This window comes from Micromonospora hortensis, assembly GCF_022230935.1.
In the GTDB taxonomy this organism is placed as follows: Bacteria; Actinomycetota; Actinomycetes; order Mycobacteriales; family Micromonosporaceae; genus Micromonospora; species Micromonospora hortensis.
Window position 1 is genome coordinate 1 of record NZ_JAKKFE010000042.1, and the last position, 57,388, is coordinate 57,388.

52 protein-coding genes, 2 tRNA genes and 2 pseudogenes (1 of these 56 cut by a window edge) are annotated in these 57,388 nt (G+C 70.7%); 37 read left to right on the plus strand and 19 right to left on the minus strand.

Annotation, left to right across the window (positions count from 1 at the left end):
* Window positions 1-215 precede the first annotated feature (215 nt).
* The 3 genes from NIE111_RS25695 (at window position 216) to NIE111_RS25705 (ending at window position 2,953) form a co-directional block, all read left to right on the plus strand.
* Entirely contained in the window at window positions 216-1,004 is a 789-nt protein-coding gene (locus NIE111_RS25695) for an ABC transporter permease (protein ID WP_238686894.1), read from the plus strand.
* Window positions 1,005-1,056: 52 nt separating this feature from the next.
* On the plus strand, window positions 1,057-1,866 hold the full coding sequence (locus tag NIE111_RS25700) for an ABC transporter permease (protein WP_238686895.1): 810 nt from the start codon (window positions 1,057-1,059) through the stop codon (window positions 1,864-1,866).
* A 64-nt stretch (window positions 1,867-1,930) separates the two neighbouring features.
* Window positions 1,931-2,953 carry a YihY/virulence factor BrkB family protein gene (locus tag NIE111_RS25705; protein ID WP_238686896.1) on the plus strand — a complete coding sequence of 341 codons (1,023 nt, stop codon included), beginning with the start codon at window positions 1,931-1,933 and terminating at the stop codon, window positions 2,951-2,953.
* A gap of 72 nt (window positions 2,954-3,025) precedes the next feature.
* Here NIE111_RS25705 and NIE111_RS25710 read toward each other — a convergent pair whose 3' ends face one another.
* Window positions 3,026-3,499 carry a hypothetical protein gene (locus NIE111_RS25710; protein ID WP_238686897.1) on the minus strand — a complete coding sequence of 158 codons (474 nt, stop codon included), beginning with the start codon at window positions 3,497-3,499 and terminating at the stop codon, window positions 3,026-3,028.
* Window positions 3,500-4,032: 533 nt separating this feature from the next.
* Here NIE111_RS25710 and NIE111_RS25715 point away from each other — a divergent pair.
* The 17 genes from NIE111_RS25715 (at window position 4,033) to NIE111_RS25795 (ending at window position 26,584) form a co-directional block, all read left to right on the plus strand.
* Window positions 4,033-5,211 (plus strand): ROK family protein, encoded by a 1,179-nt coding sequence (locus NIE111_RS25715; protein WP_238686898.1) that lies wholly within the window; start codon window positions 4,033-4,035, stop codon window positions 5,209-5,211.
* Between the two features lie 133 nt (window positions 5,212-5,344).
* Window positions 5,345-6,853: a sugar ABC transporter ATP-binding protein gene (locus NIE111_RS25720; RefSeq protein ID WP_238686947.1), complete on the plus strand. Its 1,509-nt coding sequence runs from the start codon at window positions 5,345-5,347 to the stop codon at window positions 6,851-6,853.
* The gene (locus NIE111_RS25725) at window positions 6,850-7,977 is read left to right on the plus strand and encodes an ABC transporter permease (RefSeq protein WP_238686899.1); all 1,128 of its coding nucleotides are present in this window, start codon (window positions 6,850-6,852) and stop codon (window positions 7,975-7,977) included. Before NIE111_RS25720 ends, NIE111_RS25725 begins: the two co-directional genes overlap by 4 nt.
* A 98-nt stretch (window positions 7,978-8,075) precedes the next feature.
* Window positions 8,076-9,128: a substrate-binding domain-containing protein gene (locus tag NIE111_RS25730; RefSeq protein ID WP_238686900.1), complete on the plus strand. Its 1,053-nt coding sequence runs from the start codon at window positions 8,076-8,078 to the stop codon at window positions 9,126-9,128.
* Window positions 9,129-9,182: 54 nt separating this feature from the next.
* A complete protein-coding gene (locus NIE111_RS25735; protein ID WP_372488403.1) occupies window positions 9,183-10,358 on the plus strand; it encodes a Gfo/Idh/MocA family protein in 1,176 nt (391 codons plus the stop codon).
* 572 nt (window positions 10,359-10,930) lie between these two features.
* Complete coding sequence (locus NIE111_RS25740; protein ID WP_238686902.1) at window positions 10,931-12,097, plus strand: inositol-3-phosphate synthase; 1,167 nt, start codon at window positions 10,931-10,933, stop codon at window positions 12,095-12,097.
* On the plus strand, window positions 12,081-13,040 hold the full coding sequence (locus NIE111_RS25745) for an SCO3242 family prenyltransferase (RefSeq protein WP_238686903.1): 960 nt from the start codon (window positions 12,081-12,083) through the stop codon (window positions 13,038-13,040). The genes NIE111_RS25740 and NIE111_RS25745 overlap by 17 nt, the downstream gene beginning before the upstream one ends.
* Window positions 13,037-14,050: a sugar phosphate isomerase/epimerase family protein gene (locus tag NIE111_RS25750; protein ID WP_238686904.1), complete on the plus strand. Its 1,014-nt coding sequence runs from the start codon at window positions 13,037-13,039 to the stop codon at window positions 14,048-14,050. The genes NIE111_RS25745 and NIE111_RS25750 overlap by 4 nt, the downstream gene beginning before the upstream one ends.
* 57 nt (window positions 14,051-14,107) lie before the next feature.
* A complete protein-coding gene (locus tag NIE111_RS25755; protein WP_238686905.1) occupies window positions 14,108-14,716 on the plus strand; it encodes an EboA domain-containing protein in 609 nt (202 codons plus the stop codon).
* The gene (locus tag NIE111_RS25760) at window positions 14,717-15,574 is read left to right on the plus strand and encodes a TatD family hydrolase (RefSeq protein ID WP_238686906.1); all 858 of its coding nucleotides are present in this window, start codon (window positions 14,717-14,719) and stop codon (window positions 15,572-15,574) included.
* Window positions 15,574-16,773 (plus strand): metabolite traffic protein EboE, encoded by a 1,200-nt coding sequence (eboE, locus tag NIE111_RS25765; RefSeq protein WP_238686907.1) that lies wholly within the window; start codon window positions 15,574-15,576, stop codon window positions 16,771-16,773. The genes NIE111_RS25760 and eboE overlap by 1 nt, the downstream gene beginning before the upstream one ends.
* Window positions 16,770-18,185: an alkaline phosphatase family protein gene (locus tag NIE111_RS25770; RefSeq protein ID WP_238686908.1), complete on the plus strand. Its 1,416-nt coding sequence runs from the start codon at window positions 16,770-16,772 to the stop codon at window positions 18,183-18,185. The genes eboE and NIE111_RS25770 overlap by 4 nt, the downstream gene beginning before the upstream one ends.
* Window positions 18,182-19,249 (plus strand): polyprenyl synthetase family protein, encoded by a 1,068-nt coding sequence (locus tag NIE111_RS25775; protein ID WP_238686909.1) that lies wholly within the window; start codon window positions 18,182-18,184, stop codon window positions 19,247-19,249. The genes NIE111_RS25770 and NIE111_RS25775 overlap by 4 nt, the downstream gene beginning before the upstream one ends.
* A gap of 219 nt (window positions 19,250-19,468) precedes the next feature.
* On the plus strand, window positions 19,469-22,324 hold the full coding sequence (locus NIE111_RS25780) for a PQQ-dependent sugar dehydrogenase (RefSeq protein WP_238686910.1): 2,856 nt from the start codon (window positions 19,469-19,471) through the stop codon (window positions 22,322-22,324).
* 75 nt (window positions 22,325-22,399) lie between these two features.
* Window positions 22,400-24,505, plus strand: coding sequence for a ThuA domain-containing protein (locus NIE111_RS25785; protein ID WP_238686911.1), 2,106 nt, complete (start codon window positions 22,400-22,402; stop codon window positions 24,503-24,505).
* 355 nt (window positions 24,506-24,860) lie between these two features.
* Window positions 24,861-25,364 (plus strand): sensor histidine kinase, encoded by a 504-nt coding sequence (locus NIE111_RS25790; RefSeq protein WP_238686912.1) that lies wholly within the window; start codon window positions 24,861-24,863, stop codon window positions 25,362-25,364.
* A 212-nt stretch (window positions 25,365-25,576) separates the two neighbouring features.
* Window positions 25,577-26,584, plus strand: a complete 1,008-nt coding sequence (locus NIE111_RS25795; protein ID WP_030488695.1) for a sugar phosphate isomerase/epimerase family protein — start codon at window positions 25,577-25,579, stop codon at window positions 26,582-26,584.
* Between the two features lie 64 nt (window positions 26,585-26,648).
* Here NIE111_RS25795 and NIE111_RS25800 read toward each other — a convergent pair whose 3' ends face one another.
* Entirely contained in the window at window positions 26,649-27,053 is a 405-nt protein-coding gene (locus NIE111_RS25800) for a hypothetical protein (protein ID WP_091409037.1), read from the minus strand.
* Between the two features lie 261 nt (window positions 27,054-27,314).
* Here NIE111_RS25800 and NIE111_RS25805 point away from each other — a divergent pair.
* The 4 genes from NIE111_RS25805 to NIE111_RS25820 all read left to right on the plus strand — a co-directional run bounded on the left by NIE111_RS25805 (window position 27,315) and on the right by NIE111_RS25820 (window position 31,088).
* Window positions 27,315-27,387 (plus strand) — tRNA-Asn (locus NIE111_RS25805).
* A gap of 157 nt (window positions 27,388-27,544) precedes the next feature.
* The gene (locus NIE111_RS25810; RefSeq protein ID WP_238686913.1) at window positions 27,545-29,662 is read left to right on the plus strand and encodes an MMPL family transporter; all 2,118 of its coding nucleotides are present in this window, start codon (window positions 27,545-27,547) and stop codon (window positions 29,660-29,662) included.
* Window positions 29,652-30,890, plus strand: a complete 1,239-nt coding sequence (locus tag NIE111_RS25815; RefSeq protein WP_238686914.1) for an FAD-dependent oxidoreductase — start codon at window positions 29,652-29,654, stop codon at window positions 30,888-30,890. Before NIE111_RS25810 ends, NIE111_RS25815 begins: the two co-directional genes overlap by 11 nt.
* 121 nt (window positions 30,891-31,011) lie before the next feature.
* A tRNA-Ile gene (locus NIE111_RS25820) sits at window positions 31,012-31,088 on the plus strand.
* A 204-nt stretch (window positions 31,089-31,292) separates the two neighbouring features.
* On the opposite strand, the gene NIE111_RS25825 is transcribed toward NIE111_RS25820, so the two are convergent.
* Window positions 31,293-32,111 (minus strand): hypothetical protein, encoded by an 819-nt coding sequence (locus NIE111_RS25825; protein ID WP_238686915.1) that lies wholly within the window; start codon window positions 32,109-32,111, stop codon window positions 31,293-31,295.
* Window positions 32,112-32,475: 364 nt separating this feature from the next.
* Here NIE111_RS25825 and NIE111_RS25830 point away from each other — a divergent pair, with 364 nt between their 5' ends.
* Complete coding sequence (locus NIE111_RS25830; protein WP_238686916.1) at window positions 32,476-33,009, plus strand: SUKH-4 family immunity protein; 534 nt, start codon at window positions 32,476-32,478, stop codon at window positions 33,007-33,009.
* 532 nt (window positions 33,010-33,541) lie between these two features.
* On the opposite strand, the gene NIE111_RS25835 is transcribed toward NIE111_RS25830, so the two are convergent.
* Window positions 33,542-34,183, minus strand: a complete 642-nt coding sequence (locus NIE111_RS25835; RefSeq protein WP_238686917.1) for a hypothetical protein — start codon at window positions 34,181-34,183, stop codon at window positions 33,542-33,544.
* A gap of 86 nt (window positions 34,184-34,269) precedes the next feature.
* Here NIE111_RS25835 and NIE111_RS25840 point away from each other — a divergent pair.
* A pseudogene (locus tag NIE111_RS25840) lies at window positions 34,270-34,416 on the plus strand (uridylate kinase); the annotation flags it as partial.
* A gap of 21 nt (window positions 34,417-34,437) precedes the next feature.
* Here NIE111_RS25840 and NIE111_RS25845 read toward each other — a convergent pair.
* From NIE111_RS25845 to NIE111_RS25875, 7 genes are all read right to left on the minus strand, one after another.
* On the minus strand, window positions 34,438-34,854 hold the full coding sequence (locus NIE111_RS25845; protein ID WP_238686918.1) for a hypothetical protein: 417 nt from the start codon (window positions 34,852-34,854) through the stop codon (window positions 34,438-34,440).
* Window positions 34,855-34,894: 40 nt separating this feature from the next.
* Window positions 34,895-35,218 carry a hypothetical protein gene (locus NIE111_RS25850; protein ID WP_238686919.1) on the minus strand — a complete coding sequence of 108 codons (324 nt, stop codon included), beginning with the start codon at window positions 35,216-35,218 and terminating at the stop codon, window positions 34,895-34,897.
* A gap of 42 nt (window positions 35,219-35,260) precedes the next feature.
* A complete protein-coding gene (locus NIE111_RS25855; RefSeq protein ID WP_238686920.1) occupies window positions 35,261-35,965 on the minus strand; it encodes a TMEM175 family protein in 705 nt (234 codons plus the stop codon).
* 146 nt (window positions 35,966-36,111) lie between these two features.
* Entirely contained in the window at window positions 36,112-36,303 is a 192-nt protein-coding gene (locus NIE111_RS25860) for a hypothetical protein (RefSeq protein ID WP_238686921.1), read from the minus strand.
* Window positions 36,304-36,643: 340 nt separating this feature from the next.
* Window positions 36,644-37,096: a hypothetical protein gene (locus NIE111_RS25865; protein WP_238686922.1), complete on the minus strand. Its 453-nt coding sequence runs from the start codon at window positions 37,094-37,096 to the stop codon at window positions 36,644-36,646.
* Between the two features lie 57 nt (window positions 37,097-37,153).
* Window positions 37,154-37,786 (minus strand): dihydrofolate reductase family protein, encoded by a 633-nt coding sequence (locus NIE111_RS25870; protein WP_238686923.1) that lies wholly within the window; start codon window positions 37,784-37,786, stop codon window positions 37,154-37,156.
* 9 nt (window positions 37,787-37,795) lie between these two features.
* Complete coding sequence (locus NIE111_RS25875) at window positions 37,796-38,716, minus strand: hypothetical protein (RefSeq protein WP_238686924.1); 921 nt, start codon at window positions 38,714-38,716, stop codon at window positions 37,796-37,798.
* Window positions 38,717-38,847: 131 nt separating this feature from the next.
* Between NIE111_RS25875 and NIE111_RS25880 the strand changes: the two genes are divergently transcribed.
* The 6 genes and pseudogenes from NIE111_RS25880 (at window position 38,848) to NIE111_RS25905 (ending at window position 46,796) form a co-directional block, all read left to right on the plus strand.
* On the plus strand, window positions 38,848-41,619 hold the full coding sequence (locus NIE111_RS25880) for an AfsR/SARP family transcriptional regulator (protein WP_238686925.1): 2,772 nt from the start codon (window positions 38,848-38,850) through the stop codon (window positions 41,617-41,619).
* Window positions 41,620-41,713: 94 nt separating this feature from the next.
* On the plus strand, window positions 41,714-42,433 hold the full coding sequence (locus NIE111_RS25885; RefSeq protein WP_238686926.1) for a hypothetical protein: 720 nt from the start codon (window positions 41,714-41,716) through the stop codon (window positions 42,431-42,433).
* A 43-nt stretch (window positions 42,434-42,476) separates the two neighbouring features.
* Window positions 42,477-43,346, plus strand: coding sequence for a hypothetical protein (locus NIE111_RS25890; RefSeq protein ID WP_238686927.1), 870 nt, complete (start codon window positions 42,477-42,479; stop codon window positions 43,344-43,346).
* Between the two features lie 191 nt (window positions 43,347-43,537).
* Window positions 43,538-44,071 (plus strand): annotated as a pseudogene (locus NIE111_RS25895) (SigE family RNA polymerase sigma factor).
* Window positions 44,068-45,498: a hypothetical protein gene (locus NIE111_RS25900; protein ID WP_238686928.1), complete on the plus strand. Its 1,431-nt coding sequence runs from the start codon at window positions 44,068-44,070 to the stop codon at window positions 45,496-45,498. The pseudogene NIE111_RS25895 and the gene NIE111_RS25900 overlap by 4 nt, the downstream one beginning before the upstream one ends.
* An 89-nt stretch (window positions 45,499-45,587) precedes the next feature.
* Window positions 45,588-46,796 carry an Imm21 family immunity protein gene (locus NIE111_RS25905; protein WP_238686929.1) on the plus strand — a complete coding sequence of 403 codons (1,209 nt, stop codon included), beginning with the start codon at window positions 45,588-45,590 and terminating at the stop codon, window positions 46,794-46,796.
* 471 nt (window positions 46,797-47,267) lie between these two features.
* Here NIE111_RS25905 and NIE111_RS25910 read toward each other — a convergent pair whose 3' ends face one another.
* A complete protein-coding gene (locus NIE111_RS25910) occupies window positions 47,268-47,852 on the minus strand; it encodes a hypothetical protein (protein ID WP_238686930.1) in 585 nt (194 codons plus the stop codon).
* A 70-nt stretch (window positions 47,853-47,922) separates the two neighbouring features.
* Here NIE111_RS25910 and NIE111_RS25915 point away from each other — a divergent pair, with 70 nt between their 5' ends.
* Window positions 47,923-48,426: a hypothetical protein gene (locus tag NIE111_RS25915; protein WP_238686931.1), complete on the plus strand. Its 504-nt coding sequence runs from the start codon at window positions 47,923-47,925 to the stop codon at window positions 48,424-48,426.
* A gap of 76 nt (window positions 48,427-48,502) precedes the next feature.
* On the opposite strand, the gene NIE111_RS25920 is transcribed toward NIE111_RS25915, so the two are convergent.
* The 3 genes from NIE111_RS25920 to NIE111_RS25930 all read right to left on the minus strand — a co-directional run bounded on the left by NIE111_RS25920 (window position 48,503) and on the right by NIE111_RS25930 (window position 51,536).
* The gene (locus NIE111_RS25920) at window positions 48,503-49,690 is read right to left on the minus strand and encodes an NAD(P)/FAD-dependent oxidoreductase (protein ID WP_238686932.1); all 1,188 of its coding nucleotides are present in this window, start codon (window positions 49,688-49,690) and stop codon (window positions 48,503-48,505) included.
* 82 nt (window positions 49,691-49,772) lie between these two features.
* Window positions 49,773-50,717 carry an RNA polymerase sigma-70 factor gene (locus NIE111_RS25925; protein ID WP_238686933.1) on the minus strand — a complete coding sequence of 315 codons (945 nt, stop codon included), beginning with the start codon at window positions 50,715-50,717 and terminating at the stop codon, window positions 49,773-49,775.
* Between the two features lie 54 nt (window positions 50,718-50,771).
* Complete coding sequence (locus NIE111_RS25930; RefSeq protein WP_238686934.1) at window positions 50,772-51,536, minus strand: hypothetical protein; 765 nt, start codon at window positions 51,534-51,536, stop codon at window positions 50,772-50,774.
* Between the two features lie 104 nt (window positions 51,537-51,640).
* Between NIE111_RS25930 and NIE111_RS25935 the strand changes: the two genes are divergently transcribed.
* Window positions 51,641-52,234 (plus strand): HD domain-containing protein, encoded by a 594-nt coding sequence (locus NIE111_RS25935; RefSeq protein WP_238686935.1) that lies wholly within the window; start codon window positions 51,641-51,643, stop codon window positions 52,232-52,234.
* A gap of 6 nt (window positions 52,235-52,240) precedes the next feature.
* Here the strand turns inward: NIE111_RS25935 and NIE111_RS25940 are convergent, their stop codons facing one another.
* Both NIE111_RS25940 and NIE111_RS25945 read right to left on the minus strand, forming a co-directional pair.
* A complete protein-coding gene (locus tag NIE111_RS25940) occupies window positions 52,241-53,464 on the minus strand; it encodes an MFS transporter (RefSeq protein WP_238686936.1) in 1,224 nt (407 codons plus the stop codon).
* A gap of 75 nt (window positions 53,465-53,539) precedes the next feature.
* A complete protein-coding gene (locus tag NIE111_RS25945) occupies window positions 53,540-54,019 on the minus strand; it encodes a hypothetical protein (RefSeq protein WP_238686937.1) in 480 nt (159 codons plus the stop codon).
* Between the two features lie 212 nt (window positions 54,020-54,231).
* Here NIE111_RS25945 and NIE111_RS25950 point away from each other — a divergent pair, with 212 nt between their 5' ends.
* The 3 genes from NIE111_RS25950 to NIE111_RS25960 all read left to right on the plus strand — a co-directional run bounded on the left by NIE111_RS25950 (window position 54,232) and on the right by NIE111_RS25960 (window position 56,776).
* Entirely contained in the window at window positions 54,232-55,026 is a 795-nt protein-coding gene (locus tag NIE111_RS25950) for a class I SAM-dependent methyltransferase (RefSeq protein WP_238686938.1), read from the plus strand.
* Window positions 55,027-55,469: 443 nt separating this feature from the next.
* Window positions 55,470-55,739: a hypothetical protein gene (locus tag NIE111_RS25955; RefSeq protein ID WP_238686939.1), complete on the plus strand. Its 270-nt coding sequence runs from the start codon at window positions 55,470-55,472 to the stop codon at window positions 55,737-55,739.
* Entirely contained in the window at window positions 55,739-56,776 is a 1,038-nt protein-coding gene (locus tag NIE111_RS25960) for a hypothetical protein (protein WP_238686940.1), read from the plus strand. The genes NIE111_RS25955 and NIE111_RS25960 overlap by 1 nt, the downstream gene beginning before the upstream one ends.
* 47 nt (window positions 56,777-56,823) lie before the next feature.
* On the opposite strand, the gene NIE111_RS25965 is transcribed toward NIE111_RS25960, so the two are convergent.
* Together NIE111_RS25965 and NIE111_RS25970 are read right to left on the minus strand one after the other, a co-directional pair.
* Window positions 56,824-57,345, minus strand: coding sequence for an SRPBCC family protein (locus NIE111_RS25965; protein WP_238686941.1), 522 nt, complete (start codon window positions 57,343-57,345; stop codon window positions 56,824-56,826).
* A protein-coding gene (locus NIE111_RS25970; protein WP_238686942.1) for an ArsR/SmtB family transcription factor crosses the window boundary here: on the minus strand, window positions 57,346-57,388 show its final stretch. 269 nt of this gene lie beyond the right edge of the window; 43 of the gene's 312 nt are visible here — the last part of the coding sequence; its start codon lies beyond the right edge, outside the window; the stop codon is at window positions 57,346-57,348.

Here is a 57,388-nt window from a genome sequence, read left to right on the forward strand (position 1 = left end):
CGACGCCGCGACCGGGCGACGCCGCGACCGGGCGACGCCGCGACCGGGCGACGCCGCGACCGGGCGACGCCGCGACCGGGCGACGCCGCGAAACCAGGGCGGCGCGGGGAAACCCGGGCGACACGTCGGCGGGGTCGTCGTAGGGTGACCGGCGGTCTGTCGTACCCCGGGGGTAGACAGGTCGTGGTGGTCGGCGCGGTGGGCGGGGTGATCGGGTGAGTGCGGCGGGATCGGCGCGGTTCCCATGGGTGCCGGCGTACGCGGTGTTCGAGCACTACCTGGTGGGTCTGCGGCGCACCTGGCGGGCCGGGGTGTTCTCGTCGTTCCTGCTGCCGGTCCTGACCGTCCTCGGCTTTGGGTTCGGCGTCGGCGCCTACATCGACCAGGGCGTCGGCGGGGTGCGTTACCTCGACTGGCTGGTCCCCGGGCTGATCGCCTCGACAGCGCTCCAGGTGACAGTCGGCGACTCGACCTGGCCGGTGTTCAGCAACTTCCAATGGGTCAAGACCTACTTCGCGCAGGGCGCGTCACCGCTGCGGGTCAGTGACATCGTGGCCGGGCACCTGGCCTTCGTGCTGTTCCGGGTGCTCACCACTATCGTGGCGTTCCTGCTGGTCACCGGGCTGTTCGGGGCGTTGCGGTCGCCGTGGGCGGTGGTCACCCTGCCGGTGGTGGCGTTGCTCGGGCTGGCCGTCGCCGCGCCGACCTTCGCGTACGCCGCGTCGGTGTCGAGCGACAACTGGCTCGCGATGCTGTTCCGGTTCGCGGTCATCCCGATGACGCTCTTCGCCGGGGTGTTCTTCCCGGTCGAGTCGTTGCCCGACGCGCTGCGGTGGCTGGCGTACGTGACGCCGTTGTGGCACGCCGTGGACCTGTGCCGCGCGGCCACGCTCGGCGTCGCCCCACAGTGGTCGATCGTCGGGCACCTGCTCTACCTGGCCGCCTGGGCGGTCGCCGGCTGGTTGCTGGCGGTGCGCGCGTTCCGTCGCAAGCTCGTCGTCTGAGCAGCAGCCCGTCGTCTGAACAGCAACCCGAACAGCAAGCAGAGAGGGTGCCGTGGTCACGCTGATCCTGCCCCGGCTGGTCGACGTCTCCGCCGCGTCCCGGCGGTCGGCGTCGGTGTTCGAGCGCAACGTCGCGGCGCTGAAGCCGGCCTACTGGCTGCTGCTGCTCTCCGGCTTCGTGGAGCCGCTGCTCTACCTGCTGTCCATCGGGGTGGGCGTCGGCGCGCTGGTCGGCGACCTGCCGTTGCCCGGCGGGCGGCTGGTCTCGTACGCCGAGTTCGTGGCCCCGGCGATGCTCGCCTCCTCGGCGATGACCGGGGCGATCTCGGAGACCACATTCAACTTCTTCGGCAAGATGAAGTACATGAAGCTGTACGACGGGGTGATCGCCACCCCGGTACGGCCGTTCGAGATCGCCGTGGGCGAGTTGGGTTGGGCGATGCTGCGGGGGAGCGCCTACTCGGCGGCGTTCCTCGGTGTGATGGTCGCGCTGGAGTTGACAAGCGTCACCCGCGCGCTGACCGCCTTCCCGGCCGCGGTGCTTGTCGGCTTCGCGTTCGGTGCGCTCGGCATGGCGATCTCCACCTTCATGCGCAGTTGGCAGGATTTCGACCTGATGGCCTCCGCGCAGTTCACGCTCTTCCTCTTCTCCGGCACCTTCGTTCCGGCGCAGGCCTACCCGACAGTGCTGCACTGGCTCGTCGAGATCACCCCGCTGTACCGGTCGGTGCACCTGATCCGCGGGCTCGCGCTGGGCGGTGATGGCTGGCTCTGGCTGCTCGACGTGCTCTACCTGCTGGCGATGATGGCGGTCGGCTTGCTGGTGGCCTCCCGTCGAATGGCGAGGTTGCTCTACAAGTAGGGGTTATCCGCGTACGTCCACGGGGCATGTCCGGAGGTGACACCGCCGACCAGGAGGAGGGGCGATGACCTCGGACGAGTCTTCCGCCCAGCGTGAGCGTGATCCGGCCACCACGCCGGTCGGGCCCGACGCGGGCCCGGACAGCCCCACCGACCTGCCCGGCAGCGGCTGGAAGGCGGCGATGCGCCGGACGATCACCGAATTCCAGGACGACAGCCTGACCGACTGGGCGGCGGCACTGACCTACTACGGGGTGCTGTCCATCTTCCCCGGGCTGCTGGTGCTGATCTCCCTGCTCGGCCTGCTCGGCGAGAGCGCCACCGAGGGCGTCAAGGACACCGTCAACCAGGCCGTGCCGAACGACAGCATTCAGCAGATCATCGAGGGCGCGATCAATACCGCCCAGCAGAACGGCGGCCTGGCCAGCATCGCGGCGATCATCGGTCTGGTGGCCGCGTTCTGGTCCGCGTCCGGCTACATCGGTGCGTTCATGCGTGCGTCGAACACGATCTACGACGTGCCGGAAGGCCGGCCGATCTGGAAGACGCTGCCGATCCGGGCCGGTGTGACAGCGGTGATCGGCGTGCTGCTGCTGGTCTGCGCGGTGATCGTGGTCTTCACCGGCCGCCTCGCCGAGTCGGTCGGTGACGTGATCGGGCTCGGTTCGACGGCGGTAGCGGTGTGGGACATCGCGAAGTGGCCGGTGCTGCTCATCCTGGTCAGCCTGATGTTCGCGATCCTCTACTGGGCCTCGCCGAACGCGCGGCACGGCGGCTTCCGCTGGGTCAGCCCGGGCGGGGTGCTGGCCGTGGTGATCTGGCTGGTGATCTCCGGCCTGTTCGCCTTCTACGTGAGCAACTTCGGTTCGTACGACAAGACGTACGGGACCCTGGCCGGGGTGATCATCTTCCTGGTGTGGCTCTGGCTGAGCAACATCGCGATCCTGCTGGGCGCGGAGTTCGACGCCGAGCTGGAGCGTGGCCGCGCCATCTCGGCCGGTCACGCGGTGGACGACGAGCCGTACGTCGAGCTGCGCGACGACCGCAAGCTCAAGAAGAAGCGCAACCAGCGCGGTTCGGTCGGTTGAGGCGACGCGTCAGTGGCTGCCGGACCCGTGCCGGCCCGGCAGCCCCTGACGCGCCTATTGTGGATCCGACCGTCAGCTACAGGCTGTGGTGAGGCACCAGCCGTTTAGCGTGACTACCTGCAGGTCGTTCACCTTGTGCCAACCGGGGTAATATTTGTTACCCACGCTGTCGTAGTAAATGTAACCGCTGGGCACCTGGAATCCGTCGGTGTCCCGGAATTCGTAGTAGTACCTCGAGTCGGATGCGCTGCCCTGGCCAGCCGGCAGCCACATCGTCTTACTGTTGGTCGGCCAGTTTCCCGAGAGCTTGATGGATCGGCCGAGCCGGTTCTTCACCTCGCCGCAGAAGATCCCCGCGGTGCAGTTCCCGAGGGTGCCGAAGTCACCCTCAGCAGCGCTGGAAGCGGCCTGCCGGACGGGTGCCGCGGCCACAACGGCGACGTCGGAGCTGGTCGAGGACGGCGCCGCTTGGGCTGCCGATGGGGAGAATAGCGCGACGAACGCTACTGCGGACACGGCCGCGACAAAGCGCGTCGGTCGATTCATTGGGGTCCTTCCCGTCGGGGTGTTCGGGCACGCCAGAACGGAAGGTCATCGCGATTGGAGAATTGCGGTGCGCGACTCGCCCCGTAGCTGGCGATGCCCAGGAACGTTAACGACCATGTAGACGACTGTCAACGTCCTTTGCAATTGCGGAGACGGTGGCACCGACGATTCGGGTGGGCTGTGGACGTCCGCCTCGGTGGCGTAATCGCTGCTTGAGCGCATCGATACCGATTGACACCGATGGCGGGCCGATGGGCGCCGACGCACCTCCGTCGGGAACGCGTGGAGGTCGGCGTCGCCGCGGTGGGGTCGGGGCGGGCTCACCCGGTCGGTGGGTGCCGGTACGGCGACGGTTCACAGCGAAGCCGGCCCATCCCCTCGCAAGCGCGACCGAAACTTCTGTCCGTTTGAGCAAAAGTTAGCGTCGGAACAGCCGAAGCTCTGGACAGGCGATGCGACCGCTCTTACTGTGTCGGACACAACACATCGACATTGCGTCGATGTGAACGCTGCCAAAGTAGAGGGGGACCCGGGTGCGCACCGTCGACCCCCTACACGTGCGCCTGTTGCGGCTGCTCCGCGACGAGGGCGCCGTGTCCCGGGCCGAGCTGGGCGACCGGCTCCAGATGCCGCGTCCGCGCATGCTGGCCGAGCTGGACCGCCTGGTGACGCTGGGTTATGTGGCCGAAGCCGGGCTCGCCGCATCCCGAGGTGGGCGTCGCTCGACTCTCGTCGAGCTGAACCCGAAGCTGCGCTTCGCCGCCGTCGACCTCGGTGCCAGTTCGATGGACGTCGAGGTGGTCAACGGCCGCCTCGAACCGGTGGCCCACTACGCCGAGACTGCCGACATCCGCAACGGCCCGAAGGTGACCCTGCAACGGGTCAACGAACTTCTGCACAAGGCCCGGGTCGACGGCGCGTACGAGCGACTGGACGCGGTCGGCATCGGCGTACCCGGCCCGGTCAGCTTCCGCGACGGCGTTCCGGTGTCACCACCGATCATGCCGGGCTGGGACCGGTTCCCGGTGCGTGAGCTGCTCAGCCGGGAGCACGGCTGCCCGGCGGTGGTCGACAACGACGTCAACATCATGGCGATCGGCGAGCGGCACGGTGGGGTCGCCCACTCGGTGGACGACTTCCTCTTCGTGAAGATCGGCACCGGCATCGGGTGCGGCATCTACCTCACCGGCGAGGTCTACCGGGGCACCGACGGCTGTGCCGGCGACATCGGCCACATCCAGGTCGACTCGCACGGTCCGATGTGCTCCTGCGGCAACGTCGGTTGCCTGGAGGCGCTGTTCAGCGGCGCCGCGCTGGCCAAGGACGCCGCGGCCGCCGCCCGCAGTGGGACGTCGCCGGCGCTGGCCGAACGGCTGGCGCTGCGCGGTGTCGTCACCGCGCTGGACGTCGCCGAGGGCGCTGTCGAGGGCGACGTGACCTGCATCCAGTTGATCCGGGACGGCGGACGGCGCGTCGGCGGAGTGCTCGCCGGCCTGGTCAGCTTCACCAACCCTTCCATGATCGTGATCGGCGGAGGGCTGGCCCAGCTGGGCCACATCCTGCTCGCCGAGATCCGCAGTGTGGTCTACCGCCGGTCACTGCCGCTGGCGACCGGCAACCTTCCCGTCGTCCTGTCCGAGCTGGGCGGCCGCGCCGGTGTCACCGGCGCGGCGGTCCTCGCGAGCGACGTCGCCTTCGGGGAAGCCGCATGAAGCTGTTCGAGATTCCGTCGTGAGCGAGGAGGAGACTGTGGCTCTGCCCGAGGATGACCCCGCCACCGCGTCGGCCGAGGCCGTCGCCGAGGCGCCGCTGGTCGAGGCTCCCGCCGACACCGTCGCGGGCGAGGTGGTCCTGCGCCTCACCGATCTGGTGAAGACCTTCCCCGGCGTACGCGCGCTCGACGGCGTGCAGCTGGAGGTGCGTGCCGGCGAGGTGCACTGCCTGCTCGGGCAGAACGGCGCCGGCAAGTCCACCCTCATCAAGGTGCTCGCCGGGGTGCACCAACCGGATTCCGGGCAGGTGGAGTGGCGCGGTGAGCCGGCCACGTTCGCCAACCCGCAGGCCGCCATGAAGGCGGGCATCGCCACGATCTACCAGGAGCTCGACCTCGTCGAGGATCTGTCGGTGGCGGAGAACGCGTTCCTCGGGCACGAGTACCGCAACTTCGGATTCGTCCGGCGCGGCCGGATGGCCCGGCACACCCGGCAGATCCTCGGCCGGCTCGGCCACGGTGAGATTCCGCCGGGGCGGATGGTCCGGTCCCTGCCGGCGGCCGGCAAGCAGATCGTCAGCATGGCGCGGGCGCTGTCACACGAGGCCCGACTGATCATCATGGACGAGCCGAGCGCGGTGCTGGCCCACGACGAGGTCGGCAACCTGTTCCGGATCATCCGAGAGCTGACCGCGCAGGGCATCGCCGTCATCTACATCTCCCACCGCTTGGAGGAGATCCGCGAGATCGGCGACCGGGTCACCGTCCTCAAGGACGGCCGGACCACGGCGGCGAACCTGCCGGCGCGCGACACCCCGACCCGCGACCTGGTGAGCCGGATGACCGGCCGCACCATCGAGTACGTCTTCCCGGACCGGCCGACCGACGACACCGCGGGCGCCGACCTGCTCCAGGTGCAGGGGTTGACCCGCACGGGCGAATTCGCCGACGTGTCGCTGAACGTGCGTGCCGGAGAGATCGTGGGCATCGCGGGGCTGGTCGGCTCCGGTCGCTCCGAGCTGCTGGAGACGATCTACGGTGCCCGCCTCCCGGAGGCCGGCACCGTGCAGATGGACGGGAAGGTCCTCCGGCCCGGCGTCGGCGCGGCGGTTCGCGCCGGCATGGGAATGGCCCCGGAGGAACGCAAGAGCCAGGCGCTGCTGCTCGGCGAGCCGATCTACCGCAACGTCACGCTGGCCACCTTCGGCCGGTACGCGCGGCTCGGCTTCACCAACGCCGCCAAGGAACGCGCCGAGGCGGACCGGATCGCGGAGACCCTGGAGCTGCGGCCCCGGGACGTCGACCGGCCGGTACGCACGCTGTCCGGCGGAAACCAGCAGAAGGTGGTGGTCGGGCGTTGGCTGCTCGGCGGCACCAAGTTGCTGCTTCTCGACGAGCCGACCCGGGGCGTGGACGTGGGCGCCCGGGCCGAGCTCTACCAGGTCATCCGGGCATTGGCCGCTCAGGGCGTGGGGGTGCTGCTGGTCTCCAGCGAGGTGCCCGAGGTGCTGGGTCTGGCCGACCGGGTGCTGGTGATGCGGGAAGGGCGGGTCGTCCGCGAAGCCGCGGCCGGCGAACTCGACGAGAACACTGTGCTTGACCTCGTGATGGCGGGGTCCTTGATGGAAGGCGCACCGGCATGAGCGACGCGACTCCCACTCCCACCGCGACACCGGAGCGCCCGCAGCTTCCGGCGCAGTCGCCGCCGGTGGACCCGGCGGAGACGGCGGTGGCCAATAACAAGGCAGGATCCGGGGGCAAGCTCTCCTGGTGGCGCGGTGACGGTGGCGACGGCGCCAAGCGCAACCTCGGTCTGATCGGGGTGCTGGCCGCGCTCATCGTGGTCGGCGCGGTCACCAAGCCCGACCTGTACGGCGACCCGAACTGGGTCTGGAACAACGTCCTGGCCATCCTCCAGTTGGCCTCGGTCGTCGGCGTGGTCACCGTCGGGATGACCTTCGTGATCATCGGTGGCGGCATCGACCTGTCGGTCGGCGCGATCGTCGCACTGGCCGGGGTCTGGTGCACCACAGTGGCCACCCAGAGCTACGGCGCCGGCGGCATGATCTTCGCCGCCCTCGCTGTCGGCATCTGCGTCGGCCTCGTCAACGGTGTGCTCATCTCGTACGGGCGGCTGGTCCCCTTCATCGCGACGCTCGCGATGCTGGTGGCCGCGCGAGGGCTCGCAGCGTCGATCTCCAACAAGCAGACCCAGGTGTCGAGCAGCACCTTCATCAACGACATCGCCGCGCGCAAGGTGATCGGGATCCCGATCCTGGTCTACATCCTCGGCGCCGTCGTGCTGGCCGGTTGGGTGGTGCTCAACCGCACGACCTTCGGCCGGCGGACCATCGCCGTCGGTGGCAACCCGGAGGCGGCCCGGCTGGCGGGCATCAACGTCCGGCGACACACCATGCTGCTCTACGCGCTCTCCGGTCTCTGCTGCGGTATCGCCGCCATCATGCTCACCTCGCAGGCGACCTCGGCGCAGGCGGCGATGGCCAACCTGTACGAGTTGGACGCGATCGCCGCGGCGATCATCGGCGGGACGCTGCTCAGCGGCGGCCGGGGCACGATCGTCGGCTCGCTGCTCGGCGTCATCATCTTCGCCACCATCACGAACCTCTTCGCCATCAACGGCCTCTCCATCGAGGCGCAGAACATGGTCAAGGGCGGCATCATCGTCGCCGCCGTCCTGGTCCAGCAGTTCCAGTTCAAGTCAGTCACTCGGCTCCTCGCGCGGAACAGGGTCGCCACCGCAACCTGACGCACCGCACCGTTGTCCTGGCGACGTCGAGAACGTTCGACGCTGGCCGGGCCTCGCACACCCTCAATAGGTCAAATCCCGCTCCCAGGAGGTCATTCATGACCCAGCACAGTCGCGACCTGTCGCGCCGCCGGTTGCTCTTCGGTGGAGCCGCAGTGGGCGCTGCCACCCTTCTCACTGCCTGCACCAGCAACGAGACCCCGGCCGCCAGCACCCAGACCAAGGCCGCCGGAAACACCGAAGGCAACAACGCCCCGGGCAAGAAGGTCGTCATCGGCTTCTCCGCCCCGGCCGCCGACCACGGCTGGATGGGCGCGATCCACGCCAACGCCAAGGCCCAGGCCGCTGCCTACTCGGACGTGGAGTTCAAGGAGGTCGACGGCGGGTCGAACTCCGAGGCCCAGCGCTCCACGCTCGGCACCCTGATCGCCCAGAAGCCGGACATCATCGTCGTGCTGCCGCACGACGGCAAGGAGGTCAACGCCGTTGCCCTCCAGGCGATGCAGGCGGGCATCCCGATCGTGAACCTCGACCGGGCGTTCCCCGACGCGCTGGCCTCGCGGCTGGTCATCAAGGGCGACAACTACGGCATGGGCGTCTCGGCCGGGCACTACATCGGCAAGATCCTCAAGGACAAGGGCGTCGCCAACCCGGTCATCGGTGAGATCGCCGGCCTGGAGATCCCGCTGACCGTCGAGCGCAGCGAGGGGTTCAAGGCCGCCCTGGCGACCTACGGGTTCACGGTGCGGAACCGCCGTTCGGCCGAGTTCACCTCGGACAGCGGTCAGCGTGAGGCGTCCCAGCTGCTCCAGGCGCTGCCGAAGATCGACGCCATCTGGAACCACGACGACGACCAGGGCATCGGTGTGCTCGCGGCCATCAAGCAGGCCAACCGGTCGGAGTTCTTCATGGTCGGCGGCGCGGGCTCCAAGCTCGCGATCGACGCCATCAAGGCCGACAACACCGTGCTGAAGGCCACTGTCACCTACAACCCGTCGATGGCCTCCTCGGCGGTCTCGCTCGCGCGGCTCATCGCGCAGGGTCGGGGCCTGGGCGACCTGACGGAGCTGCAGGTGCCCAAGGAAGTGACCCTGGCCTCGGAGACGATCACCAAGGAGAACGCGAGCAGCTACGACAAGCTCGGGTTCTGACATACCGGGGGGAGACCCACCTTGTCCACGACAGACAAAGAACTGCGGGTCGGCATGGTCGGCTACGCGTTCATGGGCGCCGCGCACTCACAGGCGTGGCGCACCGTGAACCGTGTCTTCGACCTGCCGGCGCGGGCCCGGATGGCGTTGATCTGCGGCCGAGACACAGCGAAGGTGGCTGACGCCGCCGACACACTCGGCTGGGACGCGTACACCACCGACTGGCGCGACCTGATCAACCGGGACGACATCGACGTTGTCGACATCTGCACCCCGGGCGACAGTCACGCCGAGATCGCTCTCGCCGCGTTGGCCGCAGGCAAGCACGTTCTGTGCGAGAAGCCATTGGCCAACTCGGTGGAGGAGGCACGGGCGATGACCGCTGCGGCGGACGTCGCCCGGGCCTCCGGAGTGCGATCGATGTGCGGGTTCAACTACCGCCGGGTCCCCGCGGTCACGATGATGCGCCAGTTGGTCGCCGACGGACGGCTCGGGGTGATTCGACACGTCCGTGCGACGTACCTGCAGGACTGGATCGTGGACCCGCAGTTCCCGCTGGTCTGGCGGTTGCAGAAGGACAGGGCGGGCTCCGGCGCGCTCGGTGACATCGGCGCGCACATCATCGACCTGACCCAGTTCGTCACGGGTCAGCGGATCAGCGGCGTCAGCGCGGTCACCGAGACCTTCGTCAAGGAGCGGCCGTTGCCGGCCGAGTCGAGCGGTCTGGCGGCCTCGGTGGACGGCCACACGGCGCCCACCGGGACTGTCACCGTCGACGACGCCGCGGTCTTCGTGGCGCGGCTCGACGGTGGCGCCCTGGCCACGTACGAGGCGAGTCGGTTCGCGACCGGCCGTAAGAACGCGCTGCGCGTCGAGATCAACGGCTCGCTGGGCAGCGTGGTCTTCGACCTGGAGCGACTCAACGAGTTGGAGTTCTACGACGCGACCCGCCCGGCCGTAGAGCAGGGCTTCAGCCGCATCCTGGTGACCGAGGGCGAGCACCCGTACATGTCGGCGTGGTGGCCCCCGGGCCACATCATCGGCTACGAGCACTCGTTCACGCACGAGATGCGCGATTTCATCGAGGCGGTCGCCACCGGTGTCGACCCGACTCCCTCCTTCGCCGACGCGTTGCAGGTCCAGCTGGTGCTGGACGCGGTGGCCCGCTCGGCGGAGCTCGGCTCCTCCTGGGCCGAGGTGGAACCGACGCTGACAGCGGCGGCCGTCTGACCATTGACCATCCGCGACGGCGGTGTTCGCACCGCCATCGCCCGACCGGCTTTCCGAAGCCGACCGGCGAGGGACCAGCCACGGATTGCGCCCCGTGGCCGGGACAGAGGTCGGCTTCGGAGAGCGTGCAGCCGGGCCTCACGGCCCGGTGGCGCACGAGCAGGACGGTCGTCCGGTGCGACCGGACCGGGATTCCCCGGCCGCACCGGAGGACCGCCACCACCGGGAAAGTTCCGGAGCACCTGATAGCACCGCCCGTCGCGGCGGCCTGAGACGCCCGGCCGGGGCATGCCCATGCCCCGACCGGCCGGATGCGGGGGAGGCAGGGTCGAGACGCCGACCCGACCCTGCCTACCAGCCCCGTCTGCTCGCACCTGCCGGGATCCGGTCCGGCGTCGTCGCCGCCGACGCCGACGTCGGAAGCCGGTGCTGTTCCGGTGTGGGGCGAGCGGACGGGGCCCATCCACCCGGCCCGAAACTTTCCGAAACTGGGCCGTATCTTTCCGAAACATATTCTGATATTCCTATATTTAGCGGTACCGACGGTTCCTCGTGAATGGGGAAGGAGCACCATGCGAACAGGTGTCTGGCTGGTAGGAGCGCGCGGTTCCGTCGCGACCACCAGCATCGTCGGGGCGCTCGCGCTGCGGGCCGGCCTGGCCGGGCCGACCGGCTGCGTCACCGAGCTTCCCGAGCTACGCGGCCCGGCCCTGCCGGCCTTCGCCGATCTGGTCTTCGGCGGACACGACCTGGCCACCACTCCGCTGTGCAAGCGCGCCGAGGCCCTCGCCGACGCCGGTGTCATCCCCTGGCGACTGGTCGCCGCGCTCCGCGACGAGCTGGGCGTGGTCGAGCAGGAACTGCGCCCCGCGCCGGTCGGTGACACCCAGGCAGACCGGGCCGAGGCCGTGGTCCGCGACCTGACCAGCTTCCGCGAGCGGCACGACCTGGACCGGGTGGTGGTGGTCAACGTGTCCGCCACCGAGCCGGCCCCTGACCCGCACCCCGCGCACGCCGACCCGGCCGCGCTACGCGCCGCCCTCGACGGCCCGGACGAGGTGCTGCCGGTCAGCTCCCTCTACGCGTACGCCGCAGTGCTCGCCGGCTGCCCGTACGTCGACTTCACCCCGTCCACCGGGCTGCGGCTGCCGGCGCTGGCCGCGCTGGCCGAGGAGGCCCGACTGCCGTACGCCGGGCACGACGGCAAGACCGGGGAAACCCTGGTCAAGTCGGTGCTCGCGCCGATGTTCGCGATGCGCAACCTGGCCGTGGGCTCCTGGTCCGGGGTCAACCTGCTCGGCGGTGGCGACGGCGCCACCCTCGCCGACCCGGCCGCGAACGCGGCCAAGGTGCAGAGCAAGCAGCGGGTGCTCGGCGAGACGCTGGGCTACGTCCCGCAGGGCGGCACCCGCATCGAGTACGTCGAGGAGCTGGGCGACTTCAAGACCGCCTGGGATCTGATCACCTTCAGCGGGTTCCTCGGCACCGGCATGCGGATGGAGTTCACCTGGCACGGCTGTGACTCGGCGCTGGCCGCGCCGCTGGTCCTCGACCTGGCCCGACTCACCGCCGCCGCACACGCCGCCGGGCAGGTGGGGCCGCTGGCCGACCTGGGCTTCTTCTTCAAGGACCCGCTGGGCACACCCACCCACTCGCTGGGCGAGCAGTGGGCCCGGCTGACCGCCTTCACCCGGCAACTGAACGACGGCGGAGACGGTGACCATGACAACGTTGGCTGATCTGGCCGAGCTGGTCCGGGCCCCGGCCGCGCTCTCGGTGCCCGGTGACGTGATCGCCGGGGCCGCGGCGGCCGGGGCGTTGAGCCCGCGTACCCCCGCCCTGGCCGGCGCTTCGGTGCTGCTCTACTGGGCCGGCATGGCCGCCAACGACTGGGCCGACCGGCGTCTGGACGCCGAGGAGCGGCCCGAGCGGCCGATTCCGAGCGGGCGGGTCACCCCGGCCGCCGCTGTCGGTCTCGCGGCGGGCCTCACGGCCGCTGGCGTGGGCCTGGCCGCCGCCGCGGGCGGTCGCCGCGCCGTCGCGCTGGCCGTGCCGCTGGCCGCCACCATCTGGGGGTACGACCTGCTGGCCAAGAACACCGCGGCCGGCCCGGCCGTGATGGCCGCCTGCCGAGGGTTGGACGTGCTGCTCGGCGCGTCCGGCGGCCGGATGACCCGGGCGTTGCCGGCGGCGGCCACCGTCGCCGCGCACACCTGGACGGTCACCGCGCTGTCCCGCCGGGAGGTCACCGGCGCCGACGCCACCCTGCCGATGCGGACCCTCGCCGGCACCGCGTTGGTCGCCGTCAGTGCCGCCGTCGCCGTGCCGGGCGCCCGACGCGCGGCCCTCCGCACGACGAACCAGGCCGGGGCCACCGACCGGGCCGACACCGTCGACGAGACCGGTGCGCGCGCGGGTCGCAGCCGGTCGGCCACCATCGCGGCGGTGCTGCCCGCAGTGCTGGCCGGCTGGTACGCCGCCCGGTACGGCGCGGCCCAGGCCGAGGTCGTCCGGGACCCGTCGGCCGGGCGGGTCCGCGCTGCCGTCGGCGCCGGGATCACCGGGTTGCCGGCCCTCCAGGGCGCTCTCACCGCACGGGGTGGAGCGGGTCTGCTCGGGGTGGCCGTCGCGGCGGCCGCGCCGCTGGGTCGACGGCTGGCCCGGAAGGTCTCCCCGACATGAGCGTCCCCGAGCCCCGGCCCGGTGCGTCGGCCGCCGACGCCACCACGCTGCGCCTCGGGTACGGCACGAACGGCTTCGCCAACCACCGCCTCGACGACGCGCTCGCCGTCATCGCCGACCTCGGCTACGACGGGGTGGCGCTCACCCTGGACCACGACCACCTGGACCCGTTCGCGCCCGGGCTCACCCGCCGGGTCGCCGCCGTCGGTCGACGGTTGGAGTCGCTGGGCCTGGCGGTGGTCATCGAGACCGGCGCCCGCTACCTGCTCGACCCGTGGCAGAAGCACGCACCGACGTTGCTGCACGACGACCCGACCCGGCGGATCGAGTTCCTACGCCGGGCCGTGCGGATCGGCGCCGACCTGGGCGCGGAGGCGGTCTCGTTCTGGGCCGGTGTTCGACCCGAGGCGGTGTCACAGCAGTGCGCCTGGGACCGGCTGGTGGCCGGCTGCGCCACGGTGGTCGACGCGGCCGACACCGCTGGCGTCACACTCGGCTTCGAACCGGAGCCGGGCATGCTGGTGCAGGACATCGCCGACTGGCGTCGGCTGTACGCCGCGCTCGACAATCCGGCCCGGTTCGGCATCACCCTCGACATCGGCCACTGCCGGTGCCTGGAGCCCTGGCCGGTGCCGCAGTGCGTCGCCGAGGTGGCCGACCGCCTGGTCAACGTGCAGATAGACGACATGCGCCGAGGCGTGCACGAGCACCTGGAGTTCGGCGTCGGCGAGATCGACTTCCCGCCGGTGCTGGCCGCGCTGCGCGACGCCGGCTACCGCGGCCTGGTCGCCGTCGAGTTGCCCCGCGACTCGCACGCCGCACCCGCCGTGGCGGCCCGGTCGATCGAGTTCCTGCGTGCCGCCGCGGCCACCGAACACGACCCTGCCCGCACCCTTTGCTCTGCACCCGCCGAGGCGACACCCGCCGAGGCGACACCCGCCGAGGCGACACCCGCCGAGGCGACACCCGCCGAGGCGACACCCGCCGAAGAGGCCCCGGTGCATATGTAGGTGCAGAGCAAAGGGTGGCGACGGGGCACCGGGGAGCAGCACAAGGGAGGAGACGGGATGACACCGGATTCACTACGGGCCGCGCTGGGAGGCGTACCCGATCCCGAATGGCTGGACACGGCCCTGCGCCGGCTCAGCACCGAGCCCACCGCGATCACCCGGCTCTTTCCCGCCGTCGGCCGACGCTGCGGTCGGGCCGCGCTGCCCGACGCCCCCGGCTGGACCGCCGACGACGCGGCCCGGGTGCTGCTGCTCACCAGCCTGCCCGGCGAGCACGCGACGTACGCCGAGCGCCTCTACCAACACGGTGACGCGGCCGAGCGACGAGCGGTGCTGCGCGCCCTGCCGCTGCTGCCGATCGGCGCCGACGGGGTTGCGTTGCTGCACGACGCGATCCGGACCAACGACACCCGGCTGGTCGCCGCCGCGCTCGGCCCGTACGCCCGGCACCTCGACCAGGCCGCCTGGCGGCAGGCGGTGCTCAAGTGCGTGTTCAGCGGGGTCCCGCTGGCCACCGTGGCCGACCTGGACACCCGGGCCGACGGCGAGCTGACCGCGATGCTGGCCGCGCTGGCCGCCGAACGGCACGCCGCCGGCCGGGAGTTGCCCGCCGACGCCAACGACCTGCTCCACCGGCTCACCGCCGCACTGCCCCGGGAGGCGTGAATGCGCATCTTCGACCCCCACATCCACATGACCTCACGCACCACCGACGACTACGAACGGATGGCCGCCGCTGGGGTGCGCGCCGTGGTCGAGCCGGCGTTCTGGCTGGGCCAGCCCCGCACCAGCGCCGCCTCGTTCACCGACTACTTCGACTCGTTGATCGGTTGGGAGCCGTTCCGGGCCGGGCAGTTCGGGGTGCGCCACTTCGCCACCATCGCGCTGAACCCCAAGGAGGCCAACGACCCGCGCTGCCGGCCGGTCCTCGACCTGCTGCCCCGCTACCTGGACAAGGACGCGGTGGTGGCGGTCGGCGAGATCGGGTACGACTCGATGACGCCCGAGGAGGACGAGGCGTTCGCGGCGCAGCTCGCGCTCGCTGTGGCGTACGACCTGCCGGCGCTGGTGCACACTCCGCACCGGGACAAGGCGCGCGGCTGCGAGCGGACCCTCGCCGTGGTCGCCGAGTCCGGCATCGACGCTGGCCGGGTGGTCGTCGACCACCTCAACGAGGTGACAGTGAAGCTGGTCCGCGACAGCGGCTGCTGGCTGGGTTTCTCCATCTACCCGGACACCAAGATGACCCCGCAGCGGATGGTGGAGTTGCTGCGGGAGTACGGCACGGAACGGATGCTGGTCAACTCGGCAGCCGACTGGGGGCGCTCCGACCCGCTGCTGACCCGAGCCACCGGCGAGGCGATGCTCGCGGCCGGCTTCAGCGACGACGACGTCGACACGGTGCTGTGGCGAAACCCGGTGGAGTTCTACGGGCAGTCGGGGCGACTCGACCTCAGCGACCTGGAGACGGCCGCCGCCGTGGACCCGCAGACCGGAAACTCGATCCTGCGCGGCGGTAGCTGATGCGGCTGCGACATGCCGGCGGTGAGACCGTCCACCTGGGCTACTGCACCAACGTGCACCCGGCCGAGGACCTGGCCGGCATCCTCGGTCAACTGGACACCTACGCGGTGCCGGTCCGCGAGACGCTCGGCAGCGACCTGCTCGGGCTCGGGCTGTGGCTGGCCGCCCCGGTCGCCGCCGAGCTGGCCGCCGACCCGGCGCTACGCCGCCGGTTGCGCACCGAGCTGGACGCGCGCGGCCTGGAGGTGGTCACCCTCAACGGCTTCCCGTACGCGGCCTTCCAGGCCCCGGTGGTCAAGCAGGACGTGTACCACCCGGACTGGACCACCGAGCAGCGCCTGACCTACACCCTCAACCTGGCCCGGGTGCTCGCCGACCTGCTGCCCGACGACGCCGCCCGAGGTTCGATCTCCACGCTGCCGCTGGCCTGGCGTCATCCGTGGGACGCCGGCCGGGCCGACACGGCCCGACGCCGCTTGGACCAGCTGGCCGCCGGCCTGGCCGACGTGCAGCGGGACACCGGCCGTGAGGTGCGGATCGCCTTCGAGCCGGAGCCCGGCTGTGTGGTGGAGAGCACCGGTCAGGCGGCTGAGCTGCTGTCCGGGATGGACACCGACCGGCTGGGTGTCTGCCTCGACCTGGCCCACCTGGCCTGCGCCTGGGAGGAGCCGGCCGAAGCGCTGCAACGACTGCGGGCGGCCGGGCTGCCGGTGGTGAAGGTGCAGGTCTCGGCCGCTGTCGAGGCCGCCGACCCGGAGGGCGGGGCTGAGGCGTTGCGCCGCTGGGTGGAGCCGCGCTTCCTGCACCAGACCCGGGGCGCCGGTTGCGCCGGTCTGGCCGACCCGGCCGACCCGACGTGTGCGGCCGACGACCTGGACGAGGCGCTGGAGCGGGCGTTGCCGGGCCCGTGGCGGGTGCACTACCACGTGCCACTGCACGCCCCACCCGAGGAGCCGCTCGGCTCGACCCTGCCGGTGCTCCGCGCGGCCCTGAGAGCGCTCTTCGACGGCCCGGCCGCCGGCTGCGACCACCTCGACGTCGAGACGTACACCTGGGGGGTGCTGCCGGCCGCACGACGGCCCGGCACCGACGCGGAGCTGGCCGCCGGCATCGCCGCGGAGCTGGCCTTCGCCCGGGACGAACTGGTCGGCCTCGGCCTGACCGCAGAACGATCCGTGAGCATGGGAGTGACGCGATGAGTCGGCGACTGGTGGTCCTCGACGTGGTGGGGTTGACGCCCCGACTACTGGCGCACATGCCTCGACTGCGCGGGGTGGCCGACGGCGGCTTCCGGGCCGAGCTGGGCACGGTGCTGCCCGCCGTCACCTGCTCGGTGCAGTCCACCTTCCTCACCGGCGAGCAGCCCAGCGGGCACGGGATCGTCGGCAACGGGTGGTATTTCCGGGAGCTGGGCGAGGTGCTGCTGTGGCGGCAGCACAACGCGCTGGTCGGCGGGGACAAGCTCTGGCAGGCCGCCCGTCGGGCCGAACCCGGTTACACGGTGGCCAACGTCTGCTGGTGGTACGCCATGGGCGCCGACGTCAACTGGACGGTGACGCCCCGCCCGGTCTACTACGCCGACGGGCGCAAGGAACCGGACTGCTACACCGACCCGCCGGAGCTGCACGACGCGCTCACCGGGCGGCTGGGCACCTTCCCGCTCTTCACCTACTGGGGGCCGACCGCCGGGTTGCCGTCGTCGCGGTGGATCTGCCAGGCGGCCGAGCAGATCCTCGCCGACGTGTCACCGGACCTGACCCTTGTCTACGTTCCGCACCTGGACTACGACCTGCAACGCTTCGGTCCCTCGTCGGCCGAGGCCGCCGCGGCGGCGGCCGAGTTGGACACGGTGCTCGGTCCGCTCCTGGACGCCGCCCGGGCCCGGGACGCCACAGTGGTGGTGTTGTCGGAGTACGGCATCACCGACGTGTCCCGCCCGGTGGACGTCAACCGGTTGCTGCGCGCCGAGGGCCTGTTGCGGGTACACACCCAGGCGGGCATGGAGTACCTCGACCCGTGGACGTCGAAGGCGTTCGCTGTCGCCGACCACCAGATCGCGCACGTCTACGTCAAGGATCCGGCCGACGTGCCGGCGGTGGCGAAGCTCTGCGCGGGTCTGCCCGGGGTGGCCGAGGTGCTCGACGCCGAGGGCAAGGCGGCACACGGGCTGGACCATCCGCGCGCCGGTGAGCTGGTGCTGGTGGCCGAGCCGGACGCCTGGTTCACCTACTACTACTGGCTGGACGACGCCCAGGCACCGGACTTCGCCAGGCTCGTGGAAATTCACCGGAAGCCGGGCTACGACCCGGCGGAGCTGTTCTTCGACCCGGCCAACCCCGGTGCCGCGAAGGCCCGAGCCGGCGTCGCCCTGGCCCGCAAGAAGCTCGGCATGCGGTACCTGATGAGCGCTGTCGGCCTCGATTCCGGCGCGCGGGCGGTGCGGGGCTCGCACGGGCGGCTGCCGGACGACCCGGCGGACGGCCCGGTGCTGCTCTGCTCCGACCCGACCGCGGCCCGGGACAAGATCGCGGCGACCGAGGTCAAGGCGCTGCTGCTGGAGCTGGCCGGGCTGAGCCCCGGCGGTGCCGGCGGGTCGGGGGAGGGCTCATGACGGTCACCGTCGCGCCCACCGACGCCAGCGAGCTGCGGGCGCGCTTCGACGCGGAGCTGGCCGGGTTTCTCAGCCGGCAGGGCCCGGACTGGCCGGACGGGGCCCCGCGCGGCGTGTTCACCGCGCTGCAACGGTTCGTGCTGGCCGGTGGCAAACGGCTACGACCGCTGTTCTGCTACTGGGGTTGGCGCGGCGCGGGGGCGGCCGACGGCACCCCGATCGTGGTGGCGGCGGCGGCCCTGGAGCTGTTCCACGCGTTCGCCCTGATCCACGACGACATCCTGGACGGCAGCGACCGCCGTCGGGGTGAGCCGTCGGTGCACCGGCTCTTCGCCGACCTGCACGCCCGCTCGTCGTGGCGCGGTGACCCCGAGGCGTACGGCCGCAACACCGCCCTGCTCTGCGGGGACCTCTGCGCGGCCTGGTCGGATCAGATGTTCCACGAGTGCGGGCTGAGCACCGAGCAGGTGCACCGGGGGTACGGCGTGTTCGCGCTGATGCGTACCGAGGTGATCGCGGGGGAGTACCTGGATCTGGTCTCGGGTGTGGGTGACGGCTCGGTGGCCAGCGCGCTCACAGTGATCCGGATGAAGGCCGCCCGGTACACGGTCACCCGGCCGTTGCAGATCGGTGCTGCCCTGGCCGGCGCGGGGCCGGAGCTGATCGCCGCGTTGGGCGAGTTCGGTGACCCGCTGGGTGACGCGTTCCAGCTCCGCGACGATGTCCTGGGCGTGTTCGGTGACCCGGCGGTCACCGGTAAGTCGGTCCTGGACGACCTGCGTGAGGGCAAGCCCACTGTCATGATGGCGCTGGCCCGCAGCGCCGCCGACCGGCCGCAGACCATCCGGCTGCGGGAGCTGTTCGGCAACCCGGCGTTGGACGCCGAGGGCGCGGCGGAGCTGCGCGACATCATCGAGGCGACCGGCGCGCGGGAGCGGATCGAGCAGATGATCCGGGTCCGGACCGAGGCCGCGCTGTCCGCCCTACAGAACGCCGTGGTGGCCGACGAGGCCCGCGCGGCCCTGGTTGCGCTGGCCGGGCAGACGATCGACCGACGCGCCTGACCGGCGACTTTCGATCAAATCGACAAAAGTTGATGCTGAACCGCCGGAAGGTATGGACACATCGACACGTGCGACTTAGTGTCGTGACCAACACGACAATGTTTCGTCGAGGTGAACCGGCGGCGCGGTAACCCATCGACCCCCCCACCACCGCTACGGCATCCGGCGCGACGGCGCGCGCCCGGCCTGGCAGTCACACGTCAGGAAGGGACAGCACAAATGTCCATGAAGGACGCTCCCAGACAACGGTCCCGACGATGGTTCTCCGCCGGATCCGCGCTGCTGCTGGCGGTCGCCGCCGGCACGGTCACCTTCGCCGCCGGCTCGGCCCCCGCCCAGGCACACACGATCGTCGCCAGCGACTTCCAACAGGTCGAGCTGGCTCGCGGCGTGACCGACATGGGTGAGCCGATGTCGCTGGCGGTGCTCCCGGACCGCTCGGTCCTGCACACCGCCCGCAACGGCACCCTGCGCCGCACCGACGCCAACGGCACCACCTCAGTGATCGGCACCGTGTCGGTCTACCAGCACGACGAGGAGGGGTTGCAGGGCGTCGGGATCGACCCGGGCTTCGCCAGCAACCGCTACATCTACCTCTACTACGCCCCGCCGCTCTCCACCCCCGGCGGCGACGCGCCGGCCACCGGCACCGACTTCTCGGCCTGGAACGGCGTCAACCGGCTCTCCCGGTTCACCCTCAACTCGGACTTCACGCTCAACCAGTCCAGCAAGGTCGACGTGCTCGACGTCCCGGCCAGCCGGGGTGTGTGTTGCCACGTCGGTGGCGACATCGACTTCGACGCCGCCGGCAACCTCTACCTGTCCACCGGCGACGACACCAACCCGTTCGAGTCGTCGGGCTACTCGCCGCTGGACGAGCGGACCAACCGCAACCCCGCGTACGACGCGCAGCGCAGCGCCGGCAACACCAACGACCTGCGCGGCAAGATCCTGCGGATCAAGGTGAACGCCAACGGCACGTACTCCATCCCGTCGGGCAACCTGTTCGCCCCCGGCACGGCCCAGACCCGGCCGGAGATCTACGCGATGGGGTTCCGCAACCCGTTCCGGATCAGCGTGGACAAGGCCACCGGCGTGGTCTACGTCGGTGACTACGGGCCGGACGCCGGCTCCACCAGCTCCACCCGCGGGCCGTCCGGCCAGGTGGAGTTCAACCGGGTCGCGGCACCGGGCAACTATGGCTGGCCGTACTGCACCGGCACCAACACCAGCACCGAGACGTACAACGAGTTCGACTTCGCGACCAGCGCCAGCGGCGCGAAGTACAACTGCACCGGCGGGCCGACAAACAACTCGTTCCGCAACACCGGCCGGACCACCCTGCCGCCGGCCCAGCCGGCCTGGATCCGGTACGCCGGCGACGCCGGCACCCCGACCGAGTTCGGCGGCGGCTCGGAGTCGCCGATGGGCGGCCCGGTCTACCGGTACAACGCCTCGTCGACCTCCACCACCAAGTTCCCGCAGTCGTTCGACGGGCAGTTCTTCGCCACCGAGTTCGGCCGGGGCTGGATCAAGCCGATCCACGTCAACTCCGACGGCTCCCGGGGCACCATCGACACCTTCCCCTGGGTCGGCAAGCAGGTGATGGACTCGGCGTTCGGCCCGGACGGCGCGTACTACGTGCTCGACTACGGCACCGGCTACTTCAACGGTGACGCCAACTCGGCGCTCTACCGCTTCGACTACGTCGGCGGCGGAAACCGGGCGCCCACCGCGAAGGCCAGCGCCAACCGCACCTCCGGCGCGGCTCCGCTCGCTGTGACGTTCTCCTCGGCCGGCTCGACCGACCCCGAGGGCGGCGCGTTGACCTACGCGTGGGCGTTCGGTGACGGGACCACCTCGACCGCCGCCAACCCGACGAAGACCTACAGCGCCAACGGCACCTACACCGCCACGCTGACGGTGCGCGACCCGCAGGGCGCCACCGGCAGCAGCAGCGTGCAGATCAGCGTCGGCAACACCGCGCCCACCGTCACGATCAACAACCCGGGCAACGGTCAGCTGTTCGGCTTCGGTGACACGGTGGCATACAGCATCACCGTGACCGACCCGGAGGACGGCACCATCGACTGCACGAAGGTCAAGATGACCTACGTGCTCGGCCACGACCAGCACGGGCACCAGATCACCTCGAAGACCGGCTGCTCGGGCTCGATCACCATCCCGGTCGACGGTGAGCACGACGACGCGGCGAACATCTTCGCGATCTTCGACGCCGAGTACACCGACGCCGGTGGGCTGACCACGCACACCCAGCACACGCTGCCGCCGCGGCACCGCCAGGCCGAGTTCTACGGCACCTCGTCGGGGGTCAACGTGTTCAGCAAGACCCCGGCCGAGGGTGGCAAGACCGTCGGCGACATCAACAACGGCGACTGGATCGCGTTCCAGCCGTACCGGCTGGGCAACGTGACCTCGTTCAACGCCCGGGTCTCCTCGGCGGGCGCCGGTGGCACCCTCCAGGTCCGGGCCGGCTCGGCCACCGGCACCGTGCTCGGCTCGGCCACGGTCCCGGTGACCGGCGGCTGGGAAACCTTCACCACTGTCACCGGGACGATCAGCAACCCGCCGACCGGCACGACGACGCTCTACCTGACCTTCGCCGGGTCGGGCACCGGGGCGCTCTACGACCTGGACGCCTTCACCTTCGTCACCGGGACGCCCCCGGCCGGTGGGGCCGGGGCGATCAAGGGCCTCGGCGGCAAGTGCCTGGACGTGCGCAACGCCGCCACCGCCGACGGCACGCAGATCCAGATCTACACCTGCAACGGCAGTGCCGCGCAGACCTGGGCGGTCACCCCCAACTCCACGATCAAGTCGTTGGGCAAGTGCCTTGACGTGTCCGGCGGCGCCACCGCCGACGGCACCAAGATCCAGCTCTGGACCTGCAACGGGACCGCCGCGCAGAACTGGGCCGCCCAGGCCGACGGCACGCTTCGCAACACGTCGTCGGGCAAGTGCCTGGACGTCTCCGCCAACAGCTCCGCTGACAGCACGGTGGTCCACCTCTGGACCTGCACCGCCGCCGCCAACCAAAAGTGGACCCTGCCCTGAGCTGGCGGGAGGGGCCCCTCGACAACGCCTAGTGTGAGGCGAGGGGCCCCTCCTAACCGCAATTAGGAGAGCGATATGCGCAGACGCCTGCGACCCGTCCTCGGTGCGGCCATGGCCGCACTCGCCGTCATCGCCTGCACCACCCCGGCCACCCCGGCCAGCGCCGCCGACGCCCCGTACGACGTGCTGGTCTTCTCCAAGACCGCTGGTTTCCGGCACGACGCGATCCCGGTCGGCATCCAGACCATCCGCGACCTGGGCGCGGGGAACAACTTCACAGTCACCGCGACCGAGGACGCCGCCGCGTTCACCACGAGCAACCTCAACCAGTACGAGGCGGTCGTCTTCCTCAACACCACCGGCGACGTGCTCAACGCCAGCCAGCAGACCGCCTTCGAGTCGTACATCGGCTCCGGCCGCGGATACGTGGGTGTGCACGCCGCAGCCGACACCGAGTACGACTGGCCGTTCTACGGCAACCTCGTGGGGGCGTGGTTCGCCTCGCACCCCGCGATCCAGCAGGCCAACATGAAGGTGGAGGACCGCGGCCACGCGGCCACCGCTCACCTGCCGCAGACCTGGACCCGCACCGACGAGTGGTACAACTACCGCACCAACGCCCGGTCGAGCGCCCACGTGCTGGCCACCCTCGACGAGTCGTCGTACTCCGGCGGCGGGATGGGCGCCGACCACCCGCTGAGCTGGTGCAAGAGCTACAGCGGCGGCCGGTCCTTCTACACCGGCGCGGGGCACACCCAGGCGTCGTACGCGGAGGCGGGGTTCCGGAACCACCTGCTCGGCGGCATCCGGTACGCCTCGGGGCGGAGCAAGGCCGACTGCCGGCCCGAGACCGGCTACACCCCGCTGTTCAACGGCTCGACGGCCGGTTGGTCACAGGCCGGCCCGGGCAGCTTCACCAACACCGACGCCACTCTGACCTCGGTCGGCGGCATGGGGCTGTACTGGTACAACGCCAAGCAGTTCACCAACTACTCGCTGAAGATGGACTGGAAGCTGGCCGGTGACGACAACTCCGGCATCTTCATCGGGTTCCCACCGTCGAGTGACCCGTGGTCGGCGGTCGACAACGGGTACGAGATCCAGATCGACGCCACCGACGCGGCCGACCGCACCACCGGCGCGGTCTACACCTACAAGTCCGCCGACATCGCCGCCCGTGACGCGGCGCTGAACGCGGCGGGGGAGTGGAACACGTACGAGCTGCTGGTCGAGGGCGAGCGGCTGCAGATCTTCCTCAACGGGGTGAAGATCAACGACTTCACCAACACCAACCCGGTCCGCTCGCTGGCCGGTCACATCGGCATCCAGAACCACGGCACCGGTGACGACGCCTCCTTCCGCAACATCCGGATCAAGGAGCTGGGCACCACGCCGCCGCCCACCGGCACGATCCAGGCCGAGGCGTTCAGCTCGGCCAACGGTGTCTCCGCGTTCACCAAGGCGGGTGCCAACGGTGGGCAGACCGTCGGCTACATCGACCCGGGTGACTGGGCCGCGTACAACGGGGTCAACCTGGCCGGGGTCACGTCGTTCACGGCCCGGGTCGTCTCCGGCGGCGCGGGTGGCGCCATCCAGGTGCGTACCGGTTCGGCCACCGGCCCGGTGCTCGGCACTGTCGCGGTGCCCAACACCGGCAGTTGGACGACCTACGCCAACGTCTCCACGGCGCTGTCCAACGTCCCGTCCAGTACCCAGAACCTCTACCTCACCTTCACCGGTAGCGGCACGGGGCTCTTCGACCTGGACGACTTCACCCTGGTGAAGGGCGGCGGCGGCACCGGTGTCGGCCCGATCAAGGGTCTCGCCGGCAAGTGCCTGGACGTGCGCAACGCCGCCACCGCCGACGGCACCCAGATCCAGCTCTACACCTGCAACGGCAGCACGGCGCAGACCTGGACCGTGACGCCGAACTCGACGATCAAGGCGCTCGGCAAGTGCCTGGACGTCTCCGGCAGCGGCACCGCCGACGGCACCAAGATCCAGCTCTGGACCTGCAACGGCAGCGGCGCGCAGAACTGGGCTGCCGCGTCCGACGGCACCCTGCGCAACACGTCGTCGGGCAAGTGCCTGGACGTCTCCGGCAACAACTCCGCCGACAGCACCATCGTGCACCTCTGGACCTGCCTCAACGCGGCCAACCAGAAGTGGACCCTGCCCTGACCGACTGACCCGGAGGGGCCGCGGCTCACGTCGTCGGCCCCTCCGGCCCAGCCGGCCTGACCGCCGACGTGCCCGGTCGACGTCCCCCGCCGACCGGTCGCATCGTCGAAGCGCGCCGAGCGGTGTCTCCAACGAGCGTGATGCCTCTGATTCATCTCGATGACTCAGAGGCATCACGCTCGTACCGCTTCGTCCGCCGGGTCGCCATCCCGCCGGACGCCGCATGCGGGGTTGTCGGGGAGGCCGAGCCCCGGTAGAGGGCTGGGCTCCGCGCCGCCGCCGGGGCACTCGGATGCGGGCACACCGCGTGGACGCCGCCGACCGGCTCACAGCGGCCTGCCGTACCTTGACCTGCATGGGGTTGTTCGCGCAGTGGCGTGGGACGGTGCTGGCGCGAGGCCATCAGCTGCTCGGTGCGCTGGGCCGGGCCGACGAGCCCGACGACCCGTCCGTGCCGGCGCCCAGCCTGAACCGCCTCGACGCGCTGGTGGAGGGCTTCACCGCCGGTCAACCGGTGCGCTGGACCATGGCCGGGCAACCCCGGCCGCTGCCCGGCCCGGTCGACGTGGTGGCGTACCGGATCATCGAGGAAGCGCTGACCAACGCGTGCCGGCACGCGCCGGGCGCGCCGGTCGGGGTCCGCCTGCGCTACGACGCCGCGGGCATCACCATCGAGGTCCGCGACGAGGGCACCGGTCCCGCTCCGTCCGGTGGCGGCACCCAGGGCGTCGGTCGGGGTCTGCTCGGGGTACGCAGGCGGGCCGAGCGGCTCGGCGGCACGTTCTCGGCCGGCCCGCGCGCCGGTGGCGGCTTCACCGTACGGGCTGTCCTGCCCGCGCCCGAGGAAATGATCGGATGATCGGCCGACCGCGGGGCTTCCCCGATGGGGCACTGCGGAAATAGGGTGGGGGTCGGCGACCGTGCTGGTGGCCGGTGACCCGGTGGGAGGCGCAACCCGCCGGGCTCAGGTGTGTTCCGCACCCACCGGTGACCGCTCGGGTGCCGTGCACGTCCGGTCACCCTCGCCCCGGTCCGCACAAGGAATCCCCATCACATCAGGGGAGAAGGACAATGGCGCGACCCATCACGCTCTTCACCGGCCAGTGGGCCGATCTTCCGTTCGAGGAGGTCTGCCGGCTCGCCTCCGAGTGGGGCTACGACGGTCTGGAGATCGCCTGCTGGGGCGACCACTTCGAGGTCGACAAGGCGCTCGCCGACGACTCGTACGTCGAGCGCAAGCGGGAGACCCTCGCGAAGCACAACCTTGAGGTCTTCACGATCTCCAACCACCTCGTTGGTCAGGCGGTCTGCGACCACCCGATCGACGAGCGGCACCAGGACATCCTGCCCGGCCGCATCTGGGGCGACGGGGAGCCCGAGGGCGTTCGTCAGCGGGCCGCCGAGGAGATCAAGGACACCGCGCGGGCGGCGGCGAAGCTCGGGGTGAAGACGGTCGTCGGCTTCACCGGTTCGTCGATCTGGCACACCCTCGCGATGTTCCCGCCGGTGCCGCCGTCGATGATCGAGCGCGGCTACCAGGACTTCGCCGACCGCTGGAACCCCATCCTCGACGTGTTCGACGAGGTGGGAGTGCGGTTCGCGCACGAGGTGCACCCCAGCGAGATCGCGTACGACTACTGGACGACGAAGCGGACGCTGGAGGCGATCGGCAACCGGCCCGCGTTCGGGCTGAACTGGGACCCGTCGCACTTCGTGTGGCAGGAGCTGGACCCGGTGAACTTCATCTTCGACTTCGCCGACCGGATCTACCACGTGGACTGCAAGGACGCGAAGGTGCGTACCGGCGATGGCCGGCGTGGCCGGCTCGCCTCGCACCTGCCCTGGGCCGACCTGCGGCGTGGTTGGGACTTCGTCTCCACCGGCCACGGCGACGTGCCCTGGGAGGACTGCTTCCGCGCGTTGAACGCGATCGGCTACACCGGCCCGATCTCGGTCGAGTGGGAAGACGCCGGAATGGACCGGCTGGTCGGCGCCCCGGAGGCGTTGCAGTTCGTCCGCCGGCTCGCCTTCGACGCACCGAGCGCCGCCTTCGACGCGGCGTTCAGCAGCAAGGACTGACCGCACGTCGGACAGACCACGGGCCGGTCGCCCTGCGGCGACCGGCCCGTCGACGTGCGATTGGTCAGAGCGTGCTGGCGTTCGTGCCCGAGCCGGACGGCTTGGTGCGGGGGTTCGTGGACGACGGCGACCCGGAGGTCGTGCCGACCGTGCTGGTGCCCGCCTTGGCGCCCACTGTGGCGGGCGTGCCGGCGAACGCGTCGTCGGCGGCGGTCAGCTCCTGCTTGCCGGTGCTGCCGTTGGTGGTGCCCAGCTTCTCGCCCAGTTTGGTCTGGCCGAGCTTGTCCTTGCCCTCGCTGTAGAGCTTGTTGGCCTGGGCCTGCGCGACCCCGGCCGCCTCCTGGACGGTCGGGTGGTCGAGCACCTTGCGGCCCTTGACCACGAGCTCTTCGTACTTTTCCCGGCCGGCACGGGCGCCCAGGACGAATCCCGCAGCCAGCCCGCCAAGAAACATGATCTTTCCGCGCATGGCGGCTCCTTCCGTACCTGACGCGCCGTCACCCCGGCGAGTTGCCCCGTCGGAAGGCGACCTGTTCGCGCCTGCGTCCTCTGTCCGCAGCTAACTACCCATCCTGCTCTCCGCTCAAGCATTGTTGTGCCGGGATGGCGATTTACCCCTATTGTCAATGCGACGGCGGGGAGGCAACCCACTGGACCACCACCGGGGGATGTCCTGTACTCTTGTCCCGTCGCAAGGCGTCGGGGAGATCCGAAGTCGGGCGGAGCACGATCCCCTGTAGCTCAATTGGCAGAGCAGCCGGCTGTTAACCGGCAGGTTATTGGTTCGAGTCCAATCGGGGGAGCTTTTCCACGTACGCCCGTCAGCCACCGGCCGGCGGGCGTTTTCGTCTGTGTGACCCGGTTTCACCCACCATCGACCTGCTTGCCCGGCAGGATGGTCGATGTCGACTGAGGCTACCGCTGCGTCGATTGATGCGTCGATCCTTGGGGTGAGTGCGGATGTCCGGACGAGGCGGCAAGGCCACGCTGATCGCGGTGGCGGTCGTGCTGGCCTGGTTGGTGATCGGCGGCGTGTCCGGCCCGTACGCGGGACGCCTCAGCGAGGTAGCCACCAACGACAACGCCGCCTTCCTGCCCACCGACGCCGAGGCGACCCGCGCCCAGGACCTCGCCGGCGAATTCGTCGACCGGCAGACCATCCCGGCTCTCGTCGTCTACGAACGGCCCTCCGGGATCACCGACGCGGACCGGCAACGGGTCAGCGCCGACGCCGCCCGGTTCGCCCAGATCCCCGGCGTGGTCACCCCACTGCCCCCGCCCATCCCGAGCGACGACGGCCAGGCACTCCAGGTCGTCGTACCGGTGGACGACGCCGAGGGCGAGGAGATCGGCACAGTCGTCGAGAAACTGCGCGACATCACCGGCGGCGACCGCGACGGCCTCACAGTGGACGTCTCCGGCCCGGCCGGTCTGCTCGCCGACCTGATCGAGGTCTTCTCCGCCATCGACGGACCACTGCTGCTGGTCACCCTGGTCGTGGTGCTGGTCATCCTGCTGATCGTCTACCGCAGCCCGGTCCTCTGGATCTTCCCGCTGCTCGCCGCCGGCATGTCGTACGCCCTCGCCTCCGTCTTCGTCTACCTGCTCGCCGACGCGGACGTGGTCAAGCTCAACGGGCAGGCCCAGGGCATCCTCACCGTGCTGGTCTTCGGCGCCGGCACCGACTACGCGTTGCTGCTGATCGCCCGCTACCGGGAGGAACTGCACCGGCACGACCGCCCGTGGGACGCCATGAAGACCGCCTGGAAGGGCGCCGCACCGGCCATCATCGCCTCCGGCGGCACCGTCATCGTCAGCCTGCTCTGCCTGCTGCTGTCCAGCCTCAACTCCAACCGGGCGCTCGGCCCGGTCGCCGCCATCGGCATCGCCGCCACCCTGCTGGTGATGCTCACCTTCCTACCCGCGCTGCTGGTGCTCGGCGGACGGTGGGCGTTCTGGCCCCGCCGACCCCGAGCCGACCAGGCCGACCCGCGGGCCGAACACGGCATCTGGAACCGCGTCGCCGGCTTCGTGGCCCGGCACGCCCGCCCGATCTGGCTGACCACCGCCGCCGTGCTGGCCCTGCTGACCCTCGGCCTCACCCAGCTCGGCGCCACCACCCTCGGCCAGTCCGACCTGTTCACCCAGCGCACCGACTCGATCGACGGCCAGGAGGTGATCGCCCGGCACTACCCGGCCGGCACCGGCAGCCCGGCCACCATCTTCACCACCGAGCAGACCGCCCGACAGGTCGCCCAGGTGGCGAAGGACGTGCCCGGCGTCGCCGACGTCCGCCCCCTTCCCTCCGGCCCGCAGACCGGTCCACCCGAGGCGAACGCCGCCCCGAAGGTCGTCGACGGGCGGGTGCAACTGGAGGCGACCCTGGCCGACCCACCCGACAGCGACGGCGCCGAGCGGACCATCCGCGAGCTGCGGGTGGCCGTACACCAGGTGCCCGGCGCGGACGCTGTGGTCGGCGGCTTCACCGCGATCAACGTGGACACCTCCGACGCCGCGAAGCGCGACCAGAACGTCATCATCCCGGTGGTGCTCGTGGTCATCGCTGTCATCCTGGCCCTGCTGCTGCGCGCGCTGCTCGCCCCGCTGCTGCTGATCGCCACGGTACTGCTCAGCTTCGCGGCGACCCTCGGCCTGTGCGCGCTGCTGTTCCGCCACGTCTTCGACTTCCCCGGCGTGGACTCGTCGTTCCCGCTGTTCGCGTTCGTCTTCCTGGTCGCGCTCGGCATCGACTACAACATCTTCCTGATGAGCCGCGTCCGCGAAGAGTCGGTCAAGCGCGGCACCCGCGCCGGAGTGCTCGCCGGCCTCGCCGTCACCGGCGGGGTGATCACCTCCGCCGGCATCGTGCTCGCCGCGACGTTCTCCGCCCTCGCCGTCCTGCCACTGGTGGTGCTCGTCGAGTTGGGTACGGCCGTCGCGATCGGGGTACTGATCGACACCATCATCGTCCGATCGCTGCTGGTGCCCGCACTCGCGTACGACATCGGGCCGAAGATCTGGTGGCCGGGCCGGTTGTCCCGGGCGAACGGTGAGCGGGAGGCGCGCGGTGCTGGCTGAAACCGATGTGGTCATCGTCGGCGGCGGCCTGGCCGGCCTCGCCGCCGCCCGCCGGCTGCACCGCGCCGGCGTGCCCTGGCGGCTGGTGGAGGCCGAGGGTCGGCTCGGCGGTCGGGTCGCCACCGACGTGGTCGACGGTCACCTCATCGACAGGGGTTTCCAGGTGCTCAACACCGCCTACCCCCGGCTCGGCACACTGCTCGACACCGACCAGCTCGACCTCGGCTACTTCACCTCCGGTGTGCTGGTCCGCAAGGGCGACACACTGCTGCGCCTGGTCAACCCGCTGCGCGAACCGACAGGTGGGCCCGGCACCGCGCTCGCCGACGTCGGCTCCCTGCTCGACCGGCTGCGCTTCGCCGCGCTCGCCACCGGCTGCGCCACACTGCCCGCGTCCCGGCTGCTCGCCGCGCCGGAAACCACCAGCGAGACGGCGCTGCGTCGCGCCGGCCTGTCCGACGCCATCATCGAGGAGCTGCTGCGACCGTTCCTGTCCGGTGTGTTCATCGACCGGGAACTCTCCACCTCCAGTCACGTGCTGGCGATGGTGCTGCGCTCCTTCGCCCGCGGCCGGATCGGCCTGCCCGCCGAAGGAATGGCCGCGCTGCCCCGGGCCATCGCCGCGCCGCTGCCCGCCGACCTGCTCGACCTGGACACCCCGGTCGCGGAGGTCACCCCCGGCCGGGTCCGCACCCAGGCCGGCGACATCCGCTGCCGCGCCGTCGTGGTCGCCGTCGACCCGCCCGCCGCGGCCGCGCTGCTGCCAGCCCTGGCGACGGTACGCATGCACAGCTACACCACCTACTACCACAGCGCTCCCGAGCCGCCGCTCACCGAACCGATCCTGCTCGTCGACGGCGACCGCCGCGAACTCGTCGCCAACACCGTGGTGCTCAGCAACGCCGCCGCGACGTACGCGCCCGCCGGACGGCACCTCATCGCCACCTCGGTGGTCGGCCCGACGGCCCCACCCGAGCCGACCATCCGGGCCGAGTTGACCCGGCTGTACGGCCGCTCCACCGCCGACTGGACCCACCTCACCACGGTGGCCGTCCCCGAGGCGCTACCCGCCGCACCGCCGCCGCAGGGACGGCTGCGCAAGCCGGTGGCGCTGGGGGAGGGCCTGTTCGTGGCCGGTGACCACCGGGACAGCCCATCGATCCAGGGTGCCCTCACCAGCGGCTGGCGCGCCGCAGACGCCGTGCTGGACGAGCTGCGCGCCGGCTGACAGACGTACCCGAGCACGCTGTTATATTCCTGTTGCCCATCGTGCTGGCGCAGGCGTGGGCGCCGGCCGGCTCGATGCTGGCTGCTGACCGCCGAGCGGGATAAGATCCGGCGCGGTGTTCGGGGCGGTAGCTCAGCCGGTTAGAGCAGGGGACTCATAATCCCTCGGTCGCGGGTTCGAGTCCCGCCCGCCCCACCAGCCGTTTTCCCTCGTCAGCGGCGCTGTCGACGACCCGGACGCACCGCATCGAGGTCCGGACCGACACCCGCAGTCCGATCGCGTGCGATCTTGGTCGCGCGGCGCTCATCCCGCTGGCGCACTGAGCCCGCAGCCGCACGGCCCGCCGCCCCGCCTCACGGAGCTGGCCGAGGTCGCCGCCTGTCCGCTCGATCGCGTCAGTGGTCACGAAATCGTCGGGGCGCGGCCCCGACGGGCTGCTCCCGGAAGCACGCCGGGCGGGATGATGCCGAACCAGGCTCCGACGGCGGCCATCGAGGCGACGACGTACGCCGCCCACCACCCGAGCAGCGCCCACGTACCCTGGAAGACGGCGCCGGGCAGGCAGGGCAGGACGGGCAGGAGAAAGAGGTAGACCAGACGGCCGTGCGAGAGGCTGTTCTCCTTCGGCAGCCTCCGGGCCTTGCGGAACGGAATGAGTCTGACTCCGTAGGGACGACGGCGAAGCGTGAAACTCGCCGGCCAGAGCCGCCCGTACCCGGCCACGTCGACTACGCTGACGCCGGACCCGTGCCGGACCGTGGCCTGACGCGGCCTGGTCAGCTCGCGCAACCACGGTTCCCAGACGACGCGTTGGTGCAGGACACGGCCGTCCCGGCCGCTCACCGTCAGCCACACGGCGTATCCCTTGGGACTGGCGTCGATCCCGCCGGCGGCGCTCACGGCGCCCGCCGCAGCGGTGACCCGCCCCGCACTTCCCGGCTGCGGCGACTGCGCCAGATGCGCGGTCACCATGACGCGCTTCGCGGGAGCACGAGCGGCACCCCACCACTGCAAAAGGCGGATGAGCCAGGACAGCACCAGAAGGGCTCCCGAAGCCAGCGCCACGAGGATGACGACCTCTCCGTGCTCGACCCGCGGGTCGGTACCCAGCCGGTACCCCAGCGCGATGAGGGCGGCCAACGCGACGACGCTGCCGATCACGACCATCGGCGCGCGAGCACGCCGATTCGCCAAGGCCGCCGCACTTCCGTTGCTGGCCACCGCGTCGTCCTTCCCGTCCGGCCCTCCGGACGTCGCCCCGACGCTAGCAACGCCGAGCAAGGCTGACATTGCGCGTCCGTTCCAGATTTCACCTCGTACGGCGGTCGCAGGCTGCGGTGCGGTGCGGTGCCGTGCACATCCGCGGTTCCTAGCGAGGGCCATCGAGATCTCGCAAGTCTTGACGGAACCCGCTGTCGTCCAACAAGAGATGCGCGACAGATCTCCGCCAGTTGAAGTGCGACAGGCTCCATCGAACTAGAGCAGCAGGCCCTCGGGCGTGGACGCACGAATCTGTCAATGATCGGATGCCTGGCCACTACAACGAACACTGGCTTGGAACCGTGGCCGGACTACCCTCATTGGCGTGCCCATTGATGATCTTCCGTTGCCTCCCGCGTTCGAGGCGGTCACGGCCTGGGCCGGTCCTGGGCGGGTGGTGCGTGCTACCGAGCTGGACGTGGCGACGTGGCGGCTTCCCGAGCCGCAGAAGGCCGCGCTGGTCTCCTCTGGCGTACCGCTGATCGATGACCTCGTGAGTGCGGTGTCGTTCCACGCAGAGCCGACGATGTACCGGTTGGCGAACGCCGATGACCTGGACTGGGTGTACGGTGCCGCGCCGGGGACCAGTGAGGTGCGGATCTGGTCGCCGGACGGCAGCACCGGGTTCGTCAACTCGACGATCACCCACTGGCTGTGTTCGCTACACATGGTTGGTAGCTGGCTGACCAGCTCAACCGCTATCGACCGCTGGGACGAAGACGGACAGGCCGAAGAAGAAGCACTCGCGGAGCTCGCCGACCTGTTGGAGCGGATCAAGGCCCTTGACCCGCCCGCGTTCGGGGACGGCGACCATACAACCCACTTCTGGCCCGGAGTGCTCGACCGGTGGCTCTACTGATCGACGCGGGCAGCGATCAGGGCCGCTTCAGGGGTCTCACCACGTCTCGCCACAGCATGCCCGTCATTGCCTGCCGACCAGCCATGTCACGTGGCATCAATCCGCCGGCGTACAACATCATCATTGCGGTGAGCCCGAGGACCACGGCGGGAAGCAGGAAGGCTGCCATGAGTGCGGTGAGTGCCATTGTCAAGACCGGAACCTCAACGAGAGCCGATGCCGCTGTCAGTCCGCCCAACACCAGGGCGACCGGATGGCAGCGAAAGGCCCACACAAGGAGCCAGTAGGCCCGGGTGCGACGCAGCGGCACAGCGTTCCTCTGGGACACGGCTACGACCTACCCTCTGTGCCAGAGCATGACTGCTGCGTTCGCGACTCCAAGGCCCCCCGATGCCGGGACGCTGGAGCTTTGCACCCGCTGCCTGGGACGCGTTCGTCGACACGATCAAGACGAACGCCGGCCGCCCCTGACCTGGCAGGACGGTGGCATGGTTCCTGGCACCCGCGAACTGGCGCACCGGTGCGCTGAGCGTCAGCGTGTCCGGCTGACGGACGAGACCCTCGGGTCTGCGGAGTAGTTGCGGGCGACGTCGGCGGCGTCGTCAGCGGTGGCGCCGGGATCGAACAGCACCTCCATGCAGGGCGCTTGCGGCCCTTCTGAGCCGAAACCCGCAACCACGTGGTTCGGGTCGAAGCGGTGGTTCTCGCGCACCAGCTCCTCAGCGGACTGCCCCTCCCGCACACACACCACCGCCTCGGGCTGACTGCCACCCCAGGCCAGTGCTGGAGCCGACACGCCGATGGTGAGCACCAGTGCCGTCCCCACGCCGATCACTGTCGTCCGGCCGAGCCCTGGCCGGCTGGTCGGCGAGATCACCGCCGCCAGGGCGGACAGCGCGTACACCCAGAGAGCCCGCTTGTCGGCCGAGTCATGGAGAGCCAACGCGACGACGCCGGCTCCGATGGTCTGCGCGATCAGGCTGATCAACCGGAACCCTGGCCAGTCGACCAACGCCGCAGGTATCGCGGCAAGCGCGCCAAGCAACAGGAGGAGCATGACAAGCCCGTACGCACCCCATTCACGGCGCGCGTCCAGGACGAGCAACACCAGGGCAACCAGTTGTCCGCAGACGATAAGAGGCGGGCGGAGGTGCGCCAGGACCCGTGCGACCATTCGAAGACCCTACGTGATGTGACCGACTTCGATGGGGGTGCAAATCCGGCCCGACAGGCGGCGGTGACGTGATGGAGGGGCAGGACATGGTTCGAGGCACCCGCGACGAACTGCTCGAGCGCTTGGCTGAGGCGGTCGGCTCCGTCACGGTCGCCCACCCGACGCGGGTCGCCGTCGACGGGCCACCCGCCGCCGGCAAGACCACTCTCGCCGACCCGCTCTCCGACGTCCTGGCGGCCGGTGAGTGACAGCGCTTACGGGTGGTCCACATACTCGCCGAACGGCTCGATGGACCCGTCCCAACCATTCCAACCCTGCTGGGTGACCTGCCCGTCCGCGTAGGTGTACGACCAGCGGGCGCCGTCCTCGCCCTCGATCTGGACGGTTCCGGAGCGAACGAACGGCGCGATCGCGACGTAGAAGGCCGTTGTCTGGTTCGACCACTTGGGGTCGCCCTCGTCGTCGTGCCCGAACTCGATCCAGTCTCCGTCGCGGACGATCGTGGCCCTGGCCGGATCCCCCAGGTCGACCAGCGTGCCATCCGCCGGAAACTCACCCGGCCGGTACCAACCACCTCGTCCTGCCAGGGCGGCCAGGACGGCGGCGACCGCGGCGGCGTCCTCCGACTCCGGGAGGTTCAGACGGCCTGAGGGCATCACCGTGTATCCCACGTCGCGCACCCTACAACGGTCGATGTCCACCACACCCCGGTCAGGATCTGGTTGGACGGCTGTCGCGGAGACGGAACCGGCCAGGGAGGTCGCAGCAGCCTTCGGCGTGGAGGTCGGGCGTGGGGGCGTGGAGCGCGGACGGCGTGAAATAGGACGGGTCGAGGCGGTAGGTCAGTCTGGTGCCGGTGCCACCTGGCGCGTCGAAATCGTCGACTGGACCGGCGGGGCGTAGGCCGGCGAGGTCCTGATGCCGGGCGTGGCCCGCCTGCCAGGTCTCGATCCTGGTGTGGGTGCTCACGGCGGCGGCTGCGGCGTGGACCATGCGGTAGGAGGTCAGGAGGGATCCGGCGGTGTGCTCACTCACGGGTCCACGGTGCCCGAACCGGTCAGGAAAGAGAAGGTCGGGCTATGAGTCGCCCTGACTCTGCGCGCGGGTGCGCTGAATGCTGCCGACCTCGCCTTTGATCGGCAGCCAGTAGAAGGGGATGAACGCGATGACCACTACGAGGCCCACGACCGGATGAAGGGCGCCGAGAGCTGTCCCGACGACGATCCAGAACGGCGCGGGGCGGAAGCGTCTGCTGATCGCCCGGGCGGTGTCGTTGTCGGTGGTGGAGGTCAGCAGGCGACGGCCGTGCCTGGCGTACTCCCAGATCACGTTGAAGAGGATGGCGGCCACCACGTAGGTGGCCCCGTAGAAGATGAGTGCGGTGCGCTTGCCGTGGCCGGACTCGAACGCGTGGGCAAGGAGGGACGAGGCGAACGGCAGGAACGCGATCACCATCAGCAGCAGGGTGTTGAGCAGGAGCAGCATGCGGTCGGCCGAGCGGATGTGGTCGAACATGACGTGGTGGTTCACCCACATCTGCCCAATCAGCAGGAAGGTGATGGCGTACGCCACGTAGGAGGGCCACAGTTCGATGAGGCCGCGGAGCAGGTGCTCGGTGTCCTCCGGCGGCTGGATCTCCAGGACGAGCAGGGTGACGGCGATGGCAATGACCGCGTCGCTGAAGGTGACTGCCCGCTTCGGATCTCGTTCCGCACCGATCGGGTTGCTGGATCTGGTCGCGCCCGTCGTGGAGGCGCCGCGAGCCGCGCGGAACCAGCGCATGAGCCTCCCCCACTGTGAGAGCACCCGGTCACGCACCGCGGGCGGGGCTGCCCACGGTGGTCATCCACGAGCCTTCCGGTGCCGCGGGTTCCCGCCGTCGCTTGAACCAAACCGGCTTGCGGCTGCCGTACCAGCCCCTGCTGCCGTCACCGTTCCCTGATCCGTTGCCGCCACCACGCCTGCGCGTGCCACGGACTCAGTTCGGCAGCTCGCGGGTCGGGCAGCGTCTTCCGGAGAAACTCGTCGTCCAACGGGTCGACGACACGCCGCAACTCGCGGGAGGCGGCCGTTGGCAGTCGGCGCATCGCGTCGCCAAGGACGTCTCGCTGGTACAACACATCGCAACCCGGACAGGAGCAGTCATCCCCTAGATCCAGCCACCGTCCCGAGCGTCGAATGGCACGACGGTAGCCGGCCAGCGCTGTCGCTACCGGAACGAAACCCGGATGGGTGCCTTCGAGCCTGGCGATCGCCGCGTTCGCGCCGTTCGACAGACCATCGATGGGGCGGAGCTTGCCCGCATTCCGCCCGGCAGACTTCAACAGTGCGCGCAGCGCACCAGGTGACCTACGCGCCATGGACCTTTCGGGGCTGAGTCATGACGAGCACCTTGCCACACCACGGCCAGGGCATGCCAACCCATTCGCGCTGTGGTGACGCTGGCTGGGTGAGCCGGCTTCAGCCGATGTTGATCAGCAACACCTGGTCGTCGCGAAGGTCGGAGATGCTGTCGCGTAACACCCTCAGCGTGTCCAGACCGGCCGCGCCGCTCTCCTCGAAGTCAATCCCCATCTCCGTGAAGTGGGCGGCCAACTCCTCCTCGCGGTGCGCGCCGGGGTCGAGCTGATCCGGTAACCCTGGTGCTGGAGTGATGAGCGTGGTCAGGCCGTACGCGCTGTTGATGGCCTCCGACTCGGCATTGAACTCCGAAGGCTCCAGGTCGATGCCGCGCTCCTCCAGATAGGTCAGCACGTAGAGCATGCAGTAGCCGGACCAGTCGTACTCCTGCCGCGCCTTGCTCCCGTGCTCGGCCAGGTACGTGTGGAACGACGACGGCGACGTGCGGGCCACGCGGGCCAGCTCGGTGATGCTGTCCCTGGGGACCACCGTCAGTGACGCGATAGCAGACAACGCATCCTCCGTCGTACGACTCTGCCGCTGCGGCTTTCCGCCGGCTCGTTGCGCAGGCTACCGAGAGGGAGTGACGAGCACGCGGTAGGTGACGTGCAGGACCGTGCTCGCCGCCCGCGCCGCCAGTTGTTCGAGGTTCAGCGGCGGGACGCCCTCGAACAGCCGCACGCCGGCGCCGAGGGTGATCGGCACGATGTGCAGCCGCAGCTCGTCGACCAGACCGGCGGCGAGGTACTGGTTGATGGTGGTCGCGCCGCCGTGGATCAAGATGTCGCCGCCACCGGCCGCCGTGCGTGCCTGCGTGAGCGCCGACTCGATCCCGTCGGTGACGAAGTGGAAGGTGGTGTCGCCCGCCATCGGCTGCGGCTCGCGGGCGTGATGGGTGAGCACGAACACCGGCTTGTGAAACGGTGGGTCGTCACCCCACCAGCCGTTCCACTGCCGATCCCATGCGCCGCGCACGGGGCCGAACATGTTGCGGCCCATGATGACCGCTGAGGCGGTGTTGCTCAGGTCGAGCTCGGCCTGGTTCTCCTCGGCGTCGTCGAACATCCAGGAGTGCAGCCCACGGCCCCAGCCGTCACCGCCGTCGTCGCCGAACGGGCGTTCTTCGGTCTGGTTGAGCCCGGCCGAGTAACCGTCGGCGGAGATGGTCTGGTCGGCAATCACCTTGCCGTCACGTGTGGTCACTGCGCTCACCTATCGGGGGGACGGGGACGGTTGAACGTTCCAGCCATCGACTGTCGACACCGGCACGACGGGGTCGCCGGCCGTCGGACGGTTGGGCTGCGCTCCAACGAACAGGAAAAGCAGCGCGGCGGCCAGCACCACGGGGGCCAGGGCGCACGCGACACTCACCACCACCACCGTGACCCGAGAGCTGCTGTCGGTCTCGGTCTCCCGTTTCGGGAAGGCATACACGCCGACCAGGAGGAGGACGAGCCACAGGGGCACCAGCAGGGGAGCGAGAGCGGGCCAGACGGGCCAGACCGGCTCGACGACGATGCCCGGGCCCAGGACCATCCAGGTGAGGGCGGCACCCGGGAGGAGGCCAACCGTCACCAGGGTGCAGACCAGCAGGGGTACGGGTCGACGTCGCCGTGCCACCCACCCGAACAGCGCCGCGCCGGCCCCGGCGCCGGCGAGGGTGCCAGCGACCGTGCTGGGCAGGAACGTGCCGGGCGCGGCCGGTGCGATGGTCAGCTCTGTCCCGCTCGCAGAGTATTCGAGCGCAACCGTCAGGCCGTCGCGCTCGGCCCGCCAGCCGTCGCACAGGTAGCCAGGGACGCGGTGGAGCCCCTGCCACCCCTGCGTCCGGGCGCTGCGCCGGAACTGCTCGGAGAGCCCACAGTCGTCACCTTCGTGGTACCAGAAGGAGTCCCGGCCCGAGCCCAGGTCGTCGGCAGCGAGATGGACGCCCCACCGGTAGCCGTGCGCGACCCGACCCGAGTGGACCGGCACCGCACCAGGAAGCAACTGCGCGGCCAGGCTCTGCGCCTGGTCGCCGCTGGGCGGCGTGACACCACGACCGCCGTACCAGGCACCGAGGCTCAGGCCGACAGTACCCAGCAACACCGCACCGAGCAGCACCATCGCGACGCGCCGCAGCCGATGGCCCACCGGCGTACCTCCCTGCAGTAGTGCGCTAGACGGTAGCTCCCGGAGTCCGTTCCTGGTGCCCCGTGGATCGTGTCCATTACGCGACGAATAGATCGAGTTTGCTGGGCTGGGGACGTTAGTTTGATTCGGTGATGTCGATGGTTGGTACGGGCGTGCGGGTCAGGCTGCTCGGGCCGGTGGAGGTGGTCGTCGCCGGCAGTCCGCAGGCGGTGAACGGCGTGCGCCGCAAGGCGGTTCTGGCCACGTTGGCGCTGCACGCGGGGCGTGTCGTCAGTGTCGACCGGCTCATCGACGTGGTCTGGGGCGACCAGCTACCGGCCACGGCGGCGAACACGTTGCAGCGCCACGTCTCCTACCTACGCGGGGTGCTCGGCGAGCCCGGGTCGATAGTGGCGCGCCAGCCCGGATATCTGCTCGACACCGGGCCGGACTCCACTGATGTCCAGGCCGCCGAGCGCCTCATCGAGCTGGCCCGGCGCGCTACGGACCGCAACGAGCAGGTGACGCACCTGACGGCCGCCGTCGCACTGTGGCGGGGTCCACCGCTGGCCGACGTGGCCGGGTCGGCCTGGCTTGAGGAGCAGGCCGAACACCTGGCACGCCTACGGTTGGAGGCCGAGCGATCGCTCGCCGAGGCCCGGCTGTCCGTCGGTGAGCACGCCGGCCTCGTACCCGGGTTGGAGCGGCTGGTCCGACAGCACCCCTTCGACGAGCACCTGCACGCGCAGCTGATGCTCGCCCTGTACCGCGACGGCCGCCAGGGCGAGGCGGTCGCCACGTACCGGCGGCTGCGCGACAACCTGCGGGAGAACCTCGGCCTCGATCCGGGTCCGCGGCTACGCGACCTGGAGTGCGCCATCCTGCGCCAGGACAGCGCTATCGCCGCACCGGCCGCGGCGGCCTCGACGCGGGTCGCGGCGCAACTGCCTCCCCCCGTACCCACGTTCACCGGTCGCGACGCGGAACTGGCCGCCCTCGACGCGCTGGTCGGCCGGGGCGGCGCCGTCGTGGTGTCCGGGACCGCCGGCGTCGGCAAGACCGCCCTCGCCGTGCACTGGGCGCACCGCGCTGCCGAGCGCTTCCCCGACGGGCAGCTGTACGTCAACCTGCGCGGTTTCGACCCGGCGGCCACACCGACCGAACCGGCGCGTGCGCTGCACGGCTTCCTGGAGGCGCTCGGTGTTCCGGTGGCCCGGATGCCCGGCGACCCGGACGCGATGGCGAGCCTGTACCGCACGACTGTGGCGGGCAAGCGACTGCTGGTGGTGCTGGACAACGCCCGCGACGCGGAACAGGTCCGGCCGCTGCTGCCCGGCTCACCGGACTGCCTCGCCATCGTCACCAGCCGCGACCAGCTCATTCCGCTGGTCGTCACCGAGAGCGCCCACCCCGTGCCCCTCGACCTGTTCAGCCCCGGCGAGGCCCGCGACATGCTGGTCCGCCGGCTCGGGGAGCGCCAGGTCACCGCCGAACCCGCCGCGGCCGACACCATCGCCGACCGGTGCGCGCGGCTGCCCATCGCCCTGGCCATCGTGGCCGCCAGAGCCGCCACCAACAGGCACTTCTCGTTGGCCGCCGTCGCCGGCGAACTGGGTGACCTGGACGCCTTCCGCGCAGGCGACGAGGCCACCGACGTACGGGCGGTCTTCTCCTGGTCGTGCCGGACGCTGAGCCCACCCGCGGCCCGGCTGTTCCGGCTGCTGAGCCTGCATCCCGGCCCGGACGTCTCCGCCCCGGCCGTGGCCAGCCTGGCCGGCGTCGACGGTCGGGCGACAGGCCCGCTGCTCACCGAGTTGACCCGGGCGAATCTTTTCACCGAGCACACGTACGGGCGCTACGCGTTCCACGACCTGCTGCGCGCGTACGCCGCCAGCCTCGCCGACGAGGCCGAGCCGCCGGCCGAGCGTCGGGCCGCCATCCACCGACTGCTCGACCACTGCCTGCACACCGCCCACGCCGCCGACCTGGCACTGCACCCGCACTTCAGCACGATCAGCCTCCCGCCGCCCTGCGCGGGCGTGACGCCGGAGCGCCCCAGGAGCCGGTCGGCCGCCGCGGCGTGGTTCACCACCGAGGTCCCCGTCCTGCTCGCGGCGGTGCCGCTCGCGGCGCGGTCCGGGTTCGAGGGACACGCCTGGCGGCTCGCCTGGGCCATGGCCGGCTTCCTGCACCGACAGGGGCACTGGCAGGACTGGCTCGGCACGCAACAGATCGCGCTGGCCGCCGCGTCCCGCATCGGGGACCAGGCGGGGCAGGGCCACGCGCACCGCAGCCTCGGTCTCGCCTGCTCCCGACTCCGACGGTACGACGAGGCCGACGACCACCTGCGGCGCGCACGCGACCTGTTCACCGATGTCGGCGACGACGCCGGACGGGCGCACACCTGCCTGAACCTTGGTCAACTGGCCGAGCGGCAGGGGCAGCACCAGCAGGCCCTGCGCCACTCCCGGCGGGCGCTGACCCTGTTCCGGGGGACCGGAAACCGGGCCGGGCAGGGGTACACCCTCAACGCTGTCGGTTGGCAGGAAGCGCTGCTCGGCAACTACCAGCACGCGCTTGAATCGTGCGGCGAGGCGCTGCGGATGTTGCAGGAAGTGGACGACGTCCAGGGGCAGGCCGACACCTGGGACAGCCTCGGCCACGCCCATCATCAGCTCGGCGACGATCGGCGAGCGATCGCCTGCTACGAGCACGCCCTGGACCTCTTCACGCAGGTGAACGACCGGTACGCCGAAGCCAGCACGTACGTCAATCTTGGCGGCAGCCACCGGGCGCTCGGCGACCTCGCCGCCACCCGTGCCGCGTGGCGCCGAGCCTTGACCATCCTCGACAAGCTCGGCGATGCCGACGCCGACTCGATCCGCGCCGACCTCGACCAGCTCGACGCCACACGGCTGCACTGACGTACCCCGCTTTCAGCGCCGTTTCCGGGCCGCTTCAGCGCAGCCCGCCACTCTTCGGACACCAGTTTCTTCCGCACCAGGAATGGAGCGTTCGATGAGTCGTTTGGCACACCGCCTCGCGGTGATCGGGGTGGTCAGCGGGACGGTGCTGGCCATGTCCTCCGCCGCCGTGGCCCGGACGGAGAAGCCGCCGCAGAAGGGCGCCGACTGCGTGGTCCAGTACGTCGACGAGCGCGGGAAGATCCTCCGCACCGAGACCGCGCCCGAGGGCCGGGAGCACAGCCCGTTCCGCTGCGTCGCCGGGAAGTGGACGTTCGCCTGGGCGCCATTCGGAGCGGACGACATGATCACGGCCGACGAGATCCAGATCGAGCCCTCCGGTGCCGTCTCGGTCCGGCGGTTCACCGGCCCCGCCCTGGGCAACGACCTCACGGTGGGCGAGATCGCTGGCATCGCCCAGGCCGTCAGCGGCAGCCGAGAGGTGCTGGTCGACCGCGCGATCGTGGCCGTCGACGACGGCAAGGAGCGGACCCCGGAGCAGGTCGCGGCGCTGCTGGCAGGCAAGGACGACACCGGCGTACGGGTGCTGGACATCATCGAGAAGCCCCATGCCGCCATGTCGACGAAGGACGTCATCGACGAGGCCGGCGGCACACCCGAGACGACAGTCGTCTACTTCAGCATCTGGGGCGCGATCAAAGCGGTGTTCGCCTGGATCGTGGACACGATCGGCGAGATCGGTGAGTGGATCGACGACCACTGCGACGCGGGTTCCCCCAACGACTTTGGCGACGTGATCACGTGTCAGTGGTAGCCCGTCCCACCCCGCCGACACCGATCACCGAGATGAGGACAGGATGACAACTCTGCGGGACATCACCCGGCGCGCCACCATCATCACGACCGCCCTGATCGTCGGGCTGACCGCTTCGTACGCCCCGTCGCAGGCCGCCGAGGGGGAGGCCCGGACGACGATCACCGACCAACCCGGTGCCCCGGGCGCGATGCTCCAACAGTTCGAGGACCTCACCGGCCGACCCGTCGGCGACCTGGACAAGGTGCTGGCCGTCGACACCGGCGGGCGGAACCTCACCGGCGACCAACTCGAAGCACTCGCCGCCGGTAGGGAGGTCGACGGGGTCACTGTCGTCGGCACGATTCCGGGCAGCCGGGACGTCCTCGGCACCACAATGGCCGACCTCGCCGACGGGACGTACGACGGCAGCGGCGACAGCGGGACGGCGACGTCCCTGCTCTTCGCCTCGTCCAACCCCGGCGGCCCCGAGTGGTGCCTGACCATGTGCGTCGCGTCGGGCAAGACCATCTGGCAGTGCCTGCTGTCGCGCCGGACGGGCGAGCTGATCCTCACCCTCGACCTCGCCGGCGCCACCACGGTCGGTGGGACGAAGGCTGCCTTCGAGAAGGCCAAGGGCGTCGCCGTCGACGGCCCAGACACGGTGGACACGTTGATCGGTGATCGTGAGCCCTCGGCGGACGAGATCAGGACGCTCCTCGACGGCAAGGACATCGAGTCGATGCGCCGGGTGGCGACAGTGGCCGGGCCGGACCCCGGTTGGGCGCTGGCCGACATCGCCGAGAAGTCCGGCGTCGTGTACTCGAAGAACAGAGGCCACCTCTTCACTTTCACCTTTCCGGTCCTCGGCAAGGTCCTCGTGTGGTGCGACTCGAAGGATGGCGGGAAGACCTGGAAGTGCTCGGCCCTTTGATGGGGTTCTCACGGGTAGACCGTCAGCGGTCCCGCTCCGCATCGACCTCGCCGGTCGGTGCGGAGCGGGATCGCTCGTCAGCTTGCGGCCGGGCGGCAGCGTGCGATCCTCCACTCAACCCCGGAGGCCGCAGGTGGCGTCTCACTCTGCGTCCGCACTGAGACGCGAGGTGGACGCGACCTGGAGGTGGCGTGAGTCGGCACGAGGACGACGAAGAGTTTCGGCTGTTCGTCCAACGACAGTGGGGGTCGCTGCTCCGAACGGCGTACCTGCTGACCGGTGACCGGGGGACAGCCGAGGACCTGACGCAGTCGGCGTTGGAGAAGACCCATCGGAGCTGGGGTCGGGTGCTGCGCCGGGACGCGCCCGAGGTCTACGTACGCCGGGCGATGGTGAACACGGCGATCTCCTGGCGGCGTCGGCGGCGGCCGTTGGAGGTGCCGCTGCTGACCTCCGACAGCCAGCCGGCGCATGACGCGTACGTGCAGGTGGAGTAGCGCCAACTACTCCTCGCCGCGTTGCGGCGATTACCGCCCAGGACGCAGGCGGTGCTGGTGCTGCGCTACTTCGAGGATCTCAGCGAGGCGGACACCGCCAAGGTTCTCGGCTGCTCCGTCGGCGCGGTGAAGAGCCAGGCGTCGCGCGGTTTGGCCCGGCTGCGGAGCGACTTCGCCGCCCCACCCGCCGCTCAGTCCCCGGTACGGCTCGAGGAGGAACTGGCATGACCGGAAGCTTCGCCAATTCGACGCTCGGTCCCGCGCTGCGGCAGGCCGCGCACGGCGTCGACGTACCCGAGGATCCCTGGCCCGGGTTCGCCCGCCGGGAGCGACGGCACCAGCGGACGCGGCTGATCCGCACGGCGTTGGCCGCCGCGGTCGGGGTCGCGCTCGTCGGGGTCCAGACCAACGTGGTTCCGCTGCCCGGATGGGCACCCGGCATCGCTGTCGCCGCCACTCCGACGGCGCTGCTCGACGCGCCACCGCGGGGCGCGCTCGCCGGGGACCGGGCCTGGCTGGACACGCTCCGGACGCGGATCAGCGTCGATCCGCCGGTGCGAATCGACGCCCCGGTGGGTGCCTGGAAGATCGGCGACCGTGACCGGATCCGTCTGATCTACGGCAGTGACCAGGCGGGCCATCGGGTCGCGCTGGTAGCGGTGCCGCTGCGGTTCGGCCTGCTGACCAGGGAAGCGCTGGTCTGGTACGTGGGTCCGGCCGGGGCCGGTGCCCAGCAGATGCGGTACGGCGGCCACAGCGAGGGTGACGACGACCCGGTGCTGACGTTGATGCGGGCCTACCCCGACCGGGCTGGGTTCGCGGTCGCGGTCGGTCCGCCCGAATCCACAGTGATGATCAGTGGCGACCCTCGGTACACGCCCAGGGGGACTGTGGAGTACCAGGACATCGCCAGGGCGGACGGAGTCGGAGTCGGTTTCGCGGTGCTGCCGCCCGAACCCCTGCCGCACGAACCCGTTGTCCGGGTCAGCCGCGGCGATCGGGTGTTCTTCCAGGGTGGTCTGGGCGGCGGCCCGTACGCCGCGCTCGACCCGACCGGGCCGGAGATGGACGCCCTACTCATCGCCGCTCGCCAACCCGCCCGCGGCACGCCGCTCGACGACGTCAACCTCCGCACCTTCGTCCAGACGGCACTTCAGGACAGCCACCTTCCAGCCGCCGGCACGACGGTGCGGGTGCGGTGGTCGGGCCGCGAGCACGGCCAGGCCGCCGCGTTGCTCACCGTGCAGCCGGCCGGCGGTGGGGTGATCGCGTACGCCATGCACGGCGACGATCGGACCGGCTGGGGGACCGACCTGCGGCTGCTGTTGCCGGCCGAGGGCGCCGACAAGCGACCGATCGGCTGGCGGGTCCGGACCGAGGACGGCGCCCGTCCCGCCACGGGCGAGGTGCGGGTGATCGCCCCGCCGGACGCGGCCCGGGTCACTGTGACGGTCGGCGGCGCACCGCCAGCCACTGTCGCCCTCGACGCGTCGAACGCCGGCACCACCCGGGTACTGCCGGACCAGGCGGCCACTCTCACCGCGTACGGCAGGGACGGCGGCGTCCTCGGGACCACCCCGCTGCCGCCGGTGGAGACCGACAGCAGCGCGGGAGGACTGCCCGGCGACAGCCCGGCCACCCGGGTGACACCCTGACGCAGCGGCCGAGCCGTCCGAGGACGGCTCGGCCCGCGTCGGCCTCTAGGATCGACAGCCTTGATGGCGACGGCCTGCGGGAGCGCATGGTGACAAGCGAGGCGGAACGGCCGCTCGACCGGCTCACCGAGCGGGCCGAGGCCGTCCTCGTCGACTTCGACGGTCCGATCTGCCGCCTGTTCGGCTCCAAGGCCGCGCCGCGCATCGCCGCCGACCTTCGGCAGCTGATCGTCGGCCGGGGCGTCGTCCTGCCCGACGAGCTGCGCGACGGGGACGACCCGTTGGAGCTGTTCCGCGCGACAGCTGTGTTCGCGCCCGAGCTGGTGGGCGTCGTCGGTGCGGCCCTGGCGGCGGCGGAGGTCGAGGCGGCGGCGTCCGCGGAGACCACGATCGGAGCCTTCGACGTGGTCGGGGCGTGCCTGGCGACCGGGCGCCCCCTCGCCATCGTCAGCAACAACTCCGCCGCTGCCATCGACGCCTATCTCGGACGCCGCGACCGGGCCCACTACTTCGCCGCCGTCATCGGCCGGGGTGAGCACCCCGATCTGCTGAAGCCCAACCCGATGCCCGTTGTGCGGGCCCTGCAAGAGCTGAAGGTCGCACCCGATGCCGCTGTTCTGGTCGGTGACTCGGTCACCGACGTGGAAGCCGCCCGAGCAGCCGGTGTCGCCTGCATCGGGTACGCCAACAAACCCGGCAAGGCCGAACGTCTCGCCGCAGCCGGTGCCGACGCGGTCGTGACCGACATGACCGACCTGGCGGGCGTCCTCGCTCGTACGCGCAAGCCGGTCAGCCTGCTGCAGTGGGTCGACTCGGGCGGCGGGCCGCTCATCGTTGTGCCGACGACGGCACTCGGCGAGTGGAAGGGCGCGTCGGACGACGACGATGACTCCTGGGGCGACTACGACCGGGCCTGCCGGGTCGACGGTTACGTGGGGGTGCTTGACGTCGGTGCCGTCCAGGCGCTCGTTCTGGCCGACGAGCCGGCGTCCACCACGTACCTACCGGACCGGCGGATCTTCGTGCGGTGGCTCTACGCCGCCTCCGAGGCAGATGTCGTCCGCCTCGTTCCCCGGGCGGTCAGGATCGCCCGCTGGGAGGACGCGGGTACGTGGACGACCAGCGGGCCGGCCGAGTTGTTCGACTCCGGCTACACCGGCGACGGGCTGGAGCACACCACCCACCTCACCGTGGACCTGGCTCGTGGCACCTACCTGATCCGCACCGCTTTCGTGCAACCCGACAAGAGGACGGCGCTGATGCTGGTCCACCTGGTCGAGCAGCCGCAGCCGGTCTGAGTGCCCGAACAGGTCCGAACAGGCCGGTGAGCAGCCCGGACGGGCGCGTGGCTGTTCGGAACAAGCACCGACCGTAGTGGATACCTAACTGGCGGCAATACGCTGATGTCCAATCACCCGGACGCCGGCGATCGACATGGGTGATGAGTTCGCCGACATGTGGGGGCCTTCAACGTTCGGTCAGCGCTGTCGCCTGTTCAAGCGGCGACACACACCCCTGGAGAGGGAGACATCATGCGAATCCGTCGTGTTATCTACGCAGCGGCCGTCGGGGCCATCGTTGCGGCCACCTGGATGGCCGCGCCGGCTCAGGCCGGTTGGGGTCACGGCTGGTAATCGGCTTCGGGCGAATGCGGGCGGGCCGGCGCCCAGCGGGACTCCGGCCCGCCCGACACCCACACGGCCGGACTTCTGTCGCCTCGCGGCGGGTCCTCGCACCTCGATGAGCCGCTGGAAGGTGGGTGGCCCCAGCTATGAGTCGAGTCGGGGATCGCACAGGCGCTGGGCGTCCTCCTGCCAGGCGCTTCCGACGAGAGCGACGGGGTAGCGCGCCTCTCTGAGCCGCTTGTCCTCGGTCTCGACGGAGAACCGCACCGACAATGGCTCCAGCTCGAACGCCGTCGCGCACTCCAATTGCAGTTCGACGGGGATCTGGCCGGTGCCACCCGGGCGAACCTGCCGGGCCTGGCCCATACTCCGTACCTGGACGCCCGGCCTTTCTGCCTGGGCCGCGCGGATCGTGATCGGCGCGGGGCCGGTGTTGATCAGTGTCAGCTGCCCGTTCAGCAGGACGGTTCCCCTGCTGTTGAAGCCTCCCGAGAAGCCCGACTCAGGTAGGGCCACGAGCGAGACCACAGTGGACTGCCCGCGCTGTGCCCGAGAGTCGCGCAACTCGCCGACACCGATGCCGCCGAGCACCACACCGATCGCGAAGGCGGCGACGAGTGAAAGGAGTATCTTCCGTTTGTTCGCGATGTTCCCGTGGGTGCTGCCACTCCGTTGGGCCGGCTCAGGACCGTGTTCGTCGAGATCGATCACCACATGTTCCGCCGCCATTGCGACAGCCTAGGGCTGGCACATGTCCGGTCAGGAGGCGGCTGTGCGGACCTCTGACACGATGTGATGCATGGATGGGGAGCAGCGGGAGCGTGCCGTCTTCATCGCTGAAGCCGAGTTGCTCGAGCAGCGGCACGACTCCTGGGCTTCACTTCAACGGAGGCAAGCCGCGTTCTGGCAACGCTGGAGCACCCTGACCACTGTCTCGTCGGCGGTCCTCGCCGGCGCGTCGGGGGCGGCCGGGCTGGCCTCCGCCGAGTTGGGCACGGCGGCCGCGATCGCGGCCCTGGTGGCCGCTGGCCTCGCCTCGGTGGCCAGCAGTTCCGGGGCCGCCCACCGCAGCGAAGTGGCGTTCACCTCCGCTGCGGCCAACCAGGCCCTGGCCGACCAGGCCAGGGCCTTCCGGACCATCTGGGCGCCACACCAACCGCTGACCGATGTGCGAGCCCGGTTTGCCGAACTCTCCCATCAACGCGATCAGGCGGTCACCAGCGCGGCGTTGAAGTTGGGCAGGCGGTCGTTGATGCGGTATCTCCAGAGGACCGCGCCCTCGGTCAACCCGCGAGGACACTGACGCCGCCGCCCGCCTGGGTTGGCTCACTGCCGGAGCACCGGAGCACCGGAGCCGGGCGTCGTGCCTCAGCCACCTGTCAGGACGCTGCCGTACGGATCTCCGAGCGGGTCGGGACGACGCGGTGACGGCGGACCGGGTACAGGACCGGGTGCGCGATGCTCCAGGCGGCGCCCGCGCAGACGAACTCCTTGTAGCGGGCCGCCAGCTTCCCGGTGAGCTGGGCCGGCCTGGCCCGGTCGTCGGCGGTCACGTACTGGATGATGCCGTCGCGGCGGCCGAGGCTGATGCACTGGTTGAAGTAGCGCAGCGGGGCCTTGGGGAACTTCGCCCGACCGGTCAGGCGTGCGGCGATGGCGTCGGCGGCCTGCCAGGCCATCGGGATGCCCGAGGCGCAGGACATCCGCAGTGGCTTGCCGCCCGGTCCTTCGGCGATCGCGGCGTCGCCCACCGCGTACACCTCGGGGTGCGAGACCGACCGCATGCTGGAGTCGACGACGATCTGTCCGGTCGCCGCGACCGTCAGGGTCGTGGCGGCGGCGATGGGGTGCACGGCGAAGCCGGTCGTCCACACCGTCACCTGGGCCGGAATCTCCCGACCGTCGCGGGTGACCGCACCGGCCGCCTCGACCCGCGCGATGTCGGTGTGCTCGTGCACCGTGATGCCGAGCCGGTCGCAGACGCCACGCAGGTGCTGCTGCGCCTTGCCGTTGAGCCAGTCGCCGAGACCCCCGCGCGCGGCGAGCGCGACATCGAGGTCCGGCCGGGTCTCCGCGATCTCGGTGACCGCTTCCAGGCCGGTGAGGCCGCCGCCGACGACGAGCACGGTCCCGCCGGCCGCGAGGTGGGCGAGGCGGTCGCGCAACCGCAGCGCCGAGGGCCTGCCGGCGATGTCGTACGCGTGCTCGGCGACCCCGGGGACGCCGTGGTCGGCGGCAACGCTGCCGAGGGCGTAGACGAGCGTGTCGTACGCGATCTCGTCGGTGCCGTTGTCGTCGGCGAGCGCGACGGTCCTGCGGTCGACGTCGACGGCGGTGACCCGCGCCCGTCGAGGGTTGACGCCGGTGCCGGCGTAGACCTTGCTCAGTGGGCGTGGTGTGAGGTTCTGTCCGGTGGCGAGTTGGTGCATGCGGACCCGCTCGACGAAGTCCGCGTCGGCGTTGACGAGGGTGATCTCGGTGTCGTCCCGGTGCAGCCGCTTGGCGAGGCGCCCGGCGGCCATGGCTCCGGCGTAACCCGCTCCGAGGACGACGATGCGGTGCTTCATGGTGGCACTCCTGTCTCGGTGATGGTCGCTTCCTGAACCGGACAGCGACGCGATTCCTGACAGGAGTTGGCTATGAGCTGGATCACCAGACGCGGAGGGTGGGCTCCTCGTGCTCCGAGGCGGACCACTGCCGGGTGGCGCGGACGAGCTTGTCGGGGTTGACCTGGTTGTGGATGGCCGTGACACCCTCGGGCGTCACCTGCACCGACATCACGCCGATGACCCGATCGTCGATCACGACCACCACGGCCGGAGCGCCGTTGGCGGTGGTGACGTACATGGCGGGGCTGCCACCGACCAGGTCCCGTTTGACGTCGGCGGGCTTGAACAGGCCACGCAGGAACTTCGCCACCGCCAGCGCGCCGACGATGGGCGCGGACCGGGCCGGGATCTTGCCGCCGCCGTCGGCGGTGCTCGTCGCGTCGTCGGTCAGCAACTCCACCAGCCGCTGAATCTCGCCGTTGTTGGCCGCCGTGAGGAACTCCGCGACGACCTTCCGGGCGGTGGCCAGGTCGACCTCCGCGCGGGACCGTTCGGCGGCGACGTGCTGCTTGGCGCGCCGGTAGGTCTGCTGGCAGTTCGACTCGGTCATGCCGAGGATCTCGGCGATCTCACCGTGCGAGTAGCCGAAGGCCTCCCGCAGCACGTACACCGCGCGTTCGTTCGGCGACAAGCGCTCCAGCAGGGTGAGCACCGCCATCGAGACCGACTCGCGTTGCTCGGCGGTGTCGAGCGGGCCGAGCATCCGGTCCCCGGCGAGGACCGGCTCGGGCAGCCACGTGCCCACATAGGTCTCCCGCCTGGCCCGCGCCGAGGTCAGCTGGTTGAGGCACACGTTGGTGAGGACCTTCGTCAGCCACGCCTCGGGCGTCTCGACGTGCTCCCGGTTGGCGCCCTGCCAGCGGAGGAAGGTGTCCTGGACGGCGTCCTCCGCGTCGCTGGCCGAGCCCAGCAGGCGATAGGCGATCGCCTCCAGGCGGGCCCTGGAGTGCTCGAACACCTCGACCTCGTCCGGACTGAGCGGCATGACTAGACAGTATCCAGGCGGACGGCGGACGGCGGACGGCGGACGGCGGACGGTTCAGGGTTGGGTCGTGCTGGGGCCGGAGACCTGGCTCGGCTTCCGCCGACCCACGTAGAAGATCCGCCCGGCCAGCAGCAGCACGAGCGCCAGCGGCACCAGCACGGGAGCGAGGGCCGGCCAGACCGGCCACGTCGGTTCGGCCAATCCATTCGCCAGCAGGCCCTGCCAGGTGAGGACGACGCCGGGGAGGAGAACGATCGTCACCAGTGTGCCCACCAGTCGGGGTACGGGTGGACGTCGCCGTCCCGCCAGCCCGAACAGCACCGCGCCGGCCGCGGCACCCGGGACGGTGGCAATGAGGATGACGGTGACGTAGCCGTCCGGCGCGGCTGGCACGAACCTCAGGACCGCCATGCGGTCCACCTGGGTGAGCGTGGCGGTCAGCCCGTCCCGTTCGGCCCGCCAGCCATCGCATGGCGAGCCAGTGACCCGATGGTTGCCCTGCCAACCCAGTGCGGTGGCGTTGCGCCGTACCAATTCGGAGTGCCTGCATTCGTCAGCTATAGCGTCGACGTAGTGGTATTCCGCGTACGCCGAGCCGAAGTCGTCGGGGCCCAGGGCACCGTGGACGTAGTTGAGGCCGACGCTCGAACCGACTGACTCGGTGCCGGGAAGCAACTCCGCCGCCATGCTCTGTACCCGGTCGAAGTTGACTGGCACGGTGCCGCGGCCGGCGTACCAGGAGCCGAGGCTCAGGCCGGCGGTGCCGAACAGCGCCGCGCCGAGCAGCACCATCGCGACCTGCCGTAGTCGATCTCGCACCGATGGACCCCTTCCCTGGTGCGGGGGAGCGTAGCCGAGCGCAACCAGCTCTGGATGTCCCGCGGGAGGGGCCGGGAGTGCGCTGTGGTCGTACCCTTGCCGCGGTGACGTCCGATCCGTTGCGCCGAGCCCTCACCGCACCCGCGGACCCGCCGCTACGGCCCCTGCCCGACCAGGTCGTCGCCCTACTGGAGGCCCTGGACGCGCCGCCGCGCCTAGCCGCGCACCTGCGGGCCGTGCACGACGTGGCCGCGCAGCTCACCGACGCGATGGCGCACCGGTTCCCGCAACTCCCGTTCGACAGCGAGGCGGTGCTCTTCGGCGCCGCCACCCACGACATCGGCAAGGTCCGGCACCCGGAGGAGTTGTCCGGGCCCGGTTCCGCGCACGAGCCCGCCGGTTACGAGCTGCTGCTCCAGCACGGCGTCGCCGATTCGTCGGCCCGGTTCGCGCGCGACCACGCGTCCTGGCACCAGGACGGCGTCGGCGTCGACGACCTGCTGGTCAGCGTGGCCGACAAGGTGTGGAAGGGAAAGCGGGTCACGGACCTGGAAGAGTTGCTCGTGGACCGGCTGGCCCACGCCACCGGCCGGGAGCGCTGGTCGGTCTTCCTCGACCTGGACGACATCCTCGACCGGATCGCCGCCGACGCGGACCGTCGACTCGCCTTCCAGGCGACCCATCCGGTACGCGGGTGACCCCGGTCAGCGGCTCGCCGGACCCGTTCCCACCGATCGGCGTGGTGGGCGCGCGGTCGGTGTTTCGTCGTACGGCGTCGACCGGTCGTGGAGGCTGGCCACCACCGCTGCGGTCAGGCAGATCGCCGCGGCTGCCATGAGCGGCGGGCGGGCGCCGAGGTGGACGGCGGCAGCGGAGCCGAGCGGGATCGCCACGACGAGCGGTCCGAACATCGCGGTGTTGGCCGTCGCGGAGACCCGTCCCAGCCGCGCCGACGGCGTGTGGGTCTGCACGGCGGTGACCGCCGCGACCAGGGTCCAGGGCAGCCCGACGCCGGCCACCATCGCCCCGACGACAGTGGCCGGCCACCACGGCAGGCAGCGCGCCAGGCAGCCGATCGCGAACAGTGCCGTTCCGACGACACCGACGGCAACGGGACCTCTTGTCGCGATGAGCCGGCCGACGATCAGGCCACCGAGAATGGAACCGGCGCCCTGCGCGCCGGCCAGCACGCCCAGGAACGTCGTCGGCAGGCGCAGATCGGTCACGACGATCGCGTAGATGCCCGCCGTCGTGAAGCCGGACATGGCGATCGACACCGCGGCGAGCACGACCGGTAGCCCTGTTGCTCGCTTCCCGAACAGGACCACCAACCCGGTACGCGGGCCGTCGCCGCGTTCGGTGGGCCGCTCGGCGGGCGTCGGGCTCAGGCGAAGGAGCGCGTACAGGGTGGCGACCAGGACCGGCGCGGCCGCACTGAGGACGGCGACCGCGTGGCCGCCCCGCCACGCGTAGAGGCCGGCCCCGGCCACTGGAGCGACGAGCTTCATGCCCTCCTGTGCGCTGGAGCGCCATCCGTTGACGTCGCCGAGTTCGGTCGGCGCGAGTGCCGACGGCAGCAGCGCCGTCTCACCGGCGTCGATCAGCACGTAGCTGACGCCGTAGGCGCACGAGACGGCGAAGATCAGCCACGTCTGCCCCGGCCCGCGCACCGCGAGCAGTGCGAGCAGGGCGGCGGCCAGCATGAGGTTGACGGCGATGACCAGTGGCCGCCGGGGTGCCCGGTCGAGCAGACCGCCCAGCCACGGGCCGGCGAGCACCGGGGCGTACACGCAGAGCCCGGCGAGGGCGGCGAGGCTGGTGGAGCCGGTGAGGTCCAGGATCCAGATGCCGGCGACCACTGACATGGCGCTGCCGCCGAAGCCGGACAGCAGGGAGATCGCCACGAACAGGCCCGCGTTGCGGCGCATGAGCCCTCCGAGTTGAGTCGAGGTGACTCACATCCTCAAGCTTGAGCGAGACACAGGCAATGCCACTGCGCCCTGTCAACGATTCATTGACAGGGCGGCGTCGATCGTCGAGGCGGCGGTCCGAGCGGGCGCGGGTAGCCGCTCACCCGCTTCGGCGAGATCGGTGGCGAGGAGCGCCGCCAACGCGTGCAGCGGGCCCGGGGCGGCATCCAACGCGGCGTCGACCGTGCTCCGCACGAGCGCCGCTCGACGAAATCGGCTGTCCCACCGCTGGTCGGCGCCGATCCACCGGGCGAGGTCGGCCACCGCCGCCCGCAGCGCCCCGATCTGCGGAGGCATCCGGAGGTCGAGCTGCCGCCGCCGCGACCATCGCGCCGCCACCAGCCGTTGTCGACGCTGCTCGGCGGCCTGCCGGCTGCCGAGGCCGAGCGCGGTCGCGATCTGGGCCCACGTCGCGCCGTCGTGGCGCGCGCGGTCGATGATCTCCAGCTCCTGCTCGTCCAGGCGGGCGCGGGTAGCGCGGACCTCCGCCAACCGAGCCAGCTCCGACGTCATCTGTCAACGTTACATTGACACTGTCCCAGACTCGGCGCTGATCGTCCTGGGCGCCCGGACCATGAACACGTCCACCGGGCCCTCGGTGTCCACTGTGAAGCCGTGCCGCTCGTACAGCCTCCGGGCCGGGCTGCCCCGCAGGACGTTCAGCCGCACCGGCGTGCCGAGGCGGTCACACCGGTCCAGCAGGTCGCCTGTCGTATCGTTCTCCGATGGTGCAGCCGGTGTGGGCGAACGGTGACGCGTACGAGGCGTACGTGGGTCGGTGGAGCCGCCTGGTCGCTGTGGAGTTCCTGCGCGGGTTGGCCGTTGCGCCGGGGCGGCACTGGCTCGACGTGGGGAGCGGCACCGGGGCGCTGACCTCGACGATCCTCAGCTACCACGATCCCGCCGAGATAACCGGCATCGACCCGTCGGAGGGTTTCGTCGCCGTCGCGCGTACCCGGGTCACCGATCCCCGGGCGGTCTTCCGGGTCGGTGACGCGCGGGCGCTGCCGCTGCCCGATCGCGTCGCGGACGTGGTGGTCAGCGGACTGACGCTCAACTTCGTGCCGGAGCCCGCGCGGGCGGTGGCGGAGTTCGCCCGGGTGGTCCGGCCGGCCGGGGTGGTGGCCGCCTACGTCTGGGACTACGCCGAGGGGATGGCGATGATGCGGCACTTCTGGGCCGCCGCCGCACAGCTTGACCCGGCCTCGGCGAAGCTGGACGAGGGGAACCGCACCACTGTGTGCCAGCCCGACGCGCTCCGCACGCTGTGGGAGTGGGCCGGGTTGCGGGACGTGTCGGTCTGGCCGGTGGACGTACCGACGACCTTCACCGACTTCGCCGACTACTGGACGCCGTTCCTCGGCGGTCAGGGGTCGGCGCCGGGGTACGTCGCGACGTTGGCCGAATCCGACCGGGCCGCGCTGCGGGAGTCGCTGGCCACCCGGCTGCCGGTCGAGCCGGACGGCTCGATCGGGCTCACCGCGCGGGCCTGGGCCGTACGCGGCACGCCGCCCGAGTAACCGTCGCGCCGAGCCGTTCCGGGCCCTTGTCGCAATTCGGACAAGACGGCAAAGCCCCTGGTAGAGCACCCTTGGGGCAGGTGGAGGTAGACGGGTGGCGGGCCACATCCCGATCCTCCGGCCCGGTGGGGACAACATCGTCCGCACCGGTGTCGCCCTCACCCAGCCCGGCCTCGAAGCCGTGGCGGTCACGGCACAGCCGCCGTGCCGATCGCGCGTACGACAGGCCGTGGCTGTCACCGACACCCCTGCGGGCGCCCGCAGCGGTGCCTCCGCCCATCGGGACAAGGACGTCAGCACCACCGGCAGTCAGGCAGCGCCGTCCGCCGGTCGTGCCTACCGTCCCCGTGCCCCGCCGGCCTTTCGCACTGTGGACCCCGCCGGGTCCGACGTCGCTGAACCGCGCGTCGGAGCCCTGGCGACCGAGCAAGAAAGGGCCCGACATGGCCGCTCCCACTGCAACCGCAGCCCTGAACGCATCCGTCTTCGCGCCGGGTGACCAGATGCTGCTGACAGTCACCTACTCCGACGCCGACACCAAACCGCTGACCGTCACCATCGTGGTCACCGACGCGCAGGGCAACAGCAGCGCGCCGGTCAAGGTCACGGCGGTCATCGACCCGCTCAGCGTGAGCGTCACCGACAACTCCGGACGTACCTGGACCCGGGTTTCCGACAACGGCTCCGTGGCCGTGTATCGGTCGGTGGCGTGATGCCCCGGGTAACCGTCCAGGTCCGCGACGCCGCCGGCAACACCGCGACGGCGACCGCCGACTACAGCCTGGGCCAACCAGTGCTCGGCGGCTACTACCTCTCCGGCGGCGCCGATCCGACCGCCGACATGGCCGGCGGCAACTTCCGGTCGCTCACCCAGTACCGCAGCCTCGCCGACGGCTACATCTTCCCCGGCTACAACAGGCCCTGGCTGGTCAGCCTGGGCAAGGCCGGGGTGCAGATGAACATGGTCCTGGAGCTGAAGCACTACGGCGCTCCGAACTACGGACCGCAGAGCTTCACGGTGGACGGCACCAGCTACACGGTGCCGGCGCCGACGATGACCATCCAGCAGCGCCCCGGCGCGACCTGGCCGAAGGCGTACGGGTACGGCCAGGTGATCAAGGGGCAGTGTGACGGGTTGCTGGCCCGTGCCCTGTCGCAGTACCGGACGCTCGGTTTCGGGGTGAACATCCAGCTCGCCTCGGAACTGGACACCGATCACGAGTTCGGCACCACCGAGGACGGCAAGGCGTACACCTGGGCCGAGTCGGACGCTCGGGCGGTGCAGGCGATGAACTACATCCTGACGTGGTTCAAGGCGCGGACGCTGCCGGCCGGGACGACCTTCTCGGTGGGGCTGGGCGGCTTCGACCGGGCCTGCTTTCAGCGCACCCACCCGGAGTCGCTGATGTCCCGCCTCGACTATCTCCAGTGGAACGCGTACGGCACCAACGCCAGCCACACGGCGCTGGCCCGGTTTCGGCGTACCAAGGACTGGGCGGTCGCGGATCTCGGCCCGGTGGCGCTGTCCCGACCGGTGATCATCGCCGAGTGGGGGGTCAGGTCGGCCGAGATCCCGGACCAGGCGGCCTGGATCGCCACGGTGCCGGCGGCGATCGCTCAGCTCAACGCCGAGCGTGGGCCACGGATCGTGCGCACCAACTACTTCAACTCCGGATGGGGCACCCTGACGCCGAAGGCCGTCGGGTTGGCCGCGCTCCGCGAGGCGTACGCCAAGCGGCCGTACGTCTGAGCGGGTTCCGGCGGCTCCGGGCTCCGGGGCCGCCGGGACCGCACCGGTCAGCCCTCGCCGAGCCGTTCGGCGTACGCGTCGCGCAGCTCGGGCCAGCCGTAGTCCTTGGCCTCCGCGCCGCGGATCGGGCCGACCGGGTCGCCGTCGAGCATCCGGTCGGCCACGTCGAGGCAGAGGTGCCAGCCGGCCGCGACCATCGGCAGCAGGCCCCGGTCGGCGACTGTGTGCCGCAGGGTGAGCCGGGTGCCGCTGCCCAGCGGGCTCAACTCCCAGCGCAGCAGGTCGTCGCCCCAGGTGTACTCCAGCAGGTGCGGCGGCTCGGCCCTGCGTACCGTCGCCGGGTCCTCCTGGGTCGTCTCGCCGTCGACGAGGGTGAGCACGGCGGTGCCGGCGTGGCCGAGATCGCGGTCGGCGAGGAACGGCGCCCACTGCGCGAGCTGGTCCGGGTCGGTCAGCGCCGCCCAGACGGTGGCTGGCGGATGCCGTAGGTCGCGGACGAAGACCAGTGTCGCGCCGTCGTCGGCGCGCACGTCGGCGGGTGGGCTCGGGCGGAACGCGTCGCGGTCCATTTACTGCTCCTGACTGTCGAGGTGCCGTTCCAGGGCGTCCAGG

Coding starts and splice junctions, on each gene's coding strand:
- NIE111_RS25705 (WP_238686896.1), top strand. CDS start 1,931: ATGACCTCGGACGAGTCTTCCGCCCAGCGTGAGCGTGATCCGGCCACC.
- NIE111_RS25710 (WP_238686897.1), bottom strand. CDS start 3,499: ATGAATCGACCGACGCGCTTTGTCGCGGCCGTGTCCGCAGTAGCGTTC.
- NIE111_RS25725 (WP_238686899.1), top strand. CDS start 6,850: ATGAGCGACGCGACTCCCACTCCCACCGCGACACCGGAGCGCCCGCAG.
- NIE111_RS25730 (WP_238686900.1), top strand. CDS start 8,076: ATGACCCAGCACAGTCGCGACCTGTCGCGCCGCCGGTTGCTCTTCGGT.
- NIE111_RS25735 (WP_372488403.1), top strand. CDS start 9,183: ATGGTCGGCTACGCGTTCATGGGCGCCGCGCACTCACAGGCGTGGCGC.
- NIE111_RS25740 (WP_238686902.1), top strand. CDS start 10,931: ATGCGAACAGGTGTCTGGCTGGTAGGAGCGCGCGGTTCCGTCGCGACC.
- NIE111_RS25745 (WP_238686903.1), top strand. CDS start 12,081: ATGACAACGTTGGCTGATCTGGCCGAGCTGGTCCGGGCCCCGGCCGCG.
- NIE111_RS25750 (WP_238686904.1), top strand. CDS start 13,037: ATGAGCGTCCCCGAGCCCCGGCCCGGTGCGTCGGCCGCCGACGCCACC.
- NIE111_RS25755 (WP_238686905.1), top strand. CDS start 14,108: ATGACACCGGATTCACTACGGGCCGCGCTGGGAGGCGTACCCGATCCC.
- NIE111_RS25760 (WP_238686906.1), top strand. CDS start 14,717: ATGCGCATCTTCGACCCCCACATCCACATGACCTCACGCACCACCGAC.
- eboE (WP_238686907.1), top strand. CDS start 15,574: ATGCGGCTGCGACATGCCGGCGGTGAGACCGTCCACCTGGGCTACTGC.
- NIE111_RS25770 (WP_238686908.1), top strand. CDS start 16,770: ATGAGTCGGCGACTGGTGGTCCTCGACGTGGTGGGGTTGACGCCCCGA.
- NIE111_RS25775 (WP_238686909.1), top strand. CDS start 18,182: ATGACGGTCACCGTCGCGCCCACCGACGCCAGCGAGCTGCGGGCGCGC.
- NIE111_RS25780 (WP_238686910.1), top strand. CDS start 19,469: ATGTCCATGAAGGACGCTCCCAGACAACGGTCCCGACGATGGTTCTCC.
- NIE111_RS25785 (WP_238686911.1), top strand. CDS start 22,400: ATGCGCAGACGCCTGCGACCCGTCCTCGGTGCGGCCATGGCCGCACTC.
- NIE111_RS25790 (WP_238686912.1), top strand. CDS start 24,861: ATGGGGTTGTTCGCGCAGTGGCGTGGGACGGTGCTGGCGCGAGGCCAT.
- NIE111_RS25795 (WP_030488695.1), top strand. CDS start 25,577: ATGGCGCGACCCATCACGCTCTTCACCGGCCAGTGGGCCGATCTTCCG.
- NIE111_RS25800 (WP_091409037.1), bottom strand. CDS start 27,053: ATGCGCGGAAAGATCATGTTTCTTGGCGGGCTGGCTGCGGGATTCGTC.
- NIE111_RS25810 (WP_238686913.1), top strand. CDS start 27,545: ATGTCCGGACGAGGCGGCAAGGCCACGCTGATCGCGGTGGCGGTCGTG.
- NIE111_RS25835 (WP_238686917.1), bottom strand. CDS start 34,183: ATGGTCGCACGGGTCCTGGCGCACCTCCGCCCGCCTCTTATCGTCTGC.
- NIE111_RS25855 (WP_238686920.1), bottom strand. CDS start 35,965: ATGCGCTGGTTCCGCGCGGCTCGCGGCGCCTCCACGACGGGCGCGACC.
- NIE111_RS25880 (WP_238686925.1), top strand. CDS start 38,848: ATGTCGATGGTTGGTACGGGCGTGCGGGTCAGGCTGCTCGGGCCGGTG.
- NIE111_RS25885 (WP_238686926.1), top strand. CDS start 41,714: ATGAGTCGTTTGGCACACCGCCTCGCGGTGATCGGGGTGGTCAGCGGG.
- NIE111_RS25890 (WP_238686927.1), top strand. CDS start 42,477: ATGACAACTCTGCGGGACATCACCCGGCGCGCCACCATCATCACGACC.
- NIE111_RS25900 (WP_238686928.1), top strand. CDS start 44,068: ATGACCGGAAGCTTCGCCAATTCGACGCTCGGTCCCGCGCTGCGGCAG.
- NIE111_RS25910 (WP_238686930.1), bottom strand. CDS start 47,852: ATGGCGGCGGAACATGTGGTGATCGATCTCGACGAACACGGTCCTGAG.
- NIE111_RS25915 (WP_238686931.1), top strand. CDS start 47,923: ATGGATGGGGAGCAGCGGGAGCGTGCCGTCTTCATCGCTGAAGCCGAG.
- NIE111_RS25920 (WP_238686932.1), bottom strand. CDS start 49,690: ATGAAGCACCGCATCGTCGTCCTCGGAGCGGGTTACGCCGGAGCCATG.
- NIE111_RS25925 (WP_238686933.1), bottom strand. CDS start 50,717: ATGCCGCTCAGTCCGGACGAGGTCGAGGTGTTCGAGCACTCCAGGGCC.
- NIE111_RS25940 (WP_238686936.1), bottom strand. CDS start 53,464: ATGCGCCGCAACGCGGGCCTGTTCGTGGCGATCTCCCTGCTGTCCGGC.
- NIE111_RS25945 (WP_238686937.1), bottom strand. CDS start 54,019: ATGACGTCGGAGCTGGCTCGGTTGGCGGAGGTCCGCGCTACCCGCGCC.
- NIE111_RS25950 (WP_238686938.1), top strand. CDS start 54,232: ATGGTGCAGCCGGTGTGGGCGAACGGTGACGCGTACGAGGCGTACGTG.
- NIE111_RS25955 (WP_238686939.1), top strand. CDS start 55,470: ATGGCCGCTCCCACTGCAACCGCAGCCCTGAACGCATCCGTCTTCGCG.
- NIE111_RS25960 (WP_238686940.1), top strand. CDS start 55,739: ATGCCCCGGGTAACCGTCCAGGTCCGCGACGCCGCCGGCAACACCGCG.
- NIE111_RS25965 (WP_238686941.1), bottom strand. CDS start 57,345: ATGGACCGCGACGCGTTCCGCCCGAGCCCACCCGCCGACGTGCGCGCC.